At 67.3% G+C, this 54,872-nt stretch carries 58 protein-coding genes and 3 tRNA genes (2 of these 61 only partly in view); 22 read left to right on the top strand and 39 right to left on the bottom strand.

The features are described from left to right. The 8 genes from GO308_RS08860 to GO308_RS08825 all read right to left on the bottom strand — a co-directional run. Nucleotides 1–919: the 5' portion of a zinc-dependent alcohol dehydrogenase gene (locus GO308_RS08860; RefSeq protein ID WP_240885155.1), read on the bottom strand. It extends 263 nt beyond the left edge of the window; only the first 919 of its 1,182 coding nucleotides appear in the window; it begins with the start codon at nt 917–919; its stop codon lies off the left edge, out of view. Then, nucleotides 919–1,557: an SRPBCC family protein gene (locus GO308_RS08855; RefSeq protein ID WP_066545496.1), complete on the bottom strand. Its 639-nt coding sequence runs from the start codon at nt 1,555–1,557 to the stop codon at nt 919–921. Before GO308_RS08855 ends, GO308_RS08860 begins: the two co-directional genes overlap by 1 nt. Nucleotides 1,558–1,733: 176 nt before the next feature. After that, nucleotides 1,734–1,809: transfer RNA gene (locus GO308_RS08850), tRNA-Phe, on the bottom strand. 32 nt (nt 1,810–1,841) lie between these two features. Beyond that, complete coding sequence (gene yacG, locus GO308_RS08845) at nt 1,842–2,048, bottom strand: DNA gyrase inhibitor YacG (protein ID WP_066476283.1); 207 nt, start codon at nt 2,046–2,048, stop codon at nt 1,842–1,844. Beyond that, nucleotides 2,026–3,015: a ribonuclease gene (locus GO308_RS08840; RefSeq protein ID WP_346769050.1), complete on the bottom strand. Its 990-nt coding sequence runs from the start codon at nt 3,013–3,015 to the stop codon at nt 2,026–2,028. The genes yacG and GO308_RS08840 overlap by 23 nt, the downstream gene beginning before the upstream one ends. Further along, the gene (locus GO308_RS08835; protein ID WP_066481831.1) at nt 2,999–3,568 is read right to left on the bottom strand and encodes a nucleoside triphosphate pyrophosphatase; all 570 of its coding nucleotides are present in this window, start codon (nt 3,566–3,568) and stop codon (nt 2,999–3,001) included. The genes GO308_RS08840 and GO308_RS08835 overlap by 17 nt, the downstream gene beginning before the upstream one ends. Nucleotides 3,569–3,582: 14 nt before the next feature. Further along, on the bottom strand, nt 3,583–3,801 hold the full coding sequence (infA, locus tag GO308_RS08830; RefSeq protein ID WP_010162480.1) for a translation initiation factor IF-1: 219 nt from the start codon (nt 3,799–3,801) through the stop codon (nt 3,583–3,585). A gap of 115 nt (nt 3,802–3,916) precedes the next feature. Beyond that, a complete protein-coding gene (locus tag GO308_RS08825; RefSeq protein WP_156454081.1) occupies nt 3,917–4,534 on the bottom strand; it encodes a hypothetical protein in 618 nt (205 codons plus the stop codon). A 73-nt stretch (nt 4,535–4,607) separates the two neighbouring features. Here GO308_RS08825 and GO308_RS08820 point away from each other — a divergent pair, with 73 nt between their 5' ends. Then, nucleotides 4,608–5,501 carry a haloalkane dehalogenase gene (locus GO308_RS08820; protein ID WP_240885153.1) on the top strand — a complete coding sequence of 298 codons (894 nt, stop codon included), beginning with the start codon at nt 4,608–4,610 and terminating at the stop codon, nt 5,499–5,501. On the opposite strand, the gene GO308_RS08815 is transcribed toward GO308_RS08820, so the two are convergent. From GO308_RS08815 to hisG, 8 genes are all read right to left on the bottom strand, one after another. After that, complete coding sequence (locus tag GO308_RS08815; RefSeq protein ID WP_240885152.1) at nt 5,485–6,801, bottom strand: PepSY domain-containing protein; 1,317 nt, start codon at nt 6,799–6,801, stop codon at nt 5,485–5,487. The genes GO308_RS08820 and GO308_RS08815 overlap by 17 nt on opposite strands. Next, the gene (locus GO308_RS08810; RefSeq protein ID WP_240885151.1) at nt 6,801–8,816 is read right to left on the bottom strand and encodes a TonB-dependent receptor; all 2,016 of its coding nucleotides are present in this window, start codon (nt 8,814–8,816) and stop codon (nt 6,801–6,803) included. Before GO308_RS08810 ends, GO308_RS08815 begins: the two co-directional genes overlap by 1 nt. Nucleotides 8,817–8,918: 102 nt before the next feature. Then, nucleotides 8,919–9,329: a hypothetical protein gene (locus GO308_RS08805; RefSeq protein WP_240885150.1), complete on the bottom strand. Its 411-nt coding sequence runs from the start codon at nt 9,327–9,329 to the stop codon at nt 8,919–8,921. A 96-nt stretch (nt 9,330–9,425) separates the two neighbouring features. Further along, nucleotides 9,426–11,597, bottom strand: a complete 2,172-nt coding sequence (locus GO308_RS08800; protein ID WP_066673619.1) for a sodium-translocating pyrophosphatase — start codon at nt 11,595–11,597, stop codon at nt 9,426–9,428. A 136-nt stretch (nt 11,598–11,733) separates the two neighbouring features. Further along, nucleotides 11,734–12,627, bottom strand: a complete 894-nt coding sequence (gene thiL / locus GO308_RS08795) for a thiamine-phosphate kinase (protein WP_240885149.1) — start codon at nt 12,625–12,627, stop codon at nt 11,734–11,736. A gap of 16 nt (nt 12,628–12,643) precedes the next feature. Further along, complete coding sequence (gene nusB, locus GO308_RS08790; protein ID WP_066481892.1) at nt 12,644–13,108, bottom strand: transcription antitermination factor NusB; 465 nt, start codon at nt 13,106–13,108, stop codon at nt 12,644–12,646. 65 nt (nt 13,109–13,173) lie between these two features. Next, nucleotides 13,174–14,463, bottom strand: a complete 1,290-nt coding sequence (gene hisD / locus GO308_RS08785) for a histidinol dehydrogenase (protein ID WP_240885148.1) — start codon at nt 14,461–14,463, stop codon at nt 13,174–13,176. Next, the gene (gene hisG, locus GO308_RS08780; protein WP_066481847.1) at nt 14,460–15,128 is read right to left on the bottom strand and encodes an ATP phosphoribosyltransferase; all 669 of its coding nucleotides are present in this window, start codon (nt 15,126–15,128) and stop codon (nt 14,460–14,462) included. The genes hisD and hisG overlap by 4 nt, the downstream gene beginning before the upstream one ends. A gap of 60 nt (nt 15,129–15,188) precedes the next feature. Between hisG and GO308_RS08775 the strand changes: the two genes are divergently transcribed. Further along, entirely contained in the window at nt 15,189–15,491 is a 303-nt protein-coding gene (locus GO308_RS08775; protein ID WP_240885147.1) for a hypothetical protein, read from the top strand. 45 nt (nt 15,492–15,536) lie between these two features. On the opposite strand, the gene GO308_RS08770 is transcribed toward GO308_RS08775, so the two are convergent. The 11 genes from GO308_RS08770 to GO308_RS08720 form a co-directional block, all read right to left on the bottom strand. After that, on the bottom strand, nt 15,537–17,609 hold the full coding sequence (locus tag GO308_RS08770) for a TonB-dependent siderophore receptor (RefSeq protein ID WP_240885146.1): 2,073 nt from the start codon (nt 17,607–17,609) through the stop codon (nt 15,537–15,539). A gap of 208 nt (nt 17,610–17,817) precedes the next feature. Further along, on the bottom strand, nt 17,818–19,974 hold the full coding sequence (locus GO308_RS08765) for an acetyl/propionyl/methylcrotonyl-CoA carboxylase subunit alpha (protein ID WP_240885145.1): 2,157 nt from the start codon (nt 19,972–19,974) through the stop codon (nt 17,818–17,820). A 262-nt stretch (nt 19,975–20,236) separates the two neighbouring features. After that, the gene (locus GO308_RS08760) at nt 20,237–20,497 is read right to left on the bottom strand and encodes a DUF2442 domain-containing protein (protein WP_240885144.1); all 261 of its coding nucleotides are present in this window, start codon (nt 20,495–20,497) and stop codon (nt 20,237–20,239) included. Further along, nucleotides 20,481–20,714, bottom strand: coding sequence for a DUF4160 domain-containing protein (locus GO308_RS08755; RefSeq protein ID WP_066481859.1), 234 nt, complete (start codon nt 20,712–20,714; stop codon nt 20,481–20,483). Before GO308_RS08755 ends, GO308_RS08760 begins: the two co-directional genes overlap by 17 nt. Further along, nucleotides 20,702–21,700 carry a biotin synthase BioB gene (gene bioB / locus GO308_RS08750; RefSeq protein WP_240885143.1) on the bottom strand — a complete coding sequence of 333 codons (999 nt, stop codon included), beginning with the start codon at nt 21,698–21,700 and terminating at the stop codon, nt 20,702–20,704. Before bioB ends, GO308_RS08755 begins: the two co-directional genes overlap by 13 nt. A 15-nt stretch (nt 21,701–21,715) precedes the next feature. Continuing rightward, entirely contained in the window at nt 21,716–22,129 is a 414-nt protein-coding gene (locus tag GO308_RS08745) for a hypothetical protein (protein ID WP_240885142.1), read from the bottom strand. After that, a complete protein-coding gene (gene scpA, locus GO308_RS08740; RefSeq protein ID WP_240885141.1) occupies nt 22,126–24,396 on the bottom strand; it encodes a methylmalonyl-CoA mutase in 2,271 nt (756 codons plus the stop codon). The genes GO308_RS08745 and scpA overlap by 4 nt, the downstream gene beginning before the upstream one ends. 186 nt (nt 24,397–24,582) lie before the next feature. Continuing rightward, nucleotides 24,583–25,002, bottom strand: a complete 420-nt coding sequence (gene mce, locus GO308_RS08735; RefSeq protein ID WP_240885140.1) for a methylmalonyl-CoA epimerase — start codon at nt 25,000–25,002, stop codon at nt 24,583–24,585. Nucleotides 25,003–25,192: 190 nt separating this feature from the next. Then, nucleotides 25,193–25,462 carry a GIY-YIG nuclease family protein gene (locus GO308_RS08730; RefSeq protein WP_240885224.1) on the bottom strand — a complete coding sequence of 90 codons (270 nt, stop codon included), beginning with the start codon at nt 25,460–25,462 and terminating at the stop codon, nt 25,193–25,195. A gap of 412 nt (nt 25,463–25,874) precedes the next feature. After that, nucleotides 25,875–27,401 (bottom strand): acyl-CoA carboxylase subunit beta, encoded by a 1,527-nt coding sequence (locus tag GO308_RS08725; protein WP_240885139.1) that lies wholly within the window; start codon nt 27,399–27,401, stop codon nt 25,875–25,877. 98 nt (nt 27,402–27,499) lie between these two features. Beyond that, nucleotides 27,500–27,576, bottom strand: a tRNA-Pro gene (locus GO308_RS08720). A 176-nt stretch (nt 27,577–27,752) separates the two neighbouring features. On the opposite strand from GO308_RS08720, the gene yajC reads away from it, so the two are divergent. The 4 genes from yajC to GO308_RS08700 are packed head-to-tail and all read left to right on the top strand — an operon-like array spanning nt 27,753 to nt 31,048. Then, complete coding sequence (gene yajC / locus GO308_RS08715) at nt 27,753–28,094, top strand: preprotein translocase subunit YajC (RefSeq protein WP_066481871.1); 342 nt, start codon at nt 27,753–27,755, stop codon at nt 28,092–28,094. Continuing rightward, nucleotides 28,094–29,692, top strand: coding sequence for a protein translocase subunit SecD (secD, locus tag GO308_RS08710; protein ID WP_066481873.1), 1,599 nt, complete (start codon nt 28,094–28,096; stop codon nt 29,690–29,692). Before yajC ends, secD begins: the two co-directional genes overlap by 1 nt. Nucleotides 29,693–29,705: 13 nt before the next feature. Further along, nucleotides 29,706–30,674 (top strand): protein translocase subunit SecF, encoded by a 969-nt coding sequence (secF, locus tag GO308_RS08705; RefSeq protein WP_066549309.1) that lies wholly within the window; start codon nt 29,706–29,708, stop codon nt 30,672–30,674. Then, nucleotides 30,674–31,048 carry an MTH938/NDUFAF3 family protein gene (locus GO308_RS08700; RefSeq protein WP_066481879.1) on the top strand — a complete coding sequence of 125 codons (375 nt, stop codon included), beginning with the start codon at nt 30,674–30,676 and terminating at the stop codon, nt 31,046–31,048. Before secF ends, GO308_RS08700 begins: the two co-directional genes overlap by 1 nt. Nucleotides 31,049–31,382: 334 nt before the next feature. Here the strand turns inward: GO308_RS08700 and GO308_RS08695 are convergent, their stop codons facing one another. From GO308_RS08695 to thpR, 3 genes are all read right to left on the bottom strand, one after another. Further along, on the bottom strand, nt 31,383–32,573 hold the full coding sequence (locus GO308_RS08695; protein WP_066673598.1) for a glycosyltransferase: 1,191 nt from the start codon (nt 32,571–32,573) through the stop codon (nt 31,383–31,385). 95 nt (nt 32,574–32,668) lie between these two features. Further along, nucleotides 32,669–32,980, bottom strand: coding sequence for a glycine zipper 2TM domain-containing protein (locus tag GO308_RS08690; protein ID WP_066481894.1), 312 nt, complete (start codon nt 32,978–32,980; stop codon nt 32,669–32,671). A gap of 947 nt (nt 32,981–33,927) precedes the next feature. Beyond that, the gene (thpR, locus tag GO308_RS08685; protein WP_240885138.1) at nt 33,928–34,461 is read right to left on the bottom strand and encodes an RNA 2',3'-cyclic phosphodiesterase; all 534 of its coding nucleotides are present in this window, start codon (nt 34,459–34,461) and stop codon (nt 33,928–33,930) included. Between the two features lie 123 nt (nt 34,462–34,584). Here thpR and GO308_RS08680 point away from each other — a divergent pair, with 123 nt between their 5' ends. The 3 genes from GO308_RS08680 to GO308_RS08670 all read left to right on the top strand — a co-directional run bounded on the left by GO308_RS08680 (nt 34,585) and on the right by GO308_RS08670 (nt 36,426). Further along, a complete protein-coding gene (locus GO308_RS08680; RefSeq protein WP_066481885.1) occupies nt 34,585–35,331 on the top strand; it encodes a Bax inhibitor-1/YccA family protein in 747 nt (248 codons plus the stop codon). Between the two features lie 117 nt (nt 35,332–35,448). Further along, nucleotides 35,449–35,718: a hypothetical protein gene (locus GO308_RS08675; RefSeq protein ID WP_066481898.1), complete on the top strand. Its 270-nt coding sequence runs from the start codon at nt 35,449–35,451 to the stop codon at nt 35,716–35,718. A gap of 81 nt (nt 35,719–35,799) precedes the next feature. Beyond that, complete coding sequence (locus GO308_RS08670) at nt 35,800–36,426, top strand: hypothetical protein (RefSeq protein ID WP_197418120.1); 627 nt, start codon at nt 35,800–35,802, stop codon at nt 36,424–36,426. A 111-nt stretch (nt 36,427–36,537) separates the two neighbouring features. Here the strand turns inward: GO308_RS08670 and GO308_RS08665 are convergent, their stop codons facing one another. From GO308_RS08665 to GO308_RS08650, 4 genes are all read right to left on the bottom strand, one after another. Next, nucleotides 36,538–37,842 carry an amidohydrolase gene (locus GO308_RS08665; protein WP_240885137.1) on the bottom strand — a complete coding sequence of 435 codons (1,305 nt, stop codon included), beginning with the start codon at nt 37,840–37,842 and terminating at the stop codon, nt 36,538–36,540. A 37-nt stretch (nt 37,843–37,879) separates the two neighbouring features. Next, nucleotides 37,880–38,518 (bottom strand): DUF4893 domain-containing protein, encoded by a 639-nt coding sequence (locus tag GO308_RS08660; RefSeq protein WP_082731247.1) that lies wholly within the window; start codon nt 38,516–38,518, stop codon nt 37,880–37,882. A gap of 99 nt (nt 38,519–38,617) precedes the next feature. Then, the gene (locus GO308_RS08655; RefSeq protein ID WP_066670560.1) at nt 38,618–39,403 is read right to left on the bottom strand and encodes a 3-hydroxybutyrate dehydrogenase; all 786 of its coding nucleotides are present in this window, start codon (nt 39,401–39,403) and stop codon (nt 38,618–38,620) included. Between the two features lie 178 nt (nt 39,404–39,581). Next, the gene (locus tag GO308_RS08650) at nt 39,582–40,724 is read right to left on the bottom strand and encodes a patatin-like phospholipase family protein (protein WP_240885136.1); all 1,143 of its coding nucleotides are present in this window, start codon (nt 40,722–40,724) and stop codon (nt 39,582–39,584) included. Between the two features lie 155 nt (nt 40,725–40,879). On the opposite strand from GO308_RS08650, the gene GO308_RS08645 reads away from it, so the two are divergent. Next, the gene (locus tag GO308_RS08645; protein ID WP_240885135.1) at nt 40,880–41,791 is read left to right on the top strand and encodes a neutral zinc metallopeptidase; all 912 of its coding nucleotides are present in this window, start codon (nt 40,880–40,882) and stop codon (nt 41,789–41,791) included. Between the two features lie 133 nt (nt 41,792–41,924). Here the strand turns inward: GO308_RS08645 and GO308_RS08640 are convergent, their stop codons facing one another. Beyond that, the gene (locus GO308_RS08640) at nt 41,925–42,914 is read right to left on the bottom strand and encodes an NADP-dependent oxidoreductase (RefSeq protein ID WP_240885134.1); all 990 of its coding nucleotides are present in this window, start codon (nt 42,912–42,914) and stop codon (nt 41,925–41,927) included. A gap of 221 nt (nt 42,915–43,135) precedes the next feature. Here GO308_RS08640 and GO308_RS08635 point away from each other — a divergent pair. The 7 genes from GO308_RS08635 to GO308_RS08605 all read left to right on the top strand — a co-directional run bounded on the left by GO308_RS08635 (nt 43,136) and on the right by GO308_RS08605 (nt 50,101). Then, a tRNA-Ala gene (locus tag GO308_RS08635) sits at nt 43,136–43,211 on the top strand. 49 nt (nt 43,212–43,260) lie between these two features. Then, complete coding sequence (locus tag GO308_RS08630; RefSeq protein ID WP_240885133.1) at nt 43,261–44,187, top strand: LysR substrate-binding domain-containing protein; 927 nt, start codon at nt 43,261–43,263, stop codon at nt 44,185–44,187. 137 nt (nt 44,188–44,324) lie between these two features. Further along, the gene (locus GO308_RS08625) at nt 44,325–46,028 is read left to right on the top strand and encodes an ABC transporter ATP-binding protein (RefSeq protein WP_066476689.1); all 1,704 of its coding nucleotides are present in this window, start codon (nt 44,325–44,327) and stop codon (nt 46,026–46,028) included. Next, complete coding sequence (locus GO308_RS08620; RefSeq protein WP_066476686.1) at nt 46,012–47,088, top strand: HlyD family efflux transporter periplasmic adaptor subunit; 1,077 nt, start codon at nt 46,012–46,014, stop codon at nt 47,086–47,088. The genes GO308_RS08625 and GO308_RS08620 overlap by 17 nt, the downstream gene beginning before the upstream one ends. Further along, entirely contained in the window at nt 47,072–48,556 is a 1,485-nt protein-coding gene (locus tag GO308_RS08615; RefSeq protein WP_240885132.1) for a TolC family protein, read from the top strand. Before GO308_RS08620 ends, GO308_RS08615 begins: the two co-directional genes overlap by 17 nt. A gap of 55 nt (nt 48,557–48,611) precedes the next feature. Beyond that, nucleotides 48,612–49,376, top strand: a complete 765-nt coding sequence (locus GO308_RS08610; RefSeq protein ID WP_240885131.1) for an NUDIX domain-containing protein — start codon at nt 48,612–48,614, stop codon at nt 49,374–49,376. Continuing rightward, nucleotides 49,373–50,101: an extensin family protein gene (locus GO308_RS08605; protein WP_240885130.1), complete on the top strand. Its 729-nt coding sequence runs from the start codon at nt 49,373–49,375 to the stop codon at nt 50,099–50,101. Before GO308_RS08610 ends, GO308_RS08605 begins: the two co-directional genes overlap by 4 nt. Nucleotides 50,102–50,125: 24 nt before the next feature. On the opposite strand, the gene GO308_RS08600 is transcribed toward GO308_RS08605, so the two are convergent. Further along, the gene (locus GO308_RS08600) at nt 50,126–50,677 is read right to left on the bottom strand and encodes a hypothetical protein (protein ID WP_066476677.1); all 552 of its coding nucleotides are present in this window, start codon (nt 50,675–50,677) and stop codon (nt 50,126–50,128) included. 389 nt (nt 50,678–51,066) lie between these two features. On the opposite strand from GO308_RS08600, the gene GO308_RS08595 reads away from it, so the two are divergent. Further along, nucleotides 51,067–51,567, top strand: coding sequence for a CHAP domain-containing protein (locus GO308_RS08595; protein ID WP_240885223.1), 501 nt, complete (start codon nt 51,067–51,069; stop codon nt 51,565–51,567). Nucleotides 51,568–51,613: 46 nt separating this feature from the next. Here GO308_RS08595 and msrB read toward each other — a convergent pair whose 3' ends face one another. Then, on the bottom strand, nt 51,614–52,108 hold the full coding sequence (gene msrB / locus GO308_RS08590) for a peptide-methionine (R)-S-oxide reductase MsrB (protein ID WP_066476711.1): 495 nt from the start codon (nt 52,106–52,108) through the stop codon (nt 51,614–51,616). Nucleotides 52,109–52,245: 137 nt separating this feature from the next. Between msrB and GO308_RS08585 the strand changes: the two genes are divergently transcribed. Further along, nucleotides 52,246–52,677, top strand: coding sequence for a CoA-binding protein (locus GO308_RS08585; RefSeq protein WP_066476672.1), 432 nt, complete (start codon nt 52,246–52,248; stop codon nt 52,675–52,677). Here GO308_RS08585 and GO308_RS08580 read toward each other — a convergent pair. Continuing rightward, entirely contained in the window at nt 52,658–53,047 is a 390-nt protein-coding gene (locus GO308_RS08580) for a PaaI family thioesterase (protein ID WP_066476669.1), read from the bottom strand. The genes GO308_RS08585 and GO308_RS08580 overlap by 20 nt on opposite strands. Next, nucleotides 53,044–53,517: a PaaI family thioesterase gene (locus GO308_RS08575; protein WP_231726047.1), complete on the bottom strand. Its 474-nt coding sequence runs from the start codon at nt 53,515–53,517 to the stop codon at nt 53,044–53,046. Before GO308_RS08575 ends, GO308_RS08580 begins: the two co-directional genes overlap by 4 nt. A gap of 130 nt (nt 53,518–53,647) precedes the next feature. Between GO308_RS08575 and GO308_RS08570 the strand changes: the two genes are divergently transcribed. The 3 genes in view from GO308_RS08570 to GO308_RS08560 are tightly spaced (each overlapping or abutting the next) and all read left to right on the top strand, a layout consistent with a single transcriptional unit that may run on beyond the window. Continuing rightward, the gene (locus GO308_RS08570) at nt 53,648–53,815 is read left to right on the top strand and encodes a hypothetical protein (RefSeq protein WP_156437621.1); all 168 of its coding nucleotides are present in this window, start codon (nt 53,648–53,650) and stop codon (nt 53,813–53,815) included. After that, the gene (locus tag GO308_RS08565; RefSeq protein WP_240885129.1) at nt 53,796–54,704 is read left to right on the top strand and encodes a hypothetical protein; all 909 of its coding nucleotides are present in this window, start codon (nt 53,796–53,798) and stop codon (nt 54,702–54,704) included. Before GO308_RS08570 ends, GO308_RS08565 begins: the two co-directional genes overlap by 20 nt. Then, nucleotides 54,704–54,872 carry the start of a transposase gene (locus GO308_RS08560; protein ID WP_240885128.1) on the top strand. The gene runs 737 nt beyond the window's last position, so 169 of the gene's 906 nt are visible here — the first part of the coding sequence; the start codon lies at nt 54,704–54,706; its stop codon lies off the right edge, out of view. The genes GO308_RS08565 and GO308_RS08560 overlap by 1 nt, the downstream gene beginning before the upstream one ends.

The raw sequence follows: 54,872 nt of genomic DNA, 5'->3' as shown, positions 1-54,872 counted from the left end.
ACACCCGTCCGCCCTTGCGGCATGCCAGGATCGCCTGTTTGAGCGCCGCCGCCCGATCCGCGCCGATGCCGATCGTCTGCTTGGCGACGTCGATCATGTTGTCGATCGCAAAGCCGTGCGCTTCCATGCCGACCGCATCGATCACCGCATCGGGGCCGATGCCGCCGGTCATTTCCATCAGCGCCTCGCGGACATTGCTCTCGCGGAAGTTGATCGTGTCCGCGCCGATCTGCCGCGCGAGTTCGAGGCGATGGGGATAATGGTCGATCACGATCACCCGCGCCGCGCCCATCAGCACCGCGCTCTGTGCCGCGAACAGCCCGACCGGCCCCGCGCCCCAGATCGCGACCGTATCGCCGCCCTCGATCGCGGCGTTTTCGGCCGCCATCCAACCCGTCGGCAGGATGTCGGACAGGAACAGCACCTGTTCGTCCTCCAGCGTGTCGTCGTCGATCACGATCGGCCCGACATCGCTGAACGGCACGCGCACGAATTCTGCCTGACCGCCCGAATAGCCGCCGGTCAGGTGCGAATAGCCGAACAGCCCGCTCATCGGCGTGCCGTACAGCGTTTCGGACATCTCGCGCTTGTCCACGGGGTTGGAATTGTCGCAGGCGCTGTATTGCTGTTGCCCGCAGAAGAAACAGCTGCCGCACGCGATGGTGAAGGGGACGACCACCCGCTGGCCCTTGACCAATGTCGATCCCGGCCCCGTTTCGACCACCTCGCCCATGAATTCGTGGCCCAGCACGTCGCCCGGCATCACCGCGGGGATGACGCCGTCATAAAGATGCAGGTCGGAGCCGCAGATCGCGGTCGACGTCACCTTGATGATCGCGTCGCGCGGATTGACGATGTCGGGGTCGGGCACGGTATCGACGCGGACGTCATGGGTGCCGTGATAGCAAAGCGCGCGCATCAGGCGGTCTCCTCCAGCTTCAGTTGACGGGTCGACGTCGCGATCTCGCCGGTTTCCATCAGCATCTTGAAACGCCTCAGGTCGCGTCGCGCCTGGATTTCGGGTTCGCGTTGCAGGAGCGTCGCGACGGCCCTGCCGGCGCTGCCCATCGGCGGCTTGTACGCGACGACCAGCTCGACTTGTGTACCACGGTCGCCCGGCGCGTCGCGAAATGCCACGCGACCCTCAGTGTCGATTTCCGACCCCGCGACCGATCGCCACGCGATCAGTTCGCCCTCGCGCGCCGCGACGATCTCGCTCTCGACCGTCACGGTGCCCAGCGGACCGCGAATGTGCCAGCGCGAGCGGCCCTCACCGAGCATCTCGACCGCTTCCAGATTTTCCATGAATGCCGGCAGGTTGGTGAAGTCGCGCCAGAAGCGATACAGCTCGGCGCGGCCCGGCTTGGCGATCGTGACGGTCTTGCCCGTCACCGCATAGTCGCCGAACCACCGCCGCCGCGCCGTCCGGCCCGGCGCGGAATCGCCTTGCCCGCCCGATCCGGGTCGCGCGCTGTCGCGCTGCAGCAGCAATGCCGCGCCGGCAACGGCCCCCGCGCCCAATGCCGCCCAGGGAAAGATGCTTCGGTTGGTCGACATATGCTGCTCCGTTCTGGCCCGTCCCGAACCTAACCCGTCGCCGTCCCCGGTTGTTCCGAAGGAAAGCGGCTTAGGCGATGCGGATGGGCGCGGACGGACGCGGTCGGCGTCGGCGGGCGGCGACGTCGTTCAACCGGAAAAAGCCGTTCAGCAGGAAACGGCGTTCAGTGGGGAAATGGTGCCCAGGGACGGGATCGAACCGCCGACACTGCGATTTTCAGTCGCATGCTCTACCAACTGAGCTACCTGGGCATCACCGGCAGCAGCCGGGAAAGAGCGGCCTCTTAGTCAGCGTCGGCGTCGCTGTCCAGCCCGACATTTGCATTTGCCGCATCATCCGGATCGATGCGCGCACCGGGCAGGCGATAGCCCTCGTCCAGCCAGGCGAGCAGGTCGCGATCCTTGCATCCGCGCCCGCAAAACGGCCGGAAATCGACGGAAACCGGCTTGCCGCATCGCGGGCAGCTTTCAGGGGTGGCGCGCCTGGACATGCGCGGCGGATATGGCGCGGCGCGCGTCGCCCTGCAAGATCACGGCCGCACCGATCCGCCGTTCCAGCGCCGCCAGCCAGTCGGGATGCGCCGCCAGCCGCGCGACCAGATCGGGGTGCGCGGTCAGCGTGCGTTGCCCCGCGCCGGGCGTATGCTCGGCGATCCGCAACGCGGCGCGCGCATGCCATCCGACCGGATCGCTCGCCGCCAGCTCGGGCAGCGAGAGTCGCGACCTGCGCCGCACGATCTGGATGAAGCCGAAACCGTTGACCGCGGTCCGCTCGAACGGCTGGGGGATTGCCGCGTCGATCGCTGCCGCCGCGGCCAGCCGCGCGGACCGGTCGGGCGTCGTTGGCAAATCGATCCCGATCGACCCCGCAAGGTCGAGCCGAACGATGGCTTCGGCGGCGGCGCGCGCGCCGGTGATCGCCAGCTCGGCAGGAGCGGCCTCGCCGTCGACGTCGATCAGCGTCATCGCCGGCGTCAGGCTGATCGTCAGCTCCCCGCCGGCAAAGCGCACGCGGCCGCTCGCCGCCTCCTCGAGCAGTTCGGACCAGCCGAGCGCCTCGAAATCGTCGGCGCGAGTCGGCAGGGTCGCGGGCGCATTCAGCAGTTCGGCCAGCGTCGGGCCGGGGCCGGGCACCGCATCGGGCGCGGCCGGGCGGGCGCGGGCGCGCTTGGGCTTGCCGGGTTCGGGCAGGGGCGGGCGGGTGATCTCGATCCGGCAGGCGGCTCCCTCGGTGACCCCGGCGGGCAGCGGCGTCACCAGCGCCTCGCCCCCGTCCCATGTGGCGATAGCCTGGTTGCGCGCGGGGATGCGCTTGACCAGTCGCGCGGCGATCACCGCCCCGGCGCGCAGCCCGTCTTCAGGCTCGATGCGTGCTTCGATGATGCGCCCGTCGACGACGCGGATCGCGCGGGTCTCGCCGATCCCGCGCTCGACCCGCCACTCAGCCAAGCGGAACACCTGCCGCAGCCAGCAGCGCGCGCGTCTCGAACAGCGGCAGCCCGATGACGCCCGAATGGCTGCCGGCCAGATAGCGGACGAACGCCTCGGCGCGCCCCTGGATCGCATAGCCGCCGGCCTTGCCCAGCCCCTCGCCGCACGCGACATAGGCGTCGATCTCGGCCGCGGTCAGCCGCTTGAACGCGACGATGGTGTCCGCCAGCCTCAGCCGGGCGCGGCCCGCCGCGTCGATCACGCACACCGCCGACAGTGCATGGTGGCGTCGCCCGGACAGCAGCGACAGCAATTCGCGCTGCACCGCTTCCGTTTCGGCGGGGGGCAGGATGCGGCGGCCGACCGCGATGGTGGTGTCGCCGGCGACGACGATTTCGTCGGGTGCGCGATCGATCGCGCGCGCCTTCGCCTCGGCCAGCCGCAGCGCATAGGGGCGCGGCAACTCGCCCTTCAGCGGGCTTTCGTCGATGTCGGGGGCGGCCTGGCGATCAGGTGCGACGCCGAGGCGACCCAGCAGGTCGCGGCGGCGCGGGCTGGTGGAGGCGAGGACGAGCCGCATGTCGGGCTCGCGCCTTACTTGAAGCGATAGGTGATGCGGCCCTTGGTCAGGTCATAGGGCGTCAGTTCGACGAGGACCTCGTCGCCGACCAGCACGCGGATGCGGTTCTTGCGCATCTTGCCCGCGGTGTGGCCCAGAATCTCGTGATCATTCTCAAGCTTGACGCGGAACATGGCGTTGGGAAGCAACTCCACAACCTGTCCGCGCATTTCCAGCAGTTCTTCCTTGGCCAAACAAACCTCGTGGCAAATGGGATTAAGTCGCGGGCCTTTACGCCAAGCCGCGCCAAAAGGAAAGGGATCGCCGATCCTGCGCTGATGTGACTGCCGCGATCAGCCGCCCCCAGGGCTAGGGATCAGCGCGTTCGTCGCGCTCGATGATGTTCAGTCGGCCGCGTGGCGCGAGGTCAGGCAGCGGACGTGCGTCACAGCGTGGATCCGGTGCCAGGGCATACCAGTGCACGGTCGTGCGCTGGACCAATACCCGCAGCTGCTTGCCGCTCTGTGCATTGGTGGTGACCGCCTCGAACCGCCCGTCGGTTGCGATGATGCTGCGCCACAGCACAAGTGGAGTCTTGAGCCCCGCTTTGGCAACTTCGGTATAGTGCGATTGGATCAGCGCAGGCTCGATCTGCGCCACCACATCTCGGCCGCCCATGATGTTGACGAAGGTGGTGTTGGCGAATTCCTCAACCGACCATTTCCCCTCGGCATCCGCTTCGCCCCAGCTGACGCGTACCGGGCTGCCGCGACGCAGGGCGCGAAGCAATGCCTCTCGGCTGCCGGCAATCTCCTCGCCGCGCGGGCCGTTCACGAACATCAGCCGCCATTCCGCCGCGCTACATGCCGCGGCGGACATGTCTGGCGCTTGCGTAGTGGCCTGGATCGACATGAGGAAAAGAGCAATGAACATGGAGAGGTCCCTCCTCCCAAAACGATTTGGCATGATAGCAAACAGGAAGGGCAACTTTGCGCAAGGTCGCTGTCGTGCGACGCATTAAGACCAGCAAGAAAGTGCATTAACGATCGAGAGGACACCGATGACCATCCTGCGCACACCCGAGGACCGCTTTGCCGGTCTGCCCGACTATCCGTTCGCCCCGCACTACATCGACATCGACGCGGGGCCGCTGGGCATGGTCCGCCAGCACTATGTCGATGAGGGGCCACGCGACGGGCCGGTCGTGCTGATGATGCACGGCGAACCCAGCTGGTCCTATCTCTATCGCCACATGATCGGTCCCGTCGCGGCGGCGGGTTTCCGCGTCGTCGTGCCCGACCTGATCGGCTTCGGCAAATCGGATAAGCCTGTCGACCGCGATGTGTTCAGCTATGCGCGCCACGTCGCCTGGCTCACTCAGTTCCTTGACCGGTTGGAGCTGCGCAACATCGGCTTGTTTTGCCAGGACTGGGGCGGATTGCTCAGCTTGCGCGTCGTCGGGCTCGACCCGGACCGCTTCCGCTGGGTGATCGCCAGCAACACCTTCCTGCCGCTGGGCGGGACGCCGGCGCCCGCGTTTCTCGCGTGGCGCGAATTTGCCGCCACCAGCGACAGCTTTGCGATCGGCCCGATCCTTCAGCGCGCGACGGTGCGCACGCTCAGCGACGCCGAAGTCGCCGCCTATGACGCACCCTTTCCCGACGAAAGCTACAAGGCGGCGGCGCGCGCATTCCCTCTGCTCGTCCCGATCAGCCGCGATGACCCCGGCGCGATCGACAACGCTGCCGCCTGGGCGGGGCTCGAGCGGTTCGAACGGCCGTTCCTGACCCTGTTCGGCGACAGCGACCCGATCACCGCGGGCGGCGACGCCTATTTCCAGGCAAAGGTGCCGGGCACCCGGGGCCAGCCCCACGCCATCGTCGAGCGCGCCGCGCACTTCTGTCAGGAGGACCGCCCGGACGTGTTCGTCGAAGCGATCAAGGCGCTGGGCTGAGCCATCGCCGCCATGCCGCCTCACCGGCCAGGATGGCGAGCAGCGACGCGCCGAGCATCGGCAGCAGCAACCCCAGCCCGGCGATCGCCATGATCGCGCCGCGCTGGCGCACATCGCCGCGCCAGGCGGGCGGGGCGCCCAGCCCCGATCCGGCGGGCCGACGCCGCCACCACGTCCAGGTGCCGGTGACGGCCAGGGTCATCAGGCCGATCGCGGTCAGCACGCCGATCGCCTGATTGATCCGCCCGAACAGCTGGCCTTCGTGCCAGGCAATGCCGATGCCGATGACCTGGTCGATCGGGTGCTTGTCGGCAAAGTCCTGGCGGCCGGTGACCGCGCCGCTCGTCGCGTCGAAACTGACGCTGCGGATTTGCGGCCGGTTCTGGGTCTGGCTGGTCAGTTTCCAGTCGGGGCCGTTGGGCGGGCCGAACGGCTGGGGCGCATGCGGGGGCAGCAGCACGGCGGGCGCGGGCATTGCCTCGCGGCTTGCGCGCGCGACGATGACGCTCAGCGGCAATGGCGGTGTCCCGGCCAATGCGGTGTCCGCTATCGGCGGGTGGTGTGCCGTCGCGGGGTGGTGCGCGGCGTGCAGCGTGACCCCGCCCTTCCACTGCTGGGCCTCGCGCACCCAGCCCAGCTCGGCGCGCACCGCGCGGAAAGCGGTTGCCCAGGCATCGGTCCACGGGAGCGCGGTGAGCAGCAGGACGAGCGCCAGCCCCGATACCCAGAAACCGGTGACCGCGTGCAGATCGCGCAGTGCCGCGCGAATGCCGCGGTTCAGGCGAGGCCAGATCACCCCGGCCGGACCCCGCCCGCGCGGCCACCACAGGAACAGGCCGGTCAGCAGCAGGACGATCGCCCAGCTTGCCGCCAGCTCGACCAGCAGTCGCCCGGCCGCGCCCGCCAGCAGCGATCCGTGCAGATCACCGATCCAGGCGCTGATGCGCCGGGCGGGATCGACAGTGGCGAGCACGCGACCCTGGGGCGAGACATAGACGTCGCGCGTCTGCCCGGACGCAGTGGCGACGCGGATCACGGCGGCATCCCCGACCCTTTCCGGCAGGCGATAGGATTGCCAGCGCGCGCTGGGATGGGCGGCAAGGACCGCCGCCAGTTGCGCGTCGGCGGAGACGCTACCGGTCGCGCCCCGGCTCCGAAAGCCGCGCTCCTCCCACCTGTCGAGGTCGGGTTTGAAGAGATAGATGGTGCCGGTGATCGCCAGGATCAGAATGAACGGCACGACGAACAGCCCGGCATAGAAATGCCAGCGCCAGATGGTGCGATACAGCCCCGCGTGCATCAGAAGCGCTTTCGGATGCCGGCGAACAGCGCGCGCCGCTCGACGGGTTGATAGATGGCGCGGCTGGCGACCGGGACAAAGGTCGCTGCGGCGGGATTGCCGCGCACGACGGCGCTGATGTCGCCGATCGCGTTGCGGTCGGTCAGGTTGCGCACGTCGACGAAGAGGTCGAAGGCGTTGCCCAGGGTCAGCCCGGCCGTGACCCCGATCAGGGCATAGCCGCCGACGCGAAAACTGTTCTCATAATCGGCGAACGCGCCGTCGGGCACCCATTCGACGCTGGGCGCGACATGCAGCGCGTCGGTGCCGATCCGCACCTCGCCCCGCAGCATGTGGACGGGGATCACGGGCAGCCGATCGTCGCCATATTGGCGATCGTCGCGAAAGCGGAAATCGGACCACAAATAGGTGCCGCGCAGTCGCACCAGCGGGGTCGGCTGGCCGGTCAGCCCGGCCTCAACCCCCTGATGGCGCGTGCGCCCGGCGTTGAAGGTGGTGGCCGGAATGTCCTGGACCACTGTGAACTGCAGCAGCTCGCCGGTCAGGTCGCTGCGATAATAGGTCACGTCCCATTCGACCGGCCCGCCCCGGCCGCGGGTGCCGATTTCCTTGGTCCATCCGCGCTGTGCCTCGAGCGGGACGAAGCTGGTGATCTGGCCCAGTTCGTTGAAGCCGGGCAGCTCGGCCGAACGGCTGACATTGGCGTAAAGCTGGATATCGGGTGTGGGCGCATAGAGGATGCCCAGCTTCGGACTGACCTGGCTGAACTCGGCCCGGCCGGACTGGTTGACCGGGCCGCGGCTGAAATTGATCTGCTGCGCGCGCCAGCCATCGGTCCACACCAGCCCGCCGATCAGGCTCAGCCCGGAAACCGGCGTCACCCGTGCCTCGCCATAGACATTGCTGGTGCGCGCGCGCTGATCCGCCTGGAATGTCGGGGCGCCGCGCCGGCCGTTCGCGTTGACGAAGCGCCGGGCATTGGTGTCGCCGATGCGGATTTCGCCGCCCAGGGTCAGCTCCACCGGCCCGCGCGCCCATTCGACGCGCGCATAGCCGCCGCGATCGACGCTGGCATTGTCGATCACCTCGAAGATTGGGTGATAGAGCGATTTGTCATTCAGGAAGATGCCGCCGTTCAGCTCGCCGCCAGGCAGTGTCACGGTCGTGCGGTTATGGACGCGGATCGACGTGATGTCGCGGCGTTGGTCGCCGACGAAATTGCCGGTGCGCGGCCGGGTCAGCGCGACCTGGCTCGACAATGCGCCGGGCAGTTGTTGGTAGATCGCATTGGCCGATCCATAAAAGCGCGTGGTGACGCCGGGGGCGATGTCTATGCCGGCATTGCCGTGGAAACGCACCGACCGGCGGCGGGCATGGTTGCGGTCGCCATCGGAGGTGTCGCCGCTGATCCCGGCCCAGAAATCGCCCGGTCCCGACGCGCCGCCGGCGGTCAGCAGCAGCCGCGCGGTGTCGAAGCTGCCGGCGTCGGCGCGGATGTACAGACCCGATGCGCTGGTCCCGCGCGGGGTGACGCCGTTGATCGCGCCGCCCAGCGTTCTCGATCCGAAGCGCAGGGCGTTCGATCCGCGATAGACCTCGAGATGATCGAGGAAGATCGGCTCCAGCTCCTGGAAATCGCCATTGTCGTCAGCCAGGTTGATCGGCACGCCATCCTGCAACAACGTCAGCCCACGCATGTGAAAGCCGCGCGAGATGCCCGATCCGCGGATCGAGATGCGCACTTCCTGGCCGTAACGCGGCTGAAGGTAGATGCCCGGCGAAAAGGCGAGCGCGTCGCGCAGCGACACGACGGTCTTGTCGGCATAGTCGGCATAGTGCACGACATCGGCACCGCCGGGCGTGCGGTCGGCGCGGCGCTGGGCCTCGTCGGCCTGGGTGGGGGCGGTGACGATGATGGCGGGCTCGCGATCGCGATCATCGGCGGCGGGCGGGGTCGAAGGGCTTGCGCCCGGCGCAGCCAGCGCGGCTGCGGCCAGAAATGGCGGAATCAGCATGGGAAACGTCCTGAACCTGAGGCGTGCCGACGCCGGGGCATCGGCGAAGATGCGCGCGGCCGGCCATCTCGGGCCGGCACGACGCGCGCGTGAGGGGATGGCTCAGGCGGTCAGGGGTGGGGCGTGCGACGGCGGCCGCAGCCGCGCGACGGTTCGCAGCGTCGGCACCTGCCGCGCGGCAAGGCCAAGCGCCAGGATTGCGACAAGGGCGATGGCGAGCTGGATCGGGTCCGCACCCGCCAGCATCGGCATCGCCAGGCCGGCAAAGGCGCAGGGCATTTTCGCCCGGGCATCGCCGTCGCCATCAGTGCCGTCATGCCCGCCGCCGGGCAGCGCGATCGTGATCTGCTCGGGCGTCATGCCGGTTTCGGCGCAGACCTGAACCGTGATCGTGCCGCCGGTCGTCGCGATCATATAGCCGCCGGGCACCAGCGCGCGCACCAGCAGGGCCATCGCGATCAGCGATGCCGCGATCCACGGATGCGTGGCGATCCAGGTGCGCAAATGGGTCATGCTGCGCGTGCGCTTAGGTCAGGCCCGCGCAAAACAAAAGCCCGCCGGCGATGCCGACGGGCCTTCGTTTGGTCATAACGTTGAAAGTGGCGTCGCTTACCCCGCGCCACCGCCCGCCAGCGCGGCGAGCAGCAGCAGGGCGACGATGTTGGTGATCTTGATCATCGGGTTGACCGCCGGGCCGGCGGTGTCCTTGTACGGATCGCCGACCGTGTCGCCAGTCACCGCCGCCTTGTGGGCATCGCTGCCCTTGCCGCCGTGATTGCCGTCTTCGATGTACTTCTTGGCATTGTCCCACGCACCGCCGCCCGAGGTCATCGAGATGGCGACGAACAGGCCCGAGACGATCACGCCCAGCAGCATCGCGCCCAGCGCCGCAAAGCCCTGGGCCTGCCCCGCCACGCCGGTAATGATGAAATAGACCGCGACCGGCGACAGCACCGGCAGCAGCGACGGCACGATCATCTCCTTGATCGCGGCGCGGGTGACGATGTCGACGGTGCGGGCGTAGTCAGGGCGGCTGGTGCCCGCCATGATGCCGGGATTGTCGCGGAACTGGTCGCGCACGTCCTGCACCACGCTGCCCGCCGCGCGGCCCACCGCAGTCATGCCGAACGCGCCGAACAGATAGGGCAGCAGCGCGCCGAGCAGCAACCCGACGATGACGTACGGGTTGCTCAAGGAGAAATCGACGGTGATGCCGCCGAAATAACGCTTCAGATCCTCGGTATAGGCGCCAAACAGCACGAGGGCCGCCAGCGCCGCCGATCCGATCGCATAGCCCTTGGTCACCGCCTTCGTCGTGTTGCCGACCGCGTCGAGCGCATCGGTGCGCACGCGCACATCATCGGGCAGCCCCGCCATCTCGGCGATGCCGCCGGCATTGTCGGTGACCGGGCCATAGGCGTCGAGCGCGACGACCATGCCCGCAAGCGCCAGCAGCGAGGTCGCGGCAAACGCCACGCCGATGATGCCGGCCAGCTGATATGCGGCGATCACCGCGACGACGATGACGAGGGTGGGCAGCGCGGTCGATTCCAGGCTGATCGCCAGGCCCTGGATGACGTTGGTGCCGTGTCCGGTCTCGGAGGCTTTCGCGATCGACCGCACCGGGCGGAACTGGGTGCCGGTATAATATTCGGTGATCCAGACGAGCAGCCCGGTGACGCCCAGCCCGATCATCATGCACCAGAACAGGTCCATGCCGGTGAAGCTCAGCCCGCCGTCCGCGACGCTGGTTCCCAGCGGCTGGGACGAAAGCGTGTCGGTGGCGGGATCAAGGAATCCCGAGCTGCCGATCACCGCGTTCAGGTCGCCCAGCGTATAGGCGGTGGCGAAATAGATCGCCGGGATCGCCAGGATCGCGGTCGTCCAGAAGCCCTTGTACAGCGCCCCCATGATCGATCCGCTGCTGCCCAGCCGGACCATGTAGGTGCCGATGATCGACGTGATGATGCACACGCCGCCGACGATCAGCGGCAGCGCCATCAGCGCCAGCAGATCGGCCGGCGATGCCGTGATCAGCAGCGCGATCGACACCATCGTCAGGCCCAGCGTGACGACATAGGTTTCGAACAGGTCGGCCGCCATGCCCGCGCAGTCGCCGACATTGTCGCCGACATTGTCGGCGATGACGGCGGGGTTGCGGGGGTCATCCTCGGGAATGCCGGCTTCGACCTTGCCGACCAGGTCGGCGCCGACATCGGCGGCCTTGGTGAAGATGCCGCCGCCCAGGCGGGCGAAGATCGAGATCAGCGACGCGCCGAACGCCAGCGCGGTCAGCGCCTCGATGATCTCGCGGTCATTCGGCGCATGGCCGTCGACCGCGACCAGGTACCAGAACAGCACCGCGATCGACAGCAGGCCGAGGCCCGCGACCAGCATCCCGGTGATCGCACCCGACCGAAAGGCCAGGGTGAGCCCGCCCTGCAGGCTGGTCCGCGCCGCTTCCGCCGTGCGCACATTGGCGCGCACCGAAATGTTCATGCCGATATAGCCGGCGATGCCCGACAGCACCGCGCCGATCACGAAGCCGACCGTCGACAGAAAGCCCAGCGTCGCGGCGAGCACCACGGCGACGATCACGCCGACGATGGCGATGGTACGGTATTGCCGGCCCAGATACGCCTTGGCACCTTCCTGGATGGCGGCGGCGATGTCCTGCATCTTCTCGTTGCCCGCCGGGGCGCGCAGCACCTGCTGACTGGTCAAGATGCCATAGAGCACGGCGATCACGCCGCACAGCATGGCGATGTAAACGATGTTCATTCGATGGGCATCCTTCCCCTGATTTCCCTGCGCGGCTGGCCTCGTAGGAATGGGCCGGGTTCCGCGTCGGTTGAGAGGTATAGATGGCGTTCGAGGCAGCGCAAGCGGGCGTGCACTGCAGCAATCCCGATGCCGGTCAGTGCTGGTAGCCGAGCGCCCCGGCGGGTGCTTCACCGTCCAGCGTGACCGGGAACCTACCGCTCGCCTCAACCCGGCCGATCATCGTCGCGGGCACCGGCGGGTGGCGATCGGCGGGCAGGGTGAACAACAGCGCATAGTCATCGCCCCAGCGCAGCGCCGCCTCCGCGTCGTCGCCTTGCGCCACGCGACGGAATGTCGGGCTCAGCGGCACGCGCGCCCGCTCGATCGCCATCGTCACGCCTGACGCGGTCGCGATCCGCGCCGCATCGATCAGCAGCCCGTCGGACACGTCCATCATCGCGCTGACCAAGGGGGCCAGTGCGATCCCCTGCGCGACCAGCGGCTGCGGGCGCAGATAGGCGGCGACCAGCGCACCCGGCTGCAAGTCGCCCGCCGCGACCAGCCGGTGGCCCAGCATCGCATCGCCGATCGCGCCCGCGACCCAGATGCTGTCGCCGGCGCGCGCGCCCGACCGGCGCGGGATCGGCAAGTGGCTGGCGCGCCCGATCGCGGTCAGGCTGATCGTCCGCGGTGCGCCGGCGATCAGCCGCACCGTGTCGCCACCCAGCAACGCGCAATCGAACCGTGCCAGCACCTCGCGCAGCCCCGCCACGAACGCGCGGTCCCACGCGTCGTCGCCGAGCGGATAGTTGAGCAGCACGCCGTCGGGCCGCGCGCCCTTCGCCGCCAAATCCGAAAGGTTGGTCGCGACCAGCCGCCACGCGACATCCTGCGGCGTCGTGCCGGGCAGGTAATGCACCCCCTCGGCAATGCTGTCGGTGGTCAGCACAAGGTCGGGCGGCAGGAACGCGGCATCGTCCGCCAGCGCCTCCGCCCCCGCATGGAGCGGCAGCGCACGCAGCGCGGCGATGAAGTCGGCTTCGGTCATGGGCTCCCGAAGCGGGTCAGCGCCGCACGTCCTTCGCGACGGCGTCGAGCAGGCCGTTGGCGAAGCTCTTCTCGCGCTTGTCATAGAACGCGTCGGCGACGTCGAGATATTCGCTGATGACCGTCGCGGTCGGCACGTCGGCGCGTGCGATCAGTTCATAGGTGCCGCAGCGCAGGATCTGGCGCATCGGCTTGTCGAGCCGCTCCAGCGTCCAGCCTGCCGACAGCTTGCCCGAAATCAGTGCGTCGATCTCGTCGCGGCGCGCGTCGACGCCCTTGACGATGTCATCGAAGAACATCGCGTCCGCGTCGGCATATTCGACATCCTCGATCGTCGCGCCCAGCCGGTGCTGGTGGAACTCAGCCAGCAGGCGGGGCACCGGCGTGCCCTCCATTTCCTGCTGATAGAGCGCCTGGACGGCGGCGAGCCGGGCGGCGGCGCGCGCCTGCGATCGGGGCTTGGGTCGGGAATTGGCTGTCATGTCTACCTGCATAGCGATCCGCTCGATTGGAGCGAAGTCGGGAAACGGGGATGGGTTGCAGCGGCTCAATCCGCCAGGCGCAGCGCCACCGACTTGGCGTGGGCGGGCAGCCCCTCCGCCTCGGCCAGCGCGACCGCCGCCGGGCCGATCGCGGCCAGGCCTCGCGGCCCCAGCTCCAGAAAGCTGGTGCGCTTCATGAAGTCGAGCACCGACAGCCCGCTGGCAAAGCGCGCGCGGCGCCCGGTCGGCAGCACATGGTTCGGCCCCGCGACATAATCGCCGACCGCTTCCGGCGTGTGCCGGCCGAGAAAGATCGAGCCGGCGTGGCGGACCGCGGCGAACAGCGGCGCGGGATCGGCGACCGCCAGCTCCAGATGCTCGGGCGCCAGCCGGTCGACCAGCGGCACCGCCGCCATCAGCTCCGGGACCAGGATGATCGCGCCATTGGCGTCCCAGCTCGCCCGCGCGACGTTCGCGGTGGTGAGCGCGCCGATCTGGCGGTCGACCGCGTCCGCCACCCGATCGGCAAAGGCCGCGTCGTCGGTGAACAGGATCGACTGGCTGGTCGGGTCGTGCTCGGCCTGGCTCAACAGGTCGGCGGCGGTCCATTCGGGGTCGTTCGCGCCGTCCGCGACGACGACGATCTCGCTCGGCCCCGCGACCATATCGATGCCGACCACGCCATAAAGCTGGCGCTTCGCCTCCGCGACCCAGGCATTGCCGGGGCCGGTGATGACATCGACCGGGGTGATGCGATCGGTACCATAGGCAAGCGCGGCGATCGCCTGCGCGCCGCCGACCCGCCACACCTCGTCGACCCCTGCCAGCTCGGCGGCGGCGAGCACCAGCGGATTGACCTCACCGTCGGGCGTCGGCGTCACCATCACCAGCCGCTCGACCCCAGCGACCTTGGCGGGAATGGCATTCATCAGCACCGATGAGGGATAGGCGGCACGCCCGCCCGGCACATAGACGCCCGCCGCGTCGACCGCGCGCCACCGTGCCCCGGTGCGGATGCCGTGTGCGTCGGTCGTCTCGCTGTCCTGCGGCTTCTGGCGCGCGTGATAGGCCATGATCCGGTCGCGGGCGAGCTCGAGCGCCGCGCGCAATTCGGGCGCGATACCCGCCAGCGCCGCCGCGCACGCGCTGCGCTCGATCCGCCAGCCCGTGTCGTTGAGGTCATGGCGGTCGAATTTAAGCGTGAAGGCGTGAAGCGCGGCGTCGCCCTCGTCCTTCAACGCGCGCACGATCGTCGCGACGTCGCGCGCGACGTCGGCGTCGGACTCGCGGCGGGCATTGACCAGCGCGTCGAACTGCGCGGCAAAGCCGGGGGCGCTGGCGTCCAGGCGGATCATGCGGCCGCGTCCTGCTGGGCCACCGCGCGGCGAAAGCGGTCGACCAGCGGCACGATGGTGTCCGCGCGCATCTTGAACGCGGCGCGGTTGACAATCAGCCGGCTCGTGACCTGTGCGATCACCTCGACCTCGACCAGCCCGTTCTCTTTGAGCGTGCGCCCCGAGGAGACCAGATCGACAATGCGCGGGGCCAGCCCCAGCACCGGGGCCAGCTCCATCGCGCCGTTGAGCTTGACGCATTCGGCCTGCACCCCGCGCGCCTCGAAATGGCGCCGCGTGATGTGGGGATATTTGGTGGCGATGCGCACATGGCTCCATCCGCGCGGATCGTCGCCCGCGGCCAGGTCCGCCGGTTCGGCGACCGAGATGCGGCAATGCCCGATGCCCAGGTCGACGGGGGCGTACAGCTCCGAATAATCGAATTCGGCCAGCACGTCGGAACCGACGATGCCCAGCTGCGCCGCGCCATGCGCGACAAAGGTCGCGACGTCGAACGCGCGCACCCGGATCAGGTCGATCGCGGGCGTATTGGTGGCAAAGCGCAGCGCGCGGCTGTCGGGATCGGCGAATGCGGGCTCGGGCACGATGCCGACCTGCGCGAGCAGCGGCAGCGCCTCGTCCAGGATGCGCCCCTTCGGCACGGCAAGGATCAACGGTTGGGTCATTGGTGGCGCGGCCTTATCTGGGGTATCGCCGCCATGCAACAAGCTGCCCCGGAGGCGGTAATGACCGATCAAGCGGCCGGTCGCGAAGCGTTCCGCGTCCAGCTTGGCAGCTGCACCGTGATGGGCGCGCCAATGACCGCGCGGGCGCGCGCGGGAATCGCCGACGCGCTCGACCTGCTGGAAATCGGGTCGAGCGCGGGCGTGAAGCTTTCCCCTGCCGCCAGCGCCGCCCATGATCGCCATGCACTGCGCCTGCCGCACGGTGGACCCCGATACGGGGCCGGGGTGACGGGCGATCAAACGCATTTCAGCAGCCGGGCGGACGTCGCTCCGCCTTATTCACCCCAGTGCAGACCGGGGTGACGCGAAAGCGAGGATTCTTTGGCGACCCGTGTTCTGGGCTGGACCTTATAGCCGCGCGCGCAGCGTCACGCGGGCGTTGATCGGCGCGCCGGGCGTCACGTTGTTATTATTGTGCGCGTCGCTGAAATAATCGGTGTCGAACAGGTTCTCGACATTGACTTGGATGTCGAAGCGCGGATCGATGGTGTAGAACAATGCCGCATCGACGCGCGTGAACGCGGGCAGGCGCGTCGTCGCCGGCGACGTGCGGATCGCCGCGAACTGGCTGCCCTGATGCACCACGCCCAGCCCGATGCCGATCGCCGGGGCGACCTGATAACGGTTCCACAGCGACGCCTGATGCCGCGGCACCTGGCCCAGCCGCACCGCGTCGTTGCCGCGCAGCACTGCGTCCTGATAGCTGTAGCCGCCGCTGACCTGCCATTCAGGCGTGATCCGCCCGGCGAGCCCAATCTCGACGCCCTCCGTCCGCGTCGCGCCGATATTGATCGACAGCGCGGGGTTGAGCGGGTCGGGCGTCGTCGCATTGGTCCGGTCGAGCCGGAACAGCGCGACCGTGGCGGTCAGGTCGGGCCGGATCGCCCATTTCGCGCCGACCTCGTAATTGGTGAAGGCTTCGGGCGCCAGGTTCTGCTGAGTCGTCGAAAGCGCCAGGAACTGGTCGCCCGAACGCGGCAGGAAGGACCGGCTGTAGCTGCCATAGAGCGACAGCGCAGTCGTCGGCTTCAGGATCAGGCCGAACCGCGGCGACACCTTGTCGTCGGTGCGTCCGAACGGCCGGTCGGGGGTGGCCGCGAAGTCGACGCCCGCAATTTCGAACCGGTCGTAACGCAGGCCTGCGACGATCTCGACAAGCGTGCCGATCTGAAACTGGTCCTGGGCATAAACGGAGAACACGTCGACATCCGACCGGCGGTCGTTGGCCGGGATGTCGAAGCGGACGGTCGGATAGACGGGGTCGACGACGCTGATCCGCGCCGACGACAGCGTGCCGTTGAGCCGCGCGTTGCGGCTCGACTGGTCGGCGACCTCGACCCCGATCAGCAGCGTGCTCCGCGCCCCGCCCAGATCGGCCGTCCAGATCAGATTGCCCTGGCCGATCAGATTCTCGCGCGTCGTCGTGTCGGTATAGGCTCCAAGCGCGAAGGTGCCGTCGCTGGCGCGCACCGCGCCGTTGGGAAAGACGTTGGTATAGAGCTTGTCGTAATTGCCGTAGAGCAGGGTCGTGTCGAGCGTCAGGCCGGGCGCGATCTGGCCCTCGACGCGGAGCTTGGCGACATGTGCCTGCAACGTCGTCCGATTGACGCCGGGCACGCCGAAGAACGTGTCGCGCGCGTTGGTGATCGGGCGATTGTCGAGCGACGGGACGCCGCGATCGGTCACGCGATCGTCGTCCAGATATTCGTAGGACAGCCCGACACGCCACGTGCGGCCCAGTTCGGCGGCGGCATAGGGATTGATCGCGAACCGTTCCCCGTCGACGAAATCGCGAAAGCTCTCCAGCCCCTCCGCCATCGCGTTGACGCGCAACGCCGCGCCGGGCGCGATCGGGGCGTTCAGGTCGGCGCTGACCAGCGTCGCGCCGAAGCTGTTGACGCTGGCGTCGGCACCGAAGGCGAACTGGTCGGCGAGCGGCGTCTTCTGGACGCGGTTGATCACGCCGCCGCCGCCGCCGCGGCCAAAGGTGAGCGCCGCGGGCCCCTTCAGCACCTCGACCCGCTCCAGGTTATAGAGCGGGCGGAAATACTGCACATCGTCGCGCACGCCATCCAGGAAGAAGTCGGCGGTGGTGTTCTGGCCGCGGATCGTCACCTGATCGCGATTGCCCTCGCCCTGGCCGACGGTGGTGCCGGGGACGTAGCGCAGCGCCTCGCCGATGCTCAGGATCGCCTGATCGTCCAGCTGCTCGCGGGTCAGGACCGTGATCGTCTGCGGCGTGTCCTTCAGTGGCGTACGCGTCTTGAGCGCGGTCGTGCCGTCGGTCGCCAGATAGCCGTCGGCCTGGCCGATGACGATGATTTCCTGCTCGGGCGTCTCGGGGGCAGATGCTGGCGGGGCTTCCGGCGCAACGATGGCTAGTGCGGTGGAAAGTAGCAACGCGGAACTCAGCAACGTCATTCGTCGTCTCCCTGTGCGAGAGGCGATTAGCTTAATGCGTGTCATTTGCAATAGCAGAAATGCGATCGAAACGACTTAATCCCCATTGCATTCAGGGGAGGGGTTGGGGTGGGGACTGTCTATTTGCCGATCCGAACGGACAGGCCGCACCCCCTACCCCTCCCGTGAAGGGGAGGGGCTCAAGAGGCGAGCCCATCCTGATCGTGATCTATTCGAACTCGAGGATCGCGGCGTCGACCATCAGGCTGTCGCCCGGTACGGCGTTGGCGGCCTTGACCACCCCGGCACGCTCGGCGCGCAGGATATTCTCCATCTTCATGGCTTCCACCACCGCCAGCGGCTGTCCCGCCTCGACCCGGTCGCCCGGCGCGACGTGCAGCCGGGTGAGCAGTCCCGGCATCGGGCACAGCAGGAACTTGCTCGTGTCGGGCGGCAGCTTCTCGATCATGTGACGGGCCAGCGCCGCCACTTCCGGGCGTTCGGCGCGCACCACATGGCGGGCGCCGCGTGTCTGCAGCACCCAGCCGCCGCCGCGACGCCTTTCGACGCGCAGCGCCAGCGGCGCGCAGTCGATGACCGCTTCGGCCATCCGCATGCCGGGGCCATGGTGCAGTTCGAGCGTCATTGCCACGCCGTCGACGATTGCGCCGCCTTCGGTCAGCGCGACCTCGTACGTCGTGCCGTCGCGCGTCACGGTCCACGCAACGCCGGGGTCGGGCGCGCCATTCAGCCGCCCGCTGATCGCCCCGGCACGCAGGCGGTCGGCACGGGTCAGCGCCGCCGCCACCGCCGCCAGCTGCGCGGGCAGATCCTCGGCCATCGCCGCGCCATGGAATCCGTCGGGATATTCCTCGGCGATGAAGCCGGTGGTGAGATTGCCCGAACGGAAGCGGGGATGCTGCATCAGCGCCGACAGGAAATCGACATTGTTGCCGACGCCCTCGACCACGAAGCGGTCGAGCGCCTGCACCTGCAGGTCGGCGGCTTCATCGCGAGTCGGCGCCCAGGTGATCAGCTTGGCGATCATCGGGTCATAGAAGATGCTGACCTCGCCGCCTTCGGTGACGCCATCGTCGACGCGGATATAGGCTGCATCGCGCTTCTCGACTTCGCTCGAAGCGAACGGCGGTGGAGCGGCATTCGCTCCGTTCGTATCGAGCGTGATTCCGTTCGTATCCAGCGAAGTCGAGATCCGTTCGCCCTCGCTATGCGCATCTCTCTCGCTCGCGAGCGGGGACGACCAGGTCACATATGGCGTCTCCTCCGCCGGCGGCGGCGCATAGCGCACAAGCCGGCCGGTACTCGGCAGAAAGCCGCGATAGGGGTCCTCGGCATAGACACGGTTCTCGATCGCCCAGCCGTCGAGGCGAATGTCGCCCTGCCCGAAGCCCAGCGGTTCGCCCGCCGCCACGCGGATCATCTGCTCGACCAGGTCGATGCCCGTCACCGCCTCGGTCACCGGATGCTCGACCTGCAGCCGCGTGTTCATCTCCAGGAAGTAGAAGCTCTCGCCGGTTGGGTCCGCGCCGCTGACGATCAGCTCGACCGTCCCTGCGCTGAAATAGCCGACCGCGCGAGCCAGCGCGACCGCCTGCTCGCCCATCGCGCGCCGCATCGCGGGCGTGACGAAGGGGGAGGGGGCTTCCTCCACCACCTTCTGGTGGCGGCGCTGGATCGAACATTCGCGCTCGCCCAGATAGACGATGTTGCCGTGCTGGTCGCCCAGCACCTGAATCTCGATGTGGCGCGGGCTTTCGATGAACTTTTCGATGAACACGCGATCGTCGCCGAAGCTCGCCAGCCCCTCGCGCTTGGTCGCCTCGAACCCTTCGCGGACATCCTGTTCGGACCAGGCGAGCCGCATCCCCTTGCCGCCGCCGCCCGCCGACGCCTTCATCATCACCGGAAAGCCGATGTCGCTGGCGATCCGCACCGCCTCGTCGGTATCGGCGATCTCGCCCAGATAGCCGGGGACGACATTGACGCCCGCCGCCTTGGCGAGCTTCTTCGATTCGATCTTGTCGCCCATCGCCGCGATGGCGCCCGGCGGTGGACCGACGAACGCGATTCCCGCCTCCGCGCACGCCTTTGCGAAACTCTCGCGCTCCGACAGGAAGCCATAGCCGGGGTGGATGCAATCCGCGCCCGTCGCCTTCGCCGCTTCCAGGATCAGGTCGGCGCGCAGATAGCTCTCCGCCGCCGGCGCCGGCCCCAGCCGCACCGCCTCATCCGCCATCAGGACATGGGGGCTGCGCGCATCGGCATCCGAATAGACCGCCACTGTCGCCAGCCCCATGCGCTTGGCAGTGCGGAACACGCGACACGCGATTTCGCCGCGATTGGCGACGAGGATTTTCTTGAACATCAGAGTTCCAAATCAATAAAATTCATCGACCCATTCCGCGTTTATCCAGGATGTGCACCGATCGGGATCATTAGGTTGATCATCGCGTAAAGGTTCGTGATTCACATACAGAACAGTCAGCCGTTGCAGTCGCTCGTTATGATCTGTGATACTAATTCGGTCACCAGGAGCAGGCAGCTGATCGAACCTGAACGTTCCCCAAAGCCTGCGATCCCCATTCTTTGTGACAAAGAGGGGCGCGGAGATCATCGACAGTTGCCCATTACGCCGCATTCGGTGCCCGCGCACCGCGCAGTAGCCCGTCGGTGCTCAAATCTTCGTCGATTTCCGGCCAGTGGATGCCATAGCCTGCCCCGGCCCGCTCCCAGTTCGCGCGTTGCTGTGGCGTGGCGTGCAGGAGGCGCGGATACCAGGCCAGGGGCGCAGAGATCGTGCGGCCGTCCATCAGGTCGACGATCAAGCTGTGCTCGTCGCAACGGACGTCCAGCACGCGCTCGTCGGTGAGCTTAGCCGAAATGTTCATGCCATGCCTCCAGAAACTCCGCGCGATGGGCGTCGACCATCTCGACAATGCCACTGATCTCATGCGCTCGAAAGCCTCGACTTTTCGCCACTTCGATCGTTTGCAGCCAGACCTTCATGGTCGCATCACCTCGATCGACGTGAATGCGCGGCGGCTCGTTCGGCTCGTGGCTGTAGAAGTAAAACCTGAACGCGCCGATCCGCTTTACGGTGGGCATTGCGCGCCTTCGCTGTCCAACGCCATCGCCTTCACCCCCAGCCGCTCGAACAGCGCGGCGTCCGCGTCATCCCCCGCATTGCCGGCGGTCAGCAGCTTGTCGCCGGTGAAGATGCTGTTCGCTCCCGCCAGGAAACATAGCGCCTGCGTCGCCTCGCTCATGCTCTCGCGGCCTGCGCTCAGCCGCACCATGCTTTCCGGCATGGTGATGCGGGCGACCGCGACGGTGCGGACGAACTCGATATCGTCGATCTTGGCGAGCGGCGTGTCGGCCAGCATGTCGCCCAGCACTGTGCCCTTTACCGGCACCAGCGCGTTGACCGGCACGCTTTCGGGATGCTGGGGCAGGGTGGCGAGCGCATGGATGAACCCGACCCGGTCCTCGCGCGTCTCGCCCATGCCGACGATGCCGCCGCTGCACACATTGATGCCGGCGGAGCGGACATGATCCAGCGTCTCCAGCCGGTCCGCGAAGGTCCGCGTGGTGATGACGTCGCCATAGCGCTCGGGCGAGGTGTCAATATTGTGGTTGTAGTAATCGAGGCCCGCGTCGGCGAGCATCGCCGCCTGCCCCGGGGTCAGCATCCCCAGGGTCATGCAGGTCTCCATGCCCATCTGTCGCACGCCCTTCACCATCTCGACGATCGCGGGCATGTCGCGGTCCTTGGGGTTGCGCCACGCCGCCCCCATACAGAAGCGCGTCGAGCCATTGTCCTTCGCCTGGGCGGCGGATTGCAGCACCGCACGCACGTCCATCAGCCGGGTCGCCTTGAGCCCCGTCTCGGCATGGACCGATTGCGAGCAATAGCCGCAATCCTCAGGGCAGCCGCCGGTCTTGATGCTGAGCAACGTCGATCGCTGCACCGCGACCGGATCATGATGCGCGCGGTGGACTTCAGCGGCGCGGAACACCAGTTCGGTGAAGGGCAGGTCGAACAGCGCGGCGATTTCGTCGCGCGTCCAATCGGTGCGGGATTCGGCGGTCACGGGTATTTCCATCGATCAGGTCAGTGCGAAAAAGCAAATGGCGACCGCGGCGACCGCCATCACCAGCGAACTGCCTTTGACCAGCACGGTGACGACGGTTTCCATGGTCTGGCTCGCCCTATGGCCCTGGCCGGCGATCGGCAAGCTCCGGCTCGCCCCGACCAGCGCGGCGAGCAAGATGCCTGCGACCAGCAGGTAGGAAGACAGCCACAGCGCGTGGATCACCCCGGCTGCCCACGCCTCCGGCACGGTCAGATAGGGCCAGAACAGCGCAAGCGCGATCAGTGCCGGCCCGGTCTGCACAGCGGTCAGGTGCGCGGACAGGCCCATGCGCGGGTTGCGCAGCTTAGGGATGGCGATCCCGATGAGCAGCCCGAGCGAGAACAGCACGAACCCCGCCTTGCCGAGCAGGATCGCCGTCGCCGTCACCGCGCATCCTCCCCCGCCGGCGGCATGTTGTGGCCCAGCAGGCGCAGCACGTCGGCGGCGCATTCGACCACGTTCGATCCGGGCCCGTAGATGCCCTGAACGCCCGCATCGCGCAGGACATCATAATCCTGGGGCGGGATCACGCCGCCCGCGATCACCTTGATGTCCGGACGGCCGGCGGCACGCAGCCCGGCGATCAGCGCCGGGATCAGCGTCTTGTGCCCCGCCGCCAGCGACGACGCGCCGACAATGTCCGCGCCGGAGTCCAGCGCCAGCACGACGGTCTCCTCCGGCGTCTGGAACAATGGGCTGCTCACCACGTCGAAGCCCATGTCGGCAAAGGCGCTGGCGATGACATTGGCACCGCGATCATGCCCGTCCTGGCCCATTTTCGCGACGAGGAGTTTGGGTTTCCGACCCAGCCGGCGGGCGACCGCGTCGACGCCGGCGGTGACCTGTGCCCAGCGGTCATCCTCGGCATAGGGAGCGGCATAGACGCCCCTGACCGGGGTGGGGACGGTGGCGTGACGGCCGAACACGTCCTCCATCGCAGCGGAAATTTCCCCCAGCGTGGCGCGGGCGCGCGCCGCGGTGACGGCGAGGGCCAGGAGGTTGGTTTCAGTTCCTCCCCGAGCTTGCTCGGGGAGGGGGACCGCCGCCAACGGCGGTGGTGGAGGGGTCTGGGCCGGCAATTGCCCCTCCACCATCGCTTCGCGATGGTCCCCCTCCCCGAGGCGAGCTCGGGGAGGAGCTTTCGCCGCTTCCCGCAACGCCTCCAGCGCAGCCTGCACAGCAGCTTCGTCGCGCCTCGCCTTCACCGCGTTGATCCGCGCAATCTGCGATTCGCGCACCGCGGCATTGTCGACTTCCAGCGTCTCCAGCAGGTCCTCGTTCGCCAGCCGGTATTTGTTGACGCCGACGATCACGTCCTCCGCCCGGTCGACGCGGGCCTGACGCGCGGCGGCGGCTTCCTCGATCATTGCCTTGGGCCAGCCGGCGGCGACCGCCTTCGCCATGCCGCCTTCGGCCTCGACCCGCTCGACGATCTCCCACGCCTTGTCGGCCAACTCCTTGGTCAGCGCCTCGAGATAGTAACTGCCGCCCAGCGGATCGACGACACGGGTCATCCCCGTTTCTTCCTGCAACACGATCTGGGTGTTGCGGGCGATGCGGGCGGAGAAATCGGTGGGCAGCGCGATCGCCTCGTCGAGCGCGTTGGTGTGGAGCGACTGGGTGCCGCCCAGCATCGCCGCCATCGCCTCCACGGTGGTGCGGATGACGTTGTTGTAGGGGTCCTGCTCGGTCAGCGAGACGCCCGATGTCTGGCAATGGGTGCGGAGCACCTTCGACCGCTCGTCCTGTGCCCCCAGCATCGTCATCGCCCGGTGCCACAGGAGGCGGGCGGCACGCAGCTTGGCGACTTCCATGAAAAAGTTCATGCCGATCGCGAAGAAGAACGACAGGCGGCCGGCGAACTTGTCGATATCGAGTCCGCTTTCCACCCCGCGCCGGACATATTCGATCCCGTCGGCGATGGTGAAGGCCAGCTCCTGCACCTGCGTCGCCCCGGCCTCATGCATGTGATAGCCGCTGATCGAGATCGAGTTGAATTTCGGCATGTTGGCCGAGGTATAGGCAAAGATGTCCGCGATGATCCGCATCGATGGCTCGGGCGGGTAGATATAGGTGTTGCGGACCATGAACTCCTTGAGGATGTCGTTCTGGATGGTCCCTTCCAGCAGCGCCTGATCGACGCCCTGTTCTTGCGCCGCGACGATGAAGAAAGCGAGGACGGGGATCACCGCGCCGTTCATCGTCATGCTGACCGACATCTGGTCGAGCGGAATGCCGTCGAACAGGATCTTCATGTCCTCGACCGTGTCGATCGCTACGCCCGCCTTGCCGACATCGCCGGTGACGCGGGGATGATCGCTGTCATAGCCGCGATGGGTGGCAAGGTCGAAGGCAACGCTCAGCCCCTTCTGCCCGGCGGCCAGGTTGCGGCGATAGAAGGCGTTGGATTCCTCAGCGGTCGAAAAGCCCGCATATTGCCGGATCGTCCAGGGGCGGCCGGCGTACATCGTTGCCTTCACGCCGCGCGTATAAGGCGCGAAGCCGGGCAGGCCGGGGTCGATCCCGGCCACGTCCTCGGCGGTGTAGAGCGGCTTGACCGCAATCCCCTCCGGCGTGTGCCAGGTCAGGTCGCGGCCCTTCACTTCCTTCGCGGCGAGCGCCGCCCAGTCGGCGGGGGTCGGGCAGTCGGTCATCTCAGCCCTCTCCCCCGAGAGGAGAGGGTTGCGCAGACTTGGCGGCTCTGCCGCCTAGTCGAAGCTGGGAGAGGGGTGTGCGACGCTGGCAGCCGCCCATCCCCCTCTCCAACTCCGCCTAGCCCCAGCCTTCGCTGGGGCAAGGCTGCGTATCCTCCCCCCGTGGGGGGGAGGGTGGTGGTCGTCTCAATGCGCATCCTTCGGCGTCTCCATGATCTCGGTCAGCACGCCGCCCATGTCCCTGGGGTGCACGAAGAAAATAAGCGTGCCATGCGCCCCGATCCGCGGCTCGCCCAGCACGCGCGCGCCCTTGCCCTCGAACCACGCCTTGGCTTCGTGAATGTCGGGCACTTCATAGCACAGATGATGCTGCCCCCCGGCCGGGTTCTTGGCGAGAAAGCCATGGATCGGCGAGTTCGCACCCAGTGGCTCGATCAGCTCGATCTGGGTGTTGGGGGTGTCGACAAAACACACCTTCACCCCCTGAGCGGGCAAGTCGAAGCGGGCGTGAATGCGCGTCGCGCCCATCACGTCGCGGTAGAACGCGATGCTGTCGGCGATGGAGGGCGTTGCGACGCCGATGTGGTTGAGGCGGCCGAGGATCATCGGGCCCTCGTCTCCGCAGGAACGGTGAAGCTCATTCGAACGGTCAGCTTGGCCATCGCCCTTCCTCTCTTTCAGCTTCCCTTCTTCGTCATTGCGAGCGCAGCGAAGCAATCGAGCCGCGCCGTGGGGCCGAAGCGTGGGAATGGATTGCTTCGCTGCGCTCGCAATGACGAGTTGCGGCAACGCTACCCTAGCCATGCACAATCTGCCCATACAGATCGTCCCAGTCCGGGTTCATTCCCTCGATCAGCGCCAGCTTCTTCGCCCTCGATCCGCCCTTGATCTGCTTTTCGCGGGCGATTGCCGCCTCCATCGTGTCGGCCAACTGATACCAGACCAGCATCTTGCAACCGTAACGCTTGGTGAAACCATCCGCGACACCCTCGCGATGCTGCCAGACCCGCTGGGGCAGGTTGGAGGTGACGCCGGCGTAAAGCTTACCGTTACGTTTGTTGGCCATCAGGTAGACGGCAGGCTGGAAATAGTCCCTCAAGCTACCACCCCCATCGTCATTGCGAGGTGCCAAAGGCACCGTGGCAATCCAGACCCGCGCTCACCGCGCGCGGCCCCGCTGGATTGCTTCGCTGCGCTCGCAATGACGAATTGGGAGGAGTGGCGGCATCGCTATGCTTGAGGCAGCCGAAAATAGCATCAATGTCACCATGCATAAGTAGCGAACCAAGCTGCCCAAAGAAGAAAGCAACCACTAACCAAGTTAAAACCAGTCATCAGCCAAAACGCGAGGCTCGCATTCTGTCGCTGAACGCGTCCACGCTGCGTGTGGACATGGTCACTGATAATTGCCTGGGTGCCGTTCCAGATCAGAAAGCTGGCAGCGAGAACACAAACCAAGGAATAGACCTGCGCGGTGCTCACAGCGGAATGTTATCATGCTTCTTCCACGGGTTCTCCAACTGCTTCCCTCGCAGCTTGCGTAGCCCCAGCGCGATGCGCCGCCGGGTCGAGTGCGGCATGATCACTTCGTCCACAAACCCCTTGCTCGCCGCGACGAACGGGTTGGCAAACCGCGCTTCATATTCCGCGGTCCGCTCGGCAATCTCTTCCGGCGTGCGGCCGCGGAAGATGATCTCGACCGCGCCCTTCGCGCCCATCACCGCGATCTCGGCGGTGGGCCAGGCATAGTTCAAATCACCGCGCAGGTGCTTCGACGCCATCACATCGTAGGCGCCGCCATAGGCTTTGCGGGTGATGACGGTGATCTTGGGCACCGTCGCTTCGGCATAGGCGAACAAGAGCTTGGCACCATGCTTGATGATGCCCGAATGCTCCTGCCCCACGCCGGGCAGGAAGCCGGGGACGTCGACGAAGGTCACGATCGGAATGTCGAACGCATCGCAGAAGCGCACGAAGCGCGCGGCTTTTTTGGATGAATTGATGTCGAGCACGCCGGCCAGCACCATCGGCTGGTTGGCGACGATGCCCACCGTCCGCCCCTCGATCCGGCCGAAGCCGATGATGATGTTGCCGGCGTGGGCGGGCTGCAGCTCGAAGAAATCGCCTTCGTCGACCGTCTTGGCGATCAGTTCGTGCATGTCATAGGGCTGGTTGGCGCTGGGTGGGATCAGCGTGTCCAGGCTATCCTCGATACGATCCCACGGGTCGTCGCATGGCCGCTCGGGCACGTCCTCGCGGTTCGACGACGGCAGAAAATCGAAAAAGTCGCGCGCGGCCAGCAGCGCCTCGATGTCGTTGTCGAAAGCGAGGTCGGCGACCGACGATTTGGTGGTGTGGGTGACCGCGCCGCCCAGTTCCTCCTGGGTCACCACTTCGTTGGTGACGGTCTTTACGACATCGGGGCCGGTGACGAACATGTAGGACGAATCCTTCACCATGAAGATGAAGTCGGTCATGGCCGGCGAATAGACCGCGCCGCCCGCGCACGGCCCCATGATGAGGCTGAGTTGCGGCACGACGCCGCTGGCCAGCACGTTGCGCTGGAACACCTCGGCATAGCCGCCCAGGCTCGCCACACCCTCCTGGATGCGCGCGCCGCCCGAATCATTGAGGCCGATGACCGGCGCGCCGACCTTCATCGCCATGTCCATGATCTTGCAGATCTTCTGCGCATGGCGTTCGGACAGCGAGCCGCCGAACACGGTAAAGTCCTGGCTGAACACGAAGACAAGGCGCCCGTTGATCGTGCCCGATCCGGTGACCACACCGTCGCCGGGGATGACCTGATCCTGCATGCCGAAATCGGTGCAGTTATGCTCGACATACATGTCGAGTTCCTCGAAGCTGCCGGGATCGAGCAGCACGTCGAGCCGTTCGCGCGCGGTCAGCTTGCCCTTGGCGTGCTGGGCGTCGATGCGCTTCTGGCCGCCCCCCAGCCGCGCGGCGGCGCGGCGACGCTCCAATTCGGCGATGGTCGATGACAAAGGGCATCCCTCCACATTTTGCGGCGCTTAGTTCCAGCGACCCGGCGCGGATGCAAGCGCGAATGTGACCGCGCATGTCGCGCAGGGCAGGATATGATTGGTCGGGACGACAGGATTCGAACCTGCGACCCCCACACCCCCAGTGTGATGCGCTACCAGGCTGCGCTACGTCCCGACCGAGCCGGCGCCATTACGCCGATGGCGGCGGGCTGGCAAGCCGGAAACCGGCCGCGCGGTTCGCGGGCGCGGCGACGGGCCGCGATGGTTGCGCAGGCGGCGGCGAGGTGGTAGCGCGCGCCGCTTGATGGAGGCGACGACCGCGCCTCCGCTCCATCCGGATTTTGGCAACCCATGTTCGTAACGCCTGCTTTCGCTCAATCCGCCGCAGCCGCCGGCCCGGCCGGCCCGCTGGGCGGCATCCTGCAGATCGCGCCGCTGATCCTGATCTTCGTCGCATTCTATTTCCTGATGATCCGGCCGCAGCAGCGCCGGGTGAAGCAGCTTCAGGCGTCGATCGCCGCGGTCAAGAAGAACGACCAGGTCGTGACCGCCGGCGGGCTGGTCGGCAAGGTGACCAAGGTCGAGGATAGCTTTGTCGAGGTCGAGATCGCGCCCAATACGCGGGTCAAGGTGGTCAAGATGACGCTCGCCGAAGTGACGCCGGTCGGCGGCGGCAAGCCTGCGAACGACTGATGCTCGACTTTCCCCGCTGGAAAATCTGGGCGGTCTGGGCGACGATCGCCGTCTGCCTGCTGCTCGCCATTCCGAGCATGCTGCCGGAACGGGTCCGCGGCCAGCTTCCCGCCTGGCTGCCCAAGCCGACGATCAACCTCGGGCTCGACCTGGCGGGCGGCAGCTATATCCTGCTCGAAGCCGATACCGATCAGGTCGCGACCACGCGGCTGGAATCGCTGCGCGAACAGGTGGCGACCGAGATGCGTCGCCAGAACCCGCGCATCTCGATCGGCGACATTTCGACGCGCGACAACCGGCTGAGCTTCATGCTGCGCGATCCGTCGCAGGTCGACGCGGCGCGCGAACGGTTGCTGGGCATCACCGGCAGCGGCGCGGGCCTGACCGGCCAGCGCGAATGGAATATCGAGGTGGTCGACCAGAGCCGCTTCGTACTGACCCAGACGCAGGCTGGCCTTGACCAGGCGATCGACCGCGCGATGGCGGACGCGACCGAGGTCGTGCGCCGCCGCATCGACGAACTCGGCACGCGCGAACCGACGATCGTGCGCCAGGGCAGCAACCGCATCGTCGTGCAGGTACCCGGCCTCCAGGATCCCGAGGCGCTGAAGGCGCTGCTGGGCAAGACCGCGCGGCTCGATTTCAAGCTGGTCGACGTCAATGCCGATCCCGGTCAGATCGCGCGCGGCCAGGCGCCGATCGGCAGCGAGATCCTGCTCTATGCCGAGGGCGCGGCGCCGATCGCGGTCAAGCGCCAGACGCTGATTTCCGGCGACCAGATCGTCGATGCGCGTCAGGAATTCGATCCCCAGAACGGATCGCCGATCGTGGCGATCACATTTGATGCTGCCGGTGGCAATCGCTTTGCCCGGGTCACGCGCGAGAACGTCAATCGCCCGTTCGCGATCATCGTCGACAATCAGGTCATTTCCGCGCCGAACATCAACGAGCCGATCCTGGGCGGCCGCGCGACGATTCAGGGCGGCTTCACCGTCGAAAGCGCCAACGAGCTCGCAATCGCGCTGCGTTCGGGCAAGCTGCCCGTTGACCTCAAGGTGGTTCAGGAAAGCTCCGTTTCCGCCGAGCTCGGCGCGGACTCGATCCGCTCGGGCGTGATCGCGGGCGTCGTCGCCAGCGTCGCGCTGATGATCTTCATGGTCGTCACCTATGTCCGCTTCGGCGTTTACACGACGCTCGCGCTGCTGGTGAACGCGATCATGATCCTGGGCATCATGGCGCTGCTGAACGCGACGCTGACGCTTCCCGGCATTGCCGGCTTCGTGCTGACGATCGGCGCGGCGGTCGACGCCAACGTGCTGATCAACGAACGCATCCGCGAAGAGGTGCGGCGACCGCGTGGCACCATCCAGGCGGTCGAGTTCGGCTACAAGGAAGCCTCGACCGCGATTTTCGACGCCAATATCACCAACGTGATCTCGGCGGCGATCATGTTCTTCTTCGGCTCCGGCCCGATCCGCGGCTTCGCGGTCGTGCTGGCGATCGGCATCGTCACCTCGGTCTTCACCGGCGTCACCTTCACCCGGCTGCTCGTCGCCGACTGGCTGAAGCGCAACCGCCCGAAGACCCTGAACATTTGAAGGCCCGCCGCCCATGCGCCCGTTGAAGCTCGTCCCCGACAGCACCAACATTTCGTTCCTGAAATGGCGCAACGTCGCCATGTTGATCTCGTTGCTGCTGCTGGCGGCGTCGATCGCCCTGTGCGCGGTCAAGGGCTTCAATCTCGGCATCGACTTCATCGGCGGCCAGTCGCTGCGTGTCACCTTCCCCCAGCCGGTAGCGACCGAGCAGCTGCGCGCGCGCGTCGACGCGCTCGGAATCGGCGAGGCGACGATCCAGCAGTTCGGCAGTCCCAACGAAGTCGGCATTCGCACCCCCTTGCCCGATGGCGGCGACGAGGCCGCCGACCAGGCCGTCGCCAAGCTGCGTGCGGCGATCACGAAAGACTATCCCGGCGCGCGGATCAGCGGCGTCGAAAGCGTGTCGGGCAAGGTCAGCCAGGAGCTGTTCCGCGTCGGCGCGATCAGCCTTGCGCTCGCGATGCTGGGCATTTCGCTCTACATCTGGTTCCGCTTCGAATGGCAGTTCGGGATCGGCGCGCTGTTCGCGCTGTTCCACGACGTCGTGCTGACGCTCGGCTTCTTTGCGCTGACCCAGCTCGAGTTCGACCTCAACATCGTCGCCGCAATCCTGACGATCATCGGCTATTCGCTCAACGACACGATCGTCGTCTATGACCGCATCCGCGAGAATATGCGCAAGTACCGCAAGATGGACATGGTGGCGCTGCTCGACCTGTCGATCAACGAAACGCTGTCGCGCACGGTCGTTACCAGCCTGTCGCTGGGCATCACGTTGACCATCCTCCTGCTGCTGGGTCCGGAAGTGATCTTCGGCTTCACCGCCGCGATGCTGCTCGGCATCGTGATCGGCACCTTCTCTTCGGTCTACGTGTCGGCGGCGATCCTCATCTGGCTGAAGCTCAATCCCGACAGCTTCCTGCCGAAGGAGGCGACCGGCGCGGCCAAGGGCGCCGAACGCGTGGTGCGCGAGCAGCCCTGATGCGGCTCGACCGCGCGGGCAAGCCGCAGGGGCCGATGATTTCCGGGATGGGCGCACGCGGTTTCCGCGTCGATGACGGCATCTATCCCGCGCTTGCGATCACGCCGCTGCGCGCCGACCAATGGATGCCGCCCGCCGTCGACGCGCTCGCCATCGACGACCTGGCACCGCTGCTCGTGCTCGATCCGTTGCCCGAATTCATCCTGCTCGGTACCGGCACGCGCATGATGCGGCCGCCCGCGGCGCTGGTCGCGGCGCTGGACGCGCGCGGCGTCGGGGTGGAGTTCATGGACAGCCGGGCGGCGGCGCGCGCCTGGGGCGTGTTGCGCGCCGAATTACGATGGATCGCGGCCGGACTTTATCCGTTGGGCTGATTGCGCGCGATCGAGCGATTTGCAACGACAGGCGAACCTACGAGCCGGTCCGCCTCAGAGGATCAGCCAGGCCAGAACGAGAATTGGTACCCAAGCGAGCACGGCGCACAGCACGATCGTGAAGAACCGCCGTCGCAGAGACCAGACCGGGACCGGATCGTCTTCCATATCAAATGCTGCAGCGCCAATGGAGCGATCGTTACAATATACGATCCTGGATTAATCAACTTCGTTAATACGATACGCTTTTGCCAGCCAATTCGGCGAAACATTTGAACCAAAATGGAGTATTCGCCGGTCGGCTCAAAACTTATGCTTCGCCCGAACGTCTCTTTCATTTTGCACGCGTTTGCGGACTCATCGAAGTGGCGACACACGCAGCCAGCATCGTTCGCAGCGACGTGGCATTGGTTTGCCAATCATAGGCTCCGACGGTTTCGGCCACTTCGCGCGGGCCCGGCGGCGCGGAAATCAATTCGGCGATCGCGGCCGCAAAGGCCGCGGGCGTGCGCGGCACGATGCGGCCGGCAGCGGGACGGTCGATCAGCTCGCGCGCACCGCCGGCATCGGTGACGACGATCGGGGTCCCGCAGGCCAGCGCCTCGACCCAGGCATTGGCCAGGCCCTCGCTCGCCGACGCGAGCGCCATGACGTCCGCCGCAGCGTACAGGCCGGGCAGCCCGTCATGCGCGACCGCGCCGAGCAGGCGAACGCGATCGGGGACGCCGCGCGCGCGAATTTGTGCGGCGAGGCTGGCACGTTCGGGGCCTTCGCCGGCAATCAGCAGCGATACGCCCGGCAGGCTTGCGACGGCGTCGACCAGGATGTCGTGGCCCTTGCGCGCAACCAGCGCTCCGACGCTGACGACCAGGGGGCCGGTCACCCCCAGCGCCGCGCGCGCGATCGCCGGAACAGCCGGGTGGAAGCGATCATGGTCGATGCCGGTGCGATGAACGCTTACAGGGCGTGTGATCCCGGTGGCTGCCATGTCGTCGGCAAGCGCCTGGGACACCGCCAGCAGATTATGCGCGGCGTTGCCGGCGTCGCGCACCTGGGTGGCGGTTGTCCGGTTCCGCCCCCAGAAATGGATGTCCGCCCCCCGCGCCTTGATCGATACCGGCACGCCGAACCTGCGCCCCAGCCATATGGCGGCCGGACCATCGGGAAAGAAGAATTCCGCATCGATGACATCGAAGGGGAAGTCGCGCCGCAGCCGCTTCAGCGCCGGGTGCAACGCGCGGCTCAGCATCATGGCATGGAAGCGGCCCCCAGTTGCGGGCAGATTCAGGAATCGCGGCCGCGCTACGTCGAGCCCGCGCCACGTCTCGTGATGCGGCAGCGTCGCCAGCGACCGGTAGTGACGCGCACGATCGAGCGGGAAGGGCGGGATCCCGACCGGCGCGACGACGCGCACCTCGGTATCGGGCAACGCGGCCAGCGCGCGCGTCTGGCGCTCGACGAAGATCCCGAAATTGGGACGCGTGGCGTCGGGAAACAGCGTCGAGAGCGTCAGGACACGCAGCATGCGGGGCGTCTAGCACGCCGGGCGTTAACGTTGCGCGCAAAGTAAACGGGGCCGCGGATGACGCGACCCCGTTCATTTGTCTTTCGTGTCGAAAGTTAGCGGCAGCGACTGCCGCTACGCTCGATCTCGCGGCCGGCCACCGCGCCCGCGGCAGCCCCCAGCAGGGTCCCGACGGTGCGGTCGCCACGCGTATCGATGGTGCGGCCGACGAGCGCGCCGGCGACGCCGCCGACCACCAGACCGGTCGTTCCGTCAGGCTTGCGGCAATAGCGGCGACCGTCGCGGCCGCGCCATTCGCGATACTCGTAGCGCTTGCGCGGGTGCGCCTGGACATCGTCGGTCGGCAGGGCCATCGACACCGGCATCGCCACCGCAAGCGCGGCCGCCCCGAGAATCAGTTTACGCATCGTCTGCTCCATCTGTTGTCCTGAATTGCGGAACCAGAACGTAGACGTTCGCAAAAGAGTTGCATGAACGAAACGACAGGAACCCGGACTGCGGGGACTTGCATAGCCGCTGCCGCGATGAGCCGCCCCGTTGAGTAGATGAAACGACAGCGATGCGGCGCGTGGGCGGACTTGGCATCGTCCTCCCGACTGACTATCGGGTGCCCGCGTCGCTCGATTTCCCCCACGCCCGGAATCGGCCGGGTTATCCCCGTTATCCACATTAGTCACAGGCTCTCGCAGCCGATTCGCCCTTGGTGCGACTCGTCAAAGGTGACACTCTTTGCCTGTAGCCGGAGCGATCGGAACGCGGGAAACCGGGGAAAGATCAGAGGGTTACGAGGCCTGATGAGCTTATGATCGGCAACGATCGGACGGCGCAGCGGGTCGGGACGAAAGCGCATCAACCAAGGGTCGGGCCGTTTCGACGGCGCGATAATCGGAAGACAAGCGGAGCGGACCAAGCCCGCCGACGCGAAAGCAGCGGCGGGGAGCGAAATCGGCGGGAAGGGCGCGAGCTGGACCCGTGGATGGAGCGCAGATGGCGGGACAGGCGCTTCGGCGCGGCCCCGTCGTCGGTCGAAAGGAAAGATGCGGGGCCGTTTCGGCGGACCGGCATCGGACGGATCGACCAGGGCGTCGTGCGAAGGGCCGCTCGCGGCACGAACACGGCGTTGCCGCCGAAACCAGGTTGGCGCGGGTGCCTTCGGGAAACTCGGGCGAACCGAAGTCCGGCGACCGGGGGACTGGCGGAAACGCCGGTCCCCTTTTGCGTGACGTGCGGACCGCGTGAGCACGCGTTTTCCCACCGATCCATGCGAGGGTCCCACCCGTTCGCAACGAATGCACGGCATACGAAACACGCCTTGTGCATCGGAGAGCCCGCGTCGCGCGTGCGTAATGTCATGCTATTTGAGCGGATAACGGGCGATCGCCTCGTAACGCGAGCCGTCCCGGCCGAGATGGCTTTCAAACAACAGGAAATGGTCGAGCGTGAAGGGCGGGCTGGCGAGCGCGGCGTTGCACGCGAGGAAGCCGTCGATCGGCCCGGCGCCGCCGCTCATCCGCGCGAGCGTGATGTGCGGCAGATAGGCGCGCCCCTCCGGCGGCAGGCCGATGCGCACCAGCGCCCGATCGATCTTCAGGTGCAGCCGGGTCAGCGCGTCGTGTGGACTAACGCCTGCCCAGAGCGAATTGACGCGCCCGCGCGTGGTGAACTGGCCGACACCGGCGAGCGTCACGGTGATCGGGGCGAAAGCAATGCCCAACAGCGCCTCGGCGACATCTTCGGCGACGGGTCGCTCGACCTCGCCGATATAGCGCAGCGTCAGGTGCAGCTGGCCGTCATCCTGCCAGCGCGCGCGCTCGACCCCGCGCATGACGGCGCCCAGCGCGTTGCGGATGGCGGGCGGCGGACGCAGCCCGACGAAAAGGCGGTGCATGGCGGCAGCCCCGTTAACCCTCAATCCCGATGCAGGACGAACCGGTTTTGCTTGAAAAGCAAGGACCGAAGCGCGATATTTCCGGTAACCGGCATCGTTGCCGGGCAAAGGAGTTATTCTGAGATGGCAAACTGGTCTGATCCCCGGACGACCGCCGCCCCCTATGCGACGGCCGCGGGTACGCGCGAGGGCGTGTACGATGCGGGGCTGCGGTCCTACATGCTTTCGGTCTACAACTACATGACGTCGGGCGTGCTGCTGACCGGCATCGTCGCGCTGCTGTTTTCGTGGGGCGGTGTCGAATCGCCGGCTTATACGTTGATTGCATCGGGCGGCCCGATCGCATGGCTCATCATGCTGTCGCCGCTCGCTATCGTCTTCGCGATGAGCTTCGGCCAGGGACGCATGTCGACCGGCACGCTGCAGCTGCTCTACTGGGCGTTCACCGTCCTGATGGGCCTGTCGCTGTCGACGATCTTCCTGCGCTACACCGGCGGCTCGATCGCCAGCGCGTTCTTCGCCACCTCGGCCGGTTTCGCGGGCCTCAGCCTGTGGGGCTACACGACCAAGAAGGACCTGTCGGCGTTCGGCACCTTCCTGATCGTCGGCCTGGTCGGCCTGATCGTCGCGAGCATCATCAACATCTTCGTCCAGTCGGGACCGCTCAACCTGATCATCTCGATCGCGGGCGTGCTGATCTTCGCGGGCCTGACCGCTTATGACACGCAGAAGATCAAGAGCATCTACTTCCAGGTGGCGGGAACCGAGTGGCAGGGCAAGGCGGCCATCATGGGCGCGCTGAACCTCTACCTCGACTTCATCAACATGTTCCTGTTCATCCTGCGCCTGTTCGGCTCCAGCCGCGACTGATCGCCGGGCGAACCGCAAAAGTGACGAAGGGCCTGGCGGGCGACCGCCGGGCCCTTTTTGCTTGGACCGGAACGGGGCGCGGCCACGGTGCGTTGCGGATGGAAGATGGAGGATCATATGACCGACGACCAATCCCCGCGCGATGCCCAGATTATCGACGAAAAGGCGCTCGACGGCCTGGCGGTTGCACCGCCTGATCCGGGGGCCGAACCCCCCAAGTCGCCGCAGGGCGACGCCGGCAGCGACCGGGCGATCACCGATCGACTGGAGGGTTCCCCCGATGATGCCGATGCACAGCTCGACCGCGGGCTGGATGAATCGATGGATGCTTCGGACCCGCCCTCCGCCGTGCTGCCCGCCATGCGCGATCGTCCCGCCGGGAACTGACCGGCACAGGCGCGCGCATTCGACCATCCCCCGCCGCTTCGGGCTTGTCTGAAGCGGCGCAGCAATTATGCCATGGCGATCATGGCGTCTCTCAAATCCCCCGTCGGTGCGGCTGCACGCGCGCTGCTGATCTTCATCCTGTTCTTCGCGGTCACGCTGGCACCGGCCCGGGCGGCGGTGACCATCACCTTCTGGTCGCAGGAGTTCGGCAGTAACTTCCCGCATGCCTTCTTCACGCTGAACGGCACGCCCGACGCGGGCGGGCCACCGGTCAACACAAGCTATGGCTTCACGCTCAAGCGAATCTCGCCCGCCGCGCTGTTCGGGAACGTGCCGGGCGACGTCCATGTGACCAAGCAGGACTATATCGACAAGAGCAACGCGCACTTCTCGGTCGTGCTGACCGATGCGCAATATGCCGCGGTGCTGCGGCTGGTCGAAGAATGGGGACCGCGCGGCAACAGCACCTACAACCTCAATCGCCGCAACTGCGTGCACTTCGTGGCCGAAGCGATGCGGCGGTCCGGACTGACCGTGGTCGAGGCGAAAAAGCTGATGAAGAAGCCGCGCAGCTTCACCCAGTCGATCGAGGCGATGAATGCCCCGCGCGTCACCCGGCTCGAAATGCCGGCGGAACGCTATTACGCGACGCTGGGCCTGCCCAAGACGAGTGCGGCGCCGGTGGGCGCAACGGTGCTGGCGCGCTGAGCGACGCGTCGCCGCCGCGCTTAATCCAGCCGTCGCCCCGGTACGGGCCAGGGCCGTTAGAGCGGGAAGCGCGACATGGCCAGCAGCGCCGGCCTGCGCCGGGGCGATCACCTATCGCTTGAGGATGTCGAGCGCCGCTGCCGTCAACGCCTCCGCTGCCGTGCCGAAGGTAGCCTCAGGATCGGGTGCCCAGAACGGGCTGTGCAGCGACGGCAGCGCCGCGCCGCCCGATTGTGCCGCCGCCCAGCGATCCGCCGGCACGCCGCCGACCCAGACGATCAGGCTCTGGATCGACCGGTCGGCCAGATAATAGCGGCCGAAATCCTCCCCCACCATGCTGGCGGGAACGTCGCGCACGCGCTGCTCGCCGAAGCGTTCGGTCAGCAGTGCGCGCATCCGTGCGGTCAGCGGTTCAGTGTTGAAGGTGGCGGGGGTATAGCCGGGCTTGACCGTCACCACCGGCATCCGGTCCGCCGGGATGCCCGCCGCCGCCGCCTCTCCCGCCGCGATGCGCGCGATGCCTTCGAGCAACGTCTTGCGCGCAGTTTCCGAATAGCTGCGCACGGTCAGCTGCAGCCGCGCCTCGTCGGGGATGATGTTGTGCGTCGCACCGCCGTGAAAGCTGCCGACCGTAACCACGCCCGGGTCCTGGGGGTCCAGCTCGCGCGCGACAAGCGTCTGCAGCGTTCCGACGATGCGGGCGGCAAGGACGATCGGATCGCGGGTGGTGTTGGGCGCGGCGCCATGGCCACCGACACCGCGCACGTGCACGTCGACCGTGTCGACATTGGCATAGATATAGCCGGATTTGATCCCGATCGTCCCGGCCGGCATGCCTGCGCTGTCGTGAAAGGCGATTGCGTGGGTCGGGTGCGGAAAGCGCGTGTAGAGCCCGCCGTCGAGCATTGCCTGCGCGCCCTCGCCACGCTCTTCGGCCGGTTGCGCGATCATCACCAGCGTGCCCGACCAGCGATCCTTCATCGCGGCCAGATTGTGGAGCGTCGCCACCCATGCGGTCATGTGGGTGTCATGCCCGCACGCATGCATCACGCCGGTCTCGCCCCCGCCATCCGCCGCCACGCGGACCTTGGACGCAAAGGGCAGGCCGGTTTGTTCGACCACCGGCAGCCCGTCCATGTCGGTGCGGATCAGCACCACCGGACCCGCGCCGTTGCGCAGCACTGCGACCACGCCGGTGCCACCGACCTTCTCGGTCACCGCGAATCCCGCCTTGCGTGCCTCGGCGGCGAGCAGGGCGGCGGTGCGCACCTCCTGTCCCGCCAGTTCGGGATGCGCGTGGAGATCGCGATACAGCGCGGTGAGCCGGGGCATCTGCGCGCGCGTCGCGTCGGCGACCGCATCGGCTTGCGCAGGGGCCGCGATCAGCAGCGGCAGCAGGGCGAGAGCGGTGCGCATCGACAGGGGGTTTCCGGAGGGGAAGGGGTGGTTGGGACTAGGGTGTCGCGGGGACGAGTTCCATCACGTCCAGCGTCGATTCCATGTGCGGATAGGGAAAGACCAGCCGCCACCGCTTGTCGGCAATCCGCTCGACGACGGCGGCCAGGTCGCGCTGGCTGTCGCGGCCATATTGCATCGCGCGCTGTTCGTCGGCCATCATCATCGTGCCGAGAAAGATGCCGCGCGCGCCATTGTCGGGAAAGATCAGACCGACGGGACGCTGCGATCCGTCGATCTTGTACAGGCTGCTGACATCGCCTTCATGTTCGATCCGGCAGGCGAAGCGCGGATAGCTGACATAGTCGAGCCGCCGGTGGCCCTGCGACCCCAGCTTGATGATCCGGCACCGATAGTCGCCCGGCGGCGGCACCGCGCCCGCCAGTGCATGGTCGGGCGAAAACAGGTCGGGATCGGCGGCGATCGCGCCATCATCCTTGCCGCGCGCCTCGGCCAGCGCCGCGAGCCACGCCGAGCGCCAGCGCCGCAGCCGGTCGCGGTCGGTCGGGGTGGCGGTCTGCTTCCATCCCATCGCCGGCGGGGTCGACGGCGGCGCTGCGGCCGATTGCGGCACCGACGTGCCGCTGCAGCCGATCAACGCCACCACCCCGCACAATATCGCCGTCATTCTCGCCATCACGCCACTCATCACGCATCCTCGTGCCCGATGGTAGCAGCGCCGTCGATCATGGCCAGTGCGAAATCAATGCCTGGCCGGGCGAGTGTGCGGCCAGGCTCAGGCGGCGGTCCAGCCCCCGTCGACGGGCAGGTTGGTGCCCGTGATCGACTTCGCCTCGTCGCGGCACAGGAAGACCGCCAGCGCGGCAACCTCTTCGGGCTGGACGAATTCCTTGGTCGGCTGCGCATCCAGCAGCACGTCGTTGATGACCTGTTCGCGGGTCAGTCCGCGCGTCTTCATCGTGTCGGGAATCTGGTTTTCGACCAGCGGCGTCCAGACATAGCCGGGCGAGATGCAGTTGGCGGTGATGCCGTGCGTCGCCACTTCCAGCGCCACCGTCTTGGTGATGCCGACCACGCCGTGCTTGGCGGCGACATAAGCCGACTTGTTCGGGCTGGCGACCATCGAATGCGCCGACGCGGTGGTGATGATGCGGCCCCAGCCGCGCGCCTTCATGTGCGGAATGGCGGCGCGCATCATGTGCCACGCCGAAGACAGGTTGATCGCGATGATCGCGTCCCATTTTTCGGGCGGGAAATCGTCGATCGGTGCGACATGCTGAATGCCGGCATTGTTGACGACGATGTCGGGGCCGCCCAGTTCGGCGTGGCAGCGTTCGACCATCGCCACGATCTGATCGGGCTTGGTCATGTCGGCGGCATCATAGAGCGCATTGGCGCCGCTGGTTTCGGCGAGCTTGGCGCGCTCCGCTTCGATTGCGTCGGCTTCGCCGAAACCGTTGATCATCACGGCCGCGCCCTCCGCTGCGAACGCCTTGGCATAGGCAAGGCCGATGCCCGAGGTAGATCCAGTGATGAGTGCGGTCTTGCCTTTGAGGAACATGGGATACTCCTGTGGTTGGGGGGAGTTCTGTGTCCTTAGATACGCGCCTTCGCCTAAGCTCAGTCGCTACTCAGGATGAGCGGACAATATCCTGGCTTCGTCGGTCCGAACCCGGTCATCCTGAGTAGCCGCTGAGCGAAGCCGAAGCGGCGTATCGAAGGACACGAGCCACGCCGGGTCACTTGCGCGTCAGGTCGAACGCCGCCGTCTTGCCGTCGACGATATTGGCGGCGATCACCTGGGCGTTGGCCATGGTTTCGGTGATGGCGGCGCGCCCCGCCTGCCAATGGTCGCGCATCGTGCGCGCGGAAAACTCGAAATCGCGACTGCCCCCTTCCCACGCATTGGCGCGGTGGATCAGGTGGACGACGCTGACGGGCTGTTCGGTCGCCTGGGCCTTCAGCGCCCGCACGTCGGGATCGTCGCACATCTCGGCGGGCAGCTTGTTGAGCACGCGGCGCATCGTCTGTTGTTCGCGGCGGCGGCGAAGCAGTTCGTTGGAAATCTGGCGCGTGCGGCTGGAATAGCGGATTTCCTTCTCGCGCGCGCTTACGTCCATAATCGTGCGCGGCCGGGTCGAATGGGCGGAAAACAGGTCGACCTGGAACACGAGCATCGGCTCGCGCTGATGATCGAGGACATGGGTGAGCGGCGTGTTCGACACGATGCCACCGTCCCAATAAAGCTTGCCGTCGATGTCGACGGGCGGAAGCCCGGGCGGCAGCGCGCCCGATGCCATGACGTGGCGCGCATCGATTCGACCGTTACGCGTGTCGAAATACTCGAAATTGCCACTTTCGATCTCGACCGCGCCGACCGACAGCCGCACCGGTCCGTCGTTGAGCAGATCCCAGTCGATCAGCGCGTCGAGCGTCTCGCGAAGCGGCGCGGTGTCGTAGTAGCTGAGCGCGCCTTCGCTGCCCGGCGGCGCAAAGGTGGGCGGCATCATGCGCGGGCGGAAGAAGCCCGGCACGCCCGTCGTCGCCACGACGCCGGCCGACCATTCGTGAATCATCTCCCGGACATAATCGTCCTGATAAATCGGGAAGCAGGGCAGGCCCGACGTCACCTTGTCCCAGAAGGCGCGGAGGCGCTCGATCCGGCGTTCGGGCGGATTGCCGGCGAAGATCGCGGCGTTGACCGCCCCGATCGAAATGCCCGCCACCCAGTCGATTTCGACCGCGCTTTCGGCCAGCGCCTCGATCACACCGGCCTGGTAGCTGCCGAGCGCCCCTCCGCCCTGAAGGACGAGCGCGACGCATTCGGGGAGCGGCATCGCGGTGCGGGTCCGCCGCAGCGGCTTCGACTCAATATCTGCCATGGCGTCTCCATGCGACGTTGCGTGCTGCGCCGCAACAACGGATCGGTGCGGACTTGCCAAAAAGCGGCATGGCGAAAGCCAGTGCAACGACCTGGCGAATGGCGCATTATGACACGGACCGGCATGTGACGGCATGGCAAAGGGGGAATGCCCGAATGCGTCTCGATGATCTCGATCCCAGCGACAATGTCCGCGACCTTGGCAGCGGCGGGGGCGGCGGCGGTTTCGGTGGGGGCGGGTTCAACCTGCTCGGCCTGCTGCCGTTGCTGCTCGGCAGGCGCATGGGGTGCGGGACGATCGCGCTGCTGCTGATCGTCGGCGCGGGCTATCTGATGCTCAGCGGCGGCGGCGGCGGGCTGATCCCCGCGCAGAATGTCGGGCAGGGCGCCCGCCAGCCACAGGTCGCGCAGGGCGGCGCGGGCGGCGCGGTGTGCAACACGGCCGAGCGGCTGTTCGCGTGCCGCGTGCTCGAATCGACCGAACAGACCTGGGAACCGATCTTCGCCGTACAGGGATCGCGCTATCAGGCGCCGACGCTCAATTTCTATCAGGGCGGGGCGCAATCGGGCTGCGGTGCCGCGTCATCGGCGGCGGGGCCCTTCTACTGCCCGCCCGATCAGGGGATCTATCTCGACACCAGCTTTTTCGACGAGCTCGCCAGCCGCTTCGGCGCGCGCGGCGACTTTGCCCAGGCCTATGTGATCGCGCATGAGGTCGGCCACCACATCCAGAACCTGACGGGCCAGGCCGCCGAAGTTAGCCGCGCGCAGGCGCGGCTCGGCCGCGCAGAGGGCAATGCCATGTCGGTACGGCTCGAGCTCCAGGCCGACTGCTATGCCGGCGTATGGGCGGCGCGCAACCGGTCGCGACTGGAACAGGGCGATATCGAGGAGGGTCTGACCGCGGCCAATGCAATCGGCGACGACACGCTGCAACGCCAGAGCCAGGGGACCGTAGTGCCCGACAGCTTCACCCACGGCAGCTCGGCGCAACGCGTAAAATGGCTGCGCATCGGCCTGCAATCCGGCGACCCCGCCGCGTGCGATACGTTCAGCGGCGCGATTTGAGCGGGCTGTCGGCGGTCTCGTCTGCGTGCGGAGAAGGGCGTCACCCCAGCGAAGGCAGGGGTCTCAAGCCACGAGCGCGCTTGGTCGGCATGAGGTCCCGGCTTTCGCTGGCACGAAGGCTAATTGACAATCCTCACACCTTGACCAGCATCTTGCCGGTGTTCTGGCCGGTGAACAGGCCGAGGAACGCGTCCGGCATCTGGGCGAGCCCATCGACCACGGTCTCCTGGCGCTGCAGCTTGCCCGCGGCGTGCCAGCCGGCCATGTCGCGGTAGAATTCGCCGGCGCGCGGCAGGAAGTCGCTGACCAGAAACCCCTGAATGCGGATGCGCGCCGCGATGGTGCGGGCGATGTAGCGCAGCTCGGTCGCCGCGCCGCTGTTGTAGATGTCGATCATCCCGCAGATCGCGAAGCGCGCGTTCAGCCGCGCATGGGCGAATGCGGCGTCGAGATGTTCGCCGCCGACATTGTCGAAATACACGTCGATGCCGTCGGGCGCGGCCTGGCCGAGCGCCTTTGTGACCGGCACGCCGGCCTTGTAATCGATGACGTGATCCGCGCCGAGTTCGCGCACCCACGCGCACTTGTCGGCACCACCGGCCGACCCGATCACCGTCATGCCGCGCGCCTTGGCGATCTGTACGACGGTCGATCCGACCGCGCCGGCGGCCGCGGAAACGAATACCGTGTCGCTCGGCTCCGCGCTCGCCACCGCAAGCAGGCCGAAATAGGCGGTCAGCCCGGGCATGCCGAACTGGCCGAGAAACGCCTGCGGCGGAACGTCGATCGCCGGCAGCTTCTGGACCTCGCGCGCGTCGAGCACCGTTTCGTCGCGCCATCCCGCCATGTGCTGGACCCAGTCGCCGACCGCGATGCCGTCGGCCGCGGATTCGACGACTTCGCCCACCGCGCCGCCCGTCATCGGCTCGCCCAGCGCATAGGGCGCGGCATAGCTTTTCACGTCGTTCATCCGCCCGCGCATGTACGGATCGACCGACAGCCAGCGATTGGCGACGCGGACCTGGCCCGGCGCGAGCGCGGGCAGCGTCACGTCGCGCAGGGCGAAATCCGCCATGACCGGCATTCCGGCGGGGCGGCGTTCAAGGTGCCAGGCTTGCGCCATCTCATTCTCTCCCAGTTCCGATGATCTTGTTCCCGCGGCTTTGGCCGTGGCCCGTCCGAAAAGCAATGCGATGCGGCATTCGCGATACGGTCCCGGGTCGCCATCTCGGGAGAAAAGCGAGGGAAACGGATCGCGCGGCGGGACGACGCGAAACCCCGTTGCGCGGCGGTCAAACTGTCGCTAGAGGGTGCGGCCTTCCGGCGTACCGGAAGGCGAGGGGCGGGGCTGTAGCTCAGATGGGAGAGCGCTGCAATCGCACTGCAGAGGTCAGGGGTTCGATTCCCCTCAGCTCCACCACCCCGCCGCACCGCGCGCCGACGTGCCCCCATTTCGATCTGGTGCGCGGGTGAGTGAATCGCCGCGCATCACGCTGCGGCAGCTCCGTTATTTCGTCACGCTGGCCGAAACGCTGCACTTCCGCCGTGCTGCCGAGCGGGAGAGCATTTCACAACCGTCGCTGTCGCTCCAGATCCAGCGGCTGGAAAGTGTCCTCGGGGCGACGCTGGTCGAACGGGGTAGCGGCCCCGTCGTGCTGACTCCCGTCGGGCGCGAGGTGCTCGAGCGCGCGCGCCGCGTCCTCGCCGATGCCAGCGAGATCGAGCAATTGCCGATGCAGTCCGACGACGGGCTCGGCGGGGTGCTGCGCCTGGGCGTCTCGCCGACCCTCGGCGCCTACCTCATGCCCCAGACGGTGGCTCAGCTTCACCGCGAGCATCGCAGCCTGCGCCTGCACGTCCGCGAGGGGCTGCCCGAAGACCTGATCGCAGCGCTGGTCGTCGGCGATCACGACATGGTGCTGGCGCAGCTCCCCGTCGCGGATGCGCGCGTCCAGGTCGAGCGGCTGTTCCGCGAACCGCTGCTCGTCGCGATGGCCGCTGACGATCCGCTGGCGCGCGCCGATCGGCTGGAGCCGTCAGACCTGGCGGGGCGCGGGCTGCTCACGCTTTCGCCGCAATACCGGCTGAGCGATCAGGTCCGCGCGATCGCCAACGCCGCGGGCGCAATCGTTCTGCGCGATTATGAAGGCACCAGCCTGGACGCGATCCGCCAGATGGCGGGCATGGGTATGGGGCTGGCGCTGCTGCCAGAGCTCTATGTCCGCCAGGAAATCCGTGGCGGGGAAGGGGAGGATGTCGTCGTGCGCCCGATCCGCGGCGGGCGATGGTATCGCGAGATCGGGCTGATCTGGCGTGTCGGCTCGGGACGCGCGCCAGCCTATCGGCGGATCGGCGCGGTCATTCAGCAGATCGTCGCGAATGCAGGGGTGCGGTGATGCGGATCGGCCTCGATAAGGGGACTGCGCAATAGGTTAATCCTATCGACAGGATAGTGGTGTCGTGGTTGTCCCAATCATATAATGCGCGCATGTGCTGACGAGAGCGCAATATTTCACCAACTCGGGGAGACGGCATGGCGGCAAATGATGCACCCAAGCGCACGCTCGGCCTGAACGAGGTCTTTCGCTGGACCAACGAGATTCTGGCGCCCGACGGCGCCTATTTCCGGCTGGCGCTCATCTATGGCCTGGCGATTAGTCTCCTGACACTTGCGACGCCAATCTCGGTCCAGCTGCTGATCAACAGTGTCGCGAACACCGCGCTGCCCGCACCGCTGTTCACGCTGGCGGGCGTCCTGCTGCTGCTGCTGTTGATCTCGGGCATCCTGTCGGCGTTCCGCACGCATCTGATGGCGCTGTTCGAGCGCCGGCTGTTCGCGCGGCTCGTGGCAGAGATCACCGTGCGCGCGGTTCACGCCCAGAACCCGTTCTTTGGTGACTCGCGTCGCGCCGATCTGTTCAACCGCTATTTCGACCTGGTCGTCATCCAGAAATCGGTGCCCAGCCTGCTGATCGGCGGCTTCACGATCATCCTGCAATCGGGCGTGGGGCTGGCGGTGACGTCGTTCTACCACCCGTTCTTCCTCGCCTTCAACGTCCTGCTGGTGTTCCTGGTCTTCGCGATTTTCCAGCTCTGGTCGGGCCGCGCGATGCGGACGGCGGTCAATCTCAGCCATTCCAAGCACAATACCGCCAAGTGGCTGGAAAGCGTCGGCGCCTCCAACGGCTTCTATAAATCCAGCCGGCACCTGTCGTTCGCGATGGACCGTTCGGAAAGCTTCACCGCGACGTGGATCGCCGACCATCGCCGACATTTCCGCTACAGCTTCATTCAGACGGTCGCGCTGCTGCTGCTCTATGCGTTCGCCAGCGCGACGCTGCTCGCGCTCGGCGGCTGGCTGATCATCCAGGGGCAGTTGTCGATCGGCCAGCTGGTCGCGGCCGAACTCATCCTTTCGGGCGTGTTCTACGGGATCAGCCAGCTCGGCACCTATCTCGAGACCTTTTACGACCTCGTGGCGGGTCTCGAGGAAGTCTCGCTGCTCTACGCGATCCCGCAGGAAAAGATCATCGCCAACGCCGCAGCGCCCGAAAGCGGGGCGATCCGCCTGCGCGACGTCGAATTTGGCGGTGCGCGCTTCGACCTGGCCGTCGAAAGCGGCCAGCGGCTGGTGGTCATCGCCGAAGCGGGGGCCGACCATGCGATCGCGCGCCTGCTCAAGCGCCACGTCCAGCCCGATCGCGGCATCGTGTCGGTCGGCGGTGCCGATCTCGCCGCGCTCGACATGTACCTGCTGCGCTCCGACATCGTCGTCTATGAGCGCCCCACCATCGTCGAGGTCAGCATCCGCGAATATCTCAATCTCGCCTCGGCGACGGCGAGCGCCAGCGACACGCTGGATGCGCTGGCGGTGGTCGGGCTCGACCAGCGGGTTGCGCAGCTGCCCGACGGGCTCGACACCGTGCTGTCCAGCTCCGGCTGGCCGCTGTCGATCAGCGAGGTGATGGCACTCAAGCTCGCGGCCGGGCTGTTGATTCAGCCCAAGCTGATGATGCTGTCGTCGCTCTACGACGTGTTGCCGCCCGATCGCCTCGCGCGCGCGCTCGACCTGTTGCGCCCGGCCGGCACGACCGTGCTGCTGTTCACCAAGCGGCCCGAGGCGGTGAAGCTCGACGGTTATCTTTGGCTGGGCAACGAGCGCCAGCTGCGCTTCGCCACGCTGGACGATCTCCAGGAATATCTTGCGTCGGAGGCGGCCCATGCCCTTCCGCTCTGAACATATCGTCCATTTCAAGACGCTGGCGTCGCTCCATCCGCCACGCGTCACCCGCGCGCTGGCGATCATGATCGTGACGACGATCATCGTCACCACGCTGATCCTGTGGCTCGTGCCGTGGGTCCAGACCGCGCCGGGGACGGGGCAGGTGATCGCGCTCGACCCGCGCGATCGTGTTCAGTCGATCACCGCCTTTGTCGGCGGCCGCGTCGATCGTTGGTACGTCCAGGACGGCAGCCAGGTGAAGGAAGGCGATCCCGTTGCGCGCGTCGTCGATCTCGATCCATTGCTGCTCAGCCGGCTGGCGGCCGAGCGCGCGCAGGTCGAGGCAGAGATCGCGGCGGCGGAACAGGCGATGAAGGTCGCGCAGCTCGACGTCGCCCGGTCGCGCGAACTGTTGGGCGAGGGCCTGATCGCGCGGCGCGACTATGAACTCGCGCAGATCAAGGTTGCCGAGATGCGCGCCAAGATCGCCAGCGTCAGCGCCAAGCTCAATCAGATCGACGTGTCGATCAACCGGCAGTCGGCCCAGATCGTCCGCGCCCCGCGCGCCGGCCGCATCCAGCAGATCAATCCGGCGGCGGGCGCGACGCTGGTCAAATCGGGCGACGTCCTCGCGACTTTCGCGGCGGAAACGCCTGACCGGGTGATCGAGCTGTATGTCGATGGTCGCGACATCGCGCTCATCCACCCGGGCCGGAATGTCCGTATCGAGTTCGAGGGCTTCCCCGCCTTTCAATTCTCCGGCTGGCCGACGCTCGCCCAGGGTTTGTTCGAGGGCCGCGTGCGCTCGATCGACCCTTCCGCTTCCGTCAACGGGCTGTTCCGCATCCTGATCGAGCAAAAGCCCGGCGCGGTGCGCTGGCCCGACGCGCGCTATATCCGCTTGGGCGCGAAGGTGCAGGGCTGGGTCCAGATGGAAACCGTGCCGGTCGGCTACGAGCTGTGGCGCCAGCTCAACGACTTCCCGCTCGAATTCCGCCGCCCGGCCGACGAACCGACCGGGAGCGCGGCCAAGGGCGATGCGGCGACAAAGAGTGGCAATGCCCCGGCTTATTGAGGCGAGCGGGCGCGGCGCGCTGGCGGCGGCGGCGGCGACGGCGACGGCGCTGCTCCTTGCGACATCCGCCGCGCTGGCCCAGACGATCGCCCCGCTTCCCGCCACCGTCGCGCCCGCCGCGCCGTTGCCGCCGGTGGCGGGCGTGCTGACGCTCGACCGCGTACTCGCCGGCTCCGCGCGCTTCGCCCCGCAGATCGTCGAGGCGTTGCAGCGCGCACGCGCCGCCGACGGGCGCTCGCTCGCGGCCGAAGGCGCGTTCGACACGGTGTTCTCCGCCGAAGGGCGAAGCCGCGTCGCGGGCTTTTATGACGGCACCTTTGTCGAAGGGAAGGTCTATCGCCCGCTGACCAGCAATGGCGGCCAGCTCTATGGCAGCTATCGCCTCTCCCAGGGCGATTTCCCGATCTATGAGGATCAATATTACACCAATAGCCTCGGCGAGGTGAAGGTCGGGGCGCTGTTCGCGCTGATGCGCGACCGGTTCATCGACGACCGCCGTTTCGGTGTCGATGTCGCCCGGCGCGAGGCTGACGCCGTAGCGCTGGAAGGGCGGATGGTCGCGATCGGCGTGCAGCGCCGGGCCATCGCCGCCTATCAGAACTGGGTGGCCGCCGGGCTGCGTCTCGCGGTCTATCGCGAGCTGCTGGCAGTCGCGAGCGAGCGGCAGGAAAATCTGGAGGGCCAGGTCGCGCGTGGGCTCCGCCCGGCGATCCTCGCGGTGGAAAACCGCCAGAACATCGTCCGCCGCCGGACGCTGGTGACGCAGACCGAGCAGCAGCTCGCCAACGCCGCCAACGCGCTGTCGCTCTACGTCCGCGATGCCGAGGGCAAGGCGGTGGTGCCGACCGCGGCGCAGCTGCCGTCCACGCTTCCCGCCATCCCCGCGACCCCGGCGATGACCGCGATCAGCGATCGTCCCGACATCCAGGCATTGGAGAACCGGCTGCAGCAGGCCGAGCGCAAGCTGGCGCTCGAACGCAACAGTCTGCGTCCGCGCCTCGACGTTCGGGTCGAAGCGGGCAAGGACCTGGGCAACGTGGCCGAGGGTGGCCGGTCGCGCACCGCGGCGGAGGGGATTGTCGGCGTCACCTTCTCGGTCCCGCTCGAACAGCGCGGCGCGCGCGGCCGCATTGCCCAGGCCGAGGCCGAGATCGAGGCGGTTCGCGCCCGGCGACAACTGCTCGAGGATCAGATTCGCATCGAATTGAACGGGTTGGGCATCGATGTTCGCGGTGCGGGCGAACTGCTGTCGCTCGCGACCCAGGAAGCCGAGCTCGCCGAGCGGCTGGCGGCTGCGGAACGGCGCCGCTTCGCGCTAGGGGCGAGCGACCTGTTCCTGGTCAATCAGCGCGAGGAAACCGCCAACGACGCGCGGCTGCGGCGGGTGGAGGCCGAGTTCCGGCTGGCGGCTGCGCGCGCCGAGCTGGCGGCGGCGAGCGCCGACCTCGACGTGCTGGGGCTGCGCTGAGGCTTTGGCCGGATCACGGTTTTCGCTTCGCGTGGAGTGACGCTATGTCGCCACGATGACGTCGCCCGTTGCCCAGCCCCCGATTCCCGCTGCGACGCTGATCCTGTTTCGCGATCGCGCCGGCGCGCCGCCCGAACTGCTGTTCGTCGAACGATCGCCGGCGATGCGGTTTGCCGGCGGGGCGATCGTCTTTCCCGGCGGCCGGATCGACGCGGCGGACTATGCGCTCGCGCGCCTGCAGACAGATGACGATGCCGCCATGGTCGAGCGCGCCGCGCGCATCGCCGCGATTCGGGAGACGGCGGAAGAGGCGGGCGTCGCGGTCGGACTGACCGGCGAGGGCGATTTGTCGCGCCTCCGCCGCGACCTGGCGGGCGGCATGGCGACGGGTGCGGCGCTGCATGACGCGGGCTATGCGCTGGCGACCGACCGTCTGACTCCGTTCGCGCGCTGGTGCCCCGATTTTCCGCATGCGCGCGTCTTCGACACCCGCTTCTACCTGGCGCGCGCACCCGATGACATGGCGATGCCGGAGGTCGACGGCACGGAAAATGTCCGCGTTTTCTGGGCGAGTGCGGCCGACATTCTGGACCAGGCCGACCGGGACGAGGTCCGTCTGATCTTCCCGACGCGCCGGACGCTGGAGCGACTGGCCGGCTATGCATGCTTCGCCGATGCGTTGGCCGACGCCGCCGCATGGCCGATCCGCAAGATCACGCCCTGGGTCGAGCGGCGCGACGGGGTCGACATGCTCTGCATCCCCGACGATCTGGGCTACCCGGTTACCGCGTCGCCCGCCGATGCGGCGTTCCGGGCATGAAGGCGCTGCGCCGCGCCGCGCAGGCGGCGGTGGTCGCGGCGATCGTGCTGGGAATGTTGTTCGCGGCTTATGCCTGGTTGCGCAGCCGGCCGCAGGACCTGCCATGGACGCCGCTCGACCTGGCGCAGCCGATCGGCATCGCGACCGGCGGCAAGCTGACCGCGCTCACGCGTGATTTCGCGCAATGCCGCGCGTTGCTTGACCAGGCGGGGGTGCGCTTTCAGCCGCTCGCTGCGGTGACGGAGGGTGCGTGCGGCTATGCCGACGGGGTCGAGCTGCAGCCGGGGGGCGCCCGCCGCATCGCTTTTCGCCCCGCGCGGCTGGGTATGGCTTGCCCCGTCGCCGCGTCGCTGGCGTTATGGGAATGGCAGGTCGTTCAGCCCGCCGCCGAGCGCCACTTCGGAAGCAAGGTGACCGAGTTTCTCCACCTGGGCAGCTATAATTGCCGGCGGATGTACAGTCGGGAGACGGGACCGCTCAGCGAACACGCCACCGCAGACGCGGTCGACATCGCCGGTTTCGTCCTGGCCGATGGGCGCAGGATCACCCTGCTGGCGGACTGGGATGATGCGGGGCCGGCGGGCGCATTTCTGCGCGATGTGCGGGATGGCGCGTGCGACCTGTTCGCGACGACGCTGTCACCCGAATACAATGCGGCGCATCGCGACCATTTCCACCTCGATCACGCCGATCGTGGCGCGATGCGCTGGCGGGTGTGCCGCTGACGACCGGCGGCAGGGTACCGGCGCTCAGTTCGGCAATGCGGTCGCGTCGATCTTTTCGACCCAGGCGGGATAAAAGGACGGCTGGCGCGTCGACCAGCCCGATGCAGTCGCCGCCGCTTCGCTGATCGACTGCAGCAGCCGCCGGCGAAGGTCGGGGTGAAGGTGCGGCAGCGCCGCCGCCGAGCAGAAGGCCGCCGGCAGCCACGGACGCACTTCCGCACCGATCAGCCGTTCATAGAGGAAGCGATAGGCCGAGAAGTTGGTCAGGCGACCCTGGCCCAGATCGAAGGCCGAAATCGTGACCAAAGGCGCCATGAAGCTTTCGACCGCGTCGAGGCCGCTGTCATCGGGCACCATCGCGCGAATGTCGGGAAGGCGTTCATAAACGCGCGCCTGTGCGCGGATGCTTGCCGCCTCGACGACGTCGCGCGACCACAGGGTCATCGCATCGTCGCGGTCGAGCCCGATGTCGAGCGAACGCCGCACGTAACGCTGCGTCCCCGCCGCGAACCCGGCAAATTCCTTCATTTCCGCCAGCGTCATTGCGCCTTGTGCTGGCTTGGACCGTGCACCCATTGCCTGCTCCACCCGCTCAAAATCCAACGGCATCAACATGCGCCCGAATGGTTAACCATGTCCTTAACCACTCTGACAGCCGTCATTCACCATCGAATCATACAAACTGCTGCGTTGCAACAAAATTTGCCCGTTGCGATGACGGGCGATCCAAAATGTCTGTGGATATTCGTGCTGCGCAACAAATTCGCAGGTGGTCGCGCGGCTGGTCTTTCGACTCGGCGAGGGTCCGCGGGGGGTTCCATCCGGTCGTCGCCGGTTTCACACCGCTCGCCCGATAAGCAGCCCGCGCCCCCTTTTCCGGGGCCGCGCCGCCTGCTCAGATCGCGACGTCCAGGGAAGGAACAGGCCGGGGGGTTTGAATGCAGCCGACGACGATCCTTTCGCGCATGGTTCTGGTCGTGATGTGCACGATCGGCACGATCAGTCCCGCGGCCGCCCAGTTCTGGCAGTGCGCACCTTATGCGCGCGAGATTTCCGGCATCGAGATTTACGGCAACGCCGAAAGCTGGTGGGATCAGGCCGCCGGGCGCTACGATCGCGGCAGCCGGCCGGTCGAAGGCGCGGTGCTCAGCTTCGCGCCGACGAAGCGGATGCGTCTGGGGCATGTGGCGATGGTCTCGCGCGTGATCAGCGACCGCGAAGTGCTGCTCACCCATGCCAACTGGTCGCGTCGCGGCGGTATCGAACGTGACGTGCGCGCGATCGACGTCTCGGCGGCGGGCGACTGGAGCGAGGTGCGCGTCTGGTATGCTCCGATGGGCGATCTGGGCATCAGCGCCTATCCGACCAATGGCTTCATCTACGCCCGGGCGCCGGGCGCGGACGTGATCCCGCAGGGCCCGGCATCGGGCGGCGCGGAACGCGGTCAGGTACTCACCTTCGACTGAACGCACGCCGCGCCAGCGCGCTGCGTGCGTCCGGCGACCTCCGGTCTCAGGCTGCCTTGCCGGGCGCGAAGTTCAACGCCACGCCGTTCATGCAATAGCGCTGGCCCGTCGGGGCCGGCCCGTCGTTGAACACATGGCCGAGGTGCCCGCCGCACCGGCGGCAGACCACTTCGGTGCGCGGAAAGCCGAGCGAGAAGTCGCGCCGCGTCTTCACCGCATTGTTGAGCGGTGCCCAGAAGCTCGGCCACCCGGTGCCGCTCTCGAACTTGGTCGAGGAGGAGAAGAGCGGCAGCGCGCAGCCGGCGCAAGTGAACACGCCGGCGCGCTTTTCCTTGTTCAGCGGGCTGGTGAACGGACGTTCGGTGCCTTCCTGGCGCAGCACATAGAATTGCTGCGGGGTCAGCCGCTTCTTCCACTCGCCCTCGGTCAGGCTGACCTCGAAACGCTCGGTGCCCGAGCCCTCCGCCGCGGTGCAGCCCACCGCGAGCGCGGCTGCGCTGGTCCCGGTGATCTTCAGAAACTGGCGACGCAGAAAATTCATCATGGGTGTCCCTAACCGGATTGATGCCTCATATTCGTCGGGCGACGCAAAAAGGTTTCACGGCGTCGGATGCAACGCGTCGCGTTCGGCCGCGTTGGCGGGGCAGGGCGAAAATCGAACACCGGAAAGGCGGCACCATGCCACTGACACGCGACGAGGACATCCGCGCATTGCTCGAATCAGCACGCACCATCGCCATGGTCGGCGCCTCCGACCGGCCTGAGCGTGCATCGAACGGCGTGATGAAATTCCTCCAGGACCAGGGCTATCGCGTGATCCCGGTAAATCCGCAGATCACCGGCGAGCATGTCCATGGCGAGTTCGTATTTCGCGAGCTTGCCCAGATCGGCGTGCCGATCGACATCGTCGACATTTTTCGCAACTCGGCGGCGGCGGGCGAGGCGGTCGATGACGCGATCGCTGTCGGCGCGAAGGCGGTGTGGATGCAGCTTGGCGTCGTCAACGCGGATGCGGCGCAGCGTGCCGAGGCAGCCGGGTTGAAGGTCGTGATGGACCGCTGCCCGATGCAGGAGATTCCGAGGCTCGACGTCAGGCCGGTCGCTGGATGAGATAGTTCATCCGCGCGGATGCGATCGGACGGTCGCGATCGTCCTGCCACGCGATCGCCTCGACATTGGCGATTCGGGTGCCGACTCGGGTGACGATACCGATTGCACGAGTCGGCTTGTCGCGGCCGCCGCGCATGAAATCGACGGTTACGTTGATCGGCTTCACCCGCGCCGGGTCGTCGCCGAGCGCGTGATAGAGCGCGACGATCGCCGCCATCTCGAGCAGGCCGCCAATTGCTCCACCATGGAGGAAACCCGGACGCCCGATCACGTCGCGGGTGAACGGCATGACGAGCACGGGCGCGCCGTCCGCAGCGACCGGCGCGTCGAACGTCAGGCCGAGCAGGTCGGCATAGGGCGGCAGCTTCATGACGGCATGTCCAGCAGCATGAAGGTGCCGGCGACATGCGCGATCGGATCGGCGCTGTCGCCGTCATGCGCCTGGCCGCGGACGAACGCGATCGAGCGCGTCAGCCGATAGCATTCGCCGCGTCCGATCACGCTGTGGCCGGGGCGCGCGGCGCGCAGATAGTCGATGCGCAGGTCCATCGTCGCCTGCGGCGCGAACCTGCCCTGCTTCAACCACGCACCGATGCTCGTCGCCATGTCCATCAGCGTCAGGATCGGCCCCGATGCGATCACGCCCGTCGCGACATCGCCGATCAGCCGCGGATCATAGGGCAATGCCAGCTCGCACCAGTCGGCGCCGTGCGCGCGATATTCGATGCCGAGCGTGCGCCCGTGCCCGTCCGAACGCGCGGCAAAGAACCGGGCGGGGTCGAAATGGCGATCGGCGAGCGGCGGCGTTTCCATCATCCGGGCTGCTAGTGCGCCGGGCATTTGCGATCAAGCGGCGCGCACACCGTTCCGAAACGGACCAGTCGGCTGTGGCGGTGGGATGGCCGCAACGGCAGCGTCCCGCACGCCGCAGCCGGCTGCTGCGGCAGGCTGAAATCAAGGGGGAAATATCATGACCGACGCCGGAACTCGCCGGATCATCCGGGCGTGCGACATCGCCGACCTGGCGATGCCCGTCGCGACGCTGGGGGCGATCCGCACGTGCGAACGGATCGGCGACGACGTGTTCGAATCGACGATCAGCATTGCCGAGATCGTCTATGAGCTCCACCCGGACTGAGCCGAGCGCGACCCAGTGGCGCGACGGCGCGGCGCGTTCGCGCGAATGGGCCGCGTCCTGGGCGGCGGACGCTGAATGGCGGCAGCTGATCGCGCCCATCGACGCCGCTGGCACGCTGGCCGACCTTGTGCCGGCGGCGCTGGCGCTGCTGCATGAACCTGGCTGGTTCGAGGCAATGGTCGCGCAATGGCTGGCGATCATCGTCGCCACGCCGCTCGCCGAGCCGCCGGTGCGATCGAGCCGCGACGCCGCGCGCCGGACGCTGCTGCTCCATGATGGCGCGACCGCCACGATCACTGCGACCGTGCTGCCCGACGGGGTCGCACCGCCCGCCGGAGCGGGCGCGTGGCGCGTGGCGCGATCGGGGCGCTGGTCGGCGACCTGTTATCTGCGCGCTGGCGGCGTGCGCATCGAACGCTGGCGGCTTCGCTCCGATGTCCCGTGCCTCGTGCGAGAACCCGACCTGTTGCCCGCCGATCGTTCGGTCGTCGTCACCGACGGTCGAACCATGGCGCAACGCCTGGTGCAGCCGGTGCCGCAGCCGATCGTGATGCTGTCGGTCAGCGCGCGTTTGGGGGCGGCGGCCAGTGTTCACGAGCATGATGCCGGTGACGGCAGCCTGATCCGCGTCGCGACCGCCGACGACGGGGCTGCGCGCAGCCAGATGCTGCTTCGGCTGCTGCGCGCGCTCGATCATCGTGGTGCGGCGGCGCAGTTCGACGTCGCCAGCCGAGACGAGACCGCGTTTCTGCGGTGGGAGGCAATGCGCGAATGGCTGATGCTGGGTGACGCGACCGCGGTGACGCGCCTGGGCGAGGTTGCAGCCGACGACCCTGACCCCGATGTCCGCGCCGCCGCCGCCGCTACGCTGGCCCGCCTGCACGCCTGATGCCGCTGGTTCTGGCCCCGGGCGCGGGCGATCCGATCGGCCTGGAGGCGCTGGGCGACGCGCTGGCGACCGCGCGCCTCGACCCCCGCGACGATGATGCATTCGCTTCGCTCGGCCCCTTGCTTGCGCAGCTGGGGCGCAACCGCACCTTTCTGGGCGATCTGGCGG

Origin of the sequence: Sphingomonas sp. SFZ2018-12 (genome assembly GCF_022496715.1) — a bacterium.
GTDB lineage: Bacteria > Pseudomonadota > Alphaproteobacteria > Sphingomonadales > Sphingomonadaceae > Sphingomonas.
The sequence above is the reverse complement of the archived record's forward strand: the minus strand, read 5'-3'. Positions and strand labels throughout refer to the sequence as shown.

Excerpts from the sequence above, each read along its gene's own strand:
- GO308_RS08855 (WP_066545496.1), bottom strand. The coding sequence starts at position 1,557 with ATGTCGACCAACCGAAGCATCTTTCCCTGGGCGGCATTGGGCGCGGGG.
- yacG (WP_066476283.1), bottom strand. The coding sequence starts at position 2,048 with ATGTCCAGGCGCGCCACCCCTGAAAGCTGCCCGCGATGCGGCAAGCCG.
- GO308_RS08835 (WP_066481831.1), bottom strand. The coding sequence starts at position 3,568 with ATGCGGCTCGTCCTCGCCTCCACCAGCCCGCGCCGCCGCGACCTGCTG.
- GO308_RS08820 (WP_240885153.1), top strand. The coding sequence starts at position 4,608 with ATGACCATCCTGCGCACACCCGAGGACCGCTTTGCCGGTCTGCCCGAC.
- GO308_RS08815 (WP_240885152.1), bottom strand. The coding sequence starts at position 6,801 with ATGCACGCGGGGCTGTATCGCACCATCTGGCGCTGGCATTTCTATGCC.
- GO308_RS08810 (WP_240885151.1), bottom strand. The coding sequence starts at position 8,816 with ATGCTGATTCCGCCATTTCTGGCCGCAGCCGCGCTGGCTGCGCCGGGC.
- GO308_RS08805 (WP_240885150.1), bottom strand. The coding sequence starts at position 9,329 with ATGACCCATTTGCGCACCTGGATCGCCACGCATCCGTGGATCGCGGCA.
- GO308_RS08800 (WP_066673619.1), bottom strand. The coding sequence starts at position 11,597 with ATGAACATCGTTTACATCGCCATGCTGTGCGGCGTGATCGCCGTGCTC.
- thiL (WP_240885149.1), bottom strand. The coding sequence starts at position 12,627 with ATGACCGAAGCCGACTTCATCGCCGCGCTGCGTGCGCTGCCGCTCCAT.
- nusB (WP_066481892.1), bottom strand. The coding sequence starts at position 13,108 with ATGACAGCCAATTCCCGACCCAAGCCCCGATCGCAGGCGCGCGCCGCC.
- hisD (WP_240885148.1), bottom strand. The coding sequence starts at position 14,463 with ATGATCCGCCTGGACGCCAGCGCCCCCGGCTTTGCCGCGCAGTTCGAC.
- hisG (WP_066481847.1), bottom strand. The coding sequence starts at position 15,128 with ATGACCCAACCGTTGATCCTTGCCGTGCCGAAGGGGCGCATCCTGGAC.
- GO308_RS08775 (WP_240885147.1), top strand. The coding sequence starts at position 15,189 with ATGACCGATCAAGCGGCCGGTCGCGAAGCGTTCCGCGTCCAGCTTGGC.
- GO308_RS08770 (WP_240885146.1), bottom strand. The coding sequence starts at position 17,609 with ATGACGTTGCTGAGTTCCGCGTTGCTACTTTCCACCGCACTAGCCATC.
- GO308_RS08765 (WP_240885145.1), bottom strand. The coding sequence starts at position 19,974 with ATGTTCAAGAAAATCCTCGTCGCCAATCGCGGCGAAATCGCGTGTCGC.
- GO308_RS08760 (WP_240885144.1), bottom strand. The coding sequence starts at position 20,497 with ATGAACATTTCGGCTAAGCTCACCGACGAGCGCGTGCTGGACGTCCGT.
- GO308_RS08755 (WP_066481859.1), bottom strand. The coding sequence starts at position 20,714 with ATGCCCACCGTAAAGCGGATCGGCGCGTTCAGGTTTTACTTCTACAGC.
- scpA (WP_240885141.1), bottom strand. The coding sequence starts at position 24,396 with ATGACCGACTGCCCGACCCCCGCCGACTGGGCGGCGCTCGCCGCGAAG.
- mce (WP_240885140.1), bottom strand. The coding sequence starts at position 25,002 with ATGATCCTCGGCCGCCTCAACCACATCGGCGTCGCAACGCCCTCCATC.
- GO308_RS08730 (WP_240885224.1), bottom strand. The coding sequence starts at position 25,462 with ATGGCCAACAAACGTAACGGTAAGCTTTACGCCGGCGTCACCTCCAAC.
- yajC (WP_066481871.1), top strand. The coding sequence starts at position 27,753 with ATGTTCGTAACGCCTGCTTTCGCTCAATCCGCCGCAGCCGCCGGCCCG.
- secD (WP_066481873.1), top strand. The coding sequence starts at position 28,094 with ATGCTCGACTTTCCCCGCTGGAAAATCTGGGCGGTCTGGGCGACGATC.
- secF (WP_066549309.1), top strand. The coding sequence starts at position 29,706 with ATGCGCCCGTTGAAGCTCGTCCCCGACAGCACCAACATTTCGTTCCTG.
- GO308_RS08700 (WP_066481879.1), top strand. The coding sequence starts at position 30,674 with ATGCGGCTCGACCGCGCGGGCAAGCCGCAGGGGCCGATGATTTCCGGG.
- GO308_RS08695 (WP_066673598.1), bottom strand. The coding sequence starts at position 32,573 with ATGCTGCGTGTCCTGACGCTCTCGACGCTGTTTCCCGACGCCACGCGT.
- GO308_RS08690 (WP_066481894.1), bottom strand. The coding sequence starts at position 32,980 with ATGCGTAAACTGATTCTCGGGGCGGCCGCGCTTGCGGTGGCGATGCCG.
- thpR (WP_240885138.1), bottom strand. The coding sequence starts at position 34,461 with ATGCACCGCCTTTTCGTCGGGCTGCGTCCGCCGCCCGCCATCCGCAAC.
- GO308_RS08680 (WP_066481885.1), top strand. The coding sequence starts at position 34,585 with ATGGCAAACTGGTCTGATCCCCGGACGACCGCCGCCCCCTATGCGACG.
- GO308_RS08675 (WP_066481898.1), top strand. The coding sequence starts at position 35,449 with ATGACCGACGACCAATCCCCGCGCGATGCCCAGATTATCGACGAAAAG.
- GO308_RS08670 (WP_197418120.1), top strand. The coding sequence starts at position 35,800 with ATGGCGTCTCTCAAATCCCCCGTCGGTGCGGCTGCACGCGCGCTGCTG.
- GO308_RS08665 (WP_240885137.1), bottom strand. The coding sequence starts at position 37,842 with ATGCGCACCGCTCTCGCCCTGCTGCCGCTGCTGATCGCGGCCCCTGCG.
- GO308_RS08660 (WP_082731247.1), bottom strand. The coding sequence starts at position 38,518 with ATGGCGAGAATGACGGCGATATTGTGCGGGGTGGTGGCGTTGATCGGC.
- GO308_RS08655 (WP_066670560.1), bottom strand. The coding sequence starts at position 39,403 with ATGTTCCTCAAAGGCAAGACCGCACTCATCACTGGATCTACCTCGGGC.
- GO308_RS08650 (WP_240885136.1), bottom strand. The coding sequence starts at position 40,724 with ATGGCAGATATTGAGTCGAAGCCGCTGCGGCGGACCCGCACCGCGATG.
- GO308_RS08645 (WP_240885135.1), top strand. The coding sequence starts at position 40,880 with ATGCGTCTCGATGATCTCGATCCCAGCGACAATGTCCGCGACCTTGGC.
- GO308_RS08640 (WP_240885134.1), bottom strand. The coding sequence starts at position 42,914 with ATGGCGCAAGCCTGGCACCTTGAACGCCGCCCCGCCGGAATGCCGGTC.
- GO308_RS08625 (WP_066476689.1), top strand. The coding sequence starts at position 44,325 with ATGGCGGCAAATGATGCACCCAAGCGCACGCTCGGCCTGAACGAGGTC.
- GO308_RS08620 (WP_066476686.1), top strand. The coding sequence starts at position 46,012 with ATGCCCTTCCGCTCTGAACATATCGTCCATTTCAAGACGCTGGCGTCG.
- GO308_RS08615 (WP_240885132.1), top strand. The coding sequence starts at position 47,072 with ATGCCCCGGCTTATTGAGGCGAGCGGGCGCGGCGCGCTGGCGGCGGCG.
- GO308_RS08610 (WP_240885131.1), top strand. The coding sequence starts at position 48,612 with ATGACGTCGCCCGTTGCCCAGCCCCCGATTCCCGCTGCGACGCTGATC.
- GO308_RS08605 (WP_240885130.1), top strand. The coding sequence starts at position 49,373 with ATGAAGGCGCTGCGCCGCGCCGCGCAGGCGGCGGTGGTCGCGGCGATC.
- GO308_RS08600 (WP_066476677.1), bottom strand. The coding sequence starts at position 50,677 with ATGGGTGCACGGTCCAAGCCAGCACAAGGCGCAATGACGCTGGCGGAA.
- GO308_RS08595 (WP_240885223.1), top strand. The coding sequence starts at position 51,067 with ATGGTTCTGGTCGTGATGTGCACGATCGGCACGATCAGTCCCGCGGCC.
- msrB (WP_066476711.1), bottom strand. The coding sequence starts at position 52,108 with ATGAATTTTCTGCGTCGCCAGTTTCTGAAGATCACCGGGACCAGCGCA.
- GO308_RS08585 (WP_066476672.1), top strand. The coding sequence starts at position 52,246 with ATGCCACTGACACGCGACGAGGACATCCGCGCATTGCTCGAATCAGCA.
- GO308_RS08580 (WP_066476669.1), bottom strand. The coding sequence starts at position 53,047 with ATGAAGCTGCCGCCCTATGCCGACCTGCTCGGCCTGACGTTCGACGCG.
- GO308_RS08575 (WP_231726047.1), bottom strand. The coding sequence starts at position 53,517 with ATGCCCGGCGCACTAGCAGCCCGGATGATGGAAACGCCGCCGCTCGCC.
- GO308_RS08570 (WP_156437621.1), top strand. The coding sequence starts at position 53,648 with ATGACCGACGCCGGAACTCGCCGGATCATCCGGGCGTGCGACATCGCC.
- GO308_RS08565 (WP_240885129.1), top strand. The coding sequence starts at position 53,796 with ATGAGCTCCACCCGGACTGAGCCGAGCGCGACCCAGTGGCGCGACGGC.